The organism is Paractinoplanes hotanensis (assembly GCF_023717965.1).
Taxonomy (GTDB): Bacteria; Actinomycetota; Actinomycetes; order Mycobacteriales; family Micromonosporaceae; genus Actinoplanes; species Actinoplanes polyasparticus.
In genome coordinates, this window is sequence record NZ_JAMQOL010000080.1 from 1 (window position 1) to 56,305 (window position 56,305).

52 protein-coding genes and 2 pseudogenes are annotated in these 56,305 nt (G+C 71.1%); 31 read left to right on the plus strand and 23 right to left on the minus strand.

Translation table 11 applies throughout. From position 1 onward, the window contains the following. Together LXN57_RS44400 and LXN57_RS44405 are read right to left on the minus strand one after the other, a co-directional pair. Window positions 1-225, minus strand: a 225-nt coding sequence (locus LXN57_RS44400; RefSeq protein ID WP_251804339.1) for a twin-arginine translocation signal domain-containing protein, incomplete at its 3' end; no start/stop codon positions are given. A gap of 120 nt (window positions 226-345) precedes the next feature. Then, window positions 346-1,353 (minus strand): LacI family DNA-binding transcriptional regulator, encoded by a 1,008-nt coding sequence (locus LXN57_RS44405; protein ID WP_251804340.1) that lies wholly within the window; start codon window positions 1,351-1,353, stop codon window positions 346-348. Window positions 1,354-1,575: 222 nt separating this feature from the next. Between LXN57_RS44405 and LXN57_RS44410 the strand changes: the two genes are divergently transcribed. The 6 genes from LXN57_RS44410 to LXN57_RS44435 all read left to right on the plus strand — a co-directional run bounded on the left by LXN57_RS44410 (window position 1,576) and on the right by LXN57_RS44435 (window position 7,210). Further along, window positions 1,576-2,619 carry an iron-siderophore ABC transporter substrate-binding protein gene (locus LXN57_RS44410; protein ID WP_251804341.1) on the plus strand — a complete coding sequence of 348 codons (1,044 nt, stop codon included), beginning with the start codon at window positions 1,576-1,578 and terminating at the stop codon, window positions 2,617-2,619. Continuing rightward, a complete protein-coding gene (locus tag LXN57_RS44415; RefSeq protein WP_251804342.1) occupies window positions 2,616-3,659 on the plus strand; it encodes a FecCD family ABC transporter permease in 1,044 nt (347 codons plus the stop codon). Before LXN57_RS44410 ends, LXN57_RS44415 begins: the two co-directional genes overlap by 4 nt. Next, on the plus strand, window positions 3,656-4,723 hold the full coding sequence (locus LXN57_RS44420) for a FecCD family ABC transporter permease (protein WP_251804343.1): 1,068 nt from the start codon (window positions 3,656-3,658) through the stop codon (window positions 4,721-4,723). The genes LXN57_RS44415 and LXN57_RS44420 overlap by 4 nt, the downstream gene beginning before the upstream one ends. Then, entirely contained in the window at window positions 4,720-5,529 is an 810-nt protein-coding gene (locus LXN57_RS44425) for an ABC transporter ATP-binding protein (protein ID WP_251804344.1), read from the plus strand. The genes LXN57_RS44420 and LXN57_RS44425 overlap by 4 nt, the downstream gene beginning before the upstream one ends. A gap of 10 nt (window positions 5,530-5,539) precedes the next feature. Next, window positions 5,540-5,944: an SMI1/KNR4 family protein gene (locus LXN57_RS44430; RefSeq protein ID WP_251804345.1), complete on the plus strand. Its 405-nt coding sequence runs from the start codon at window positions 5,540-5,542 to the stop codon at window positions 5,942-5,944. Between the two features lie 186 nt (window positions 5,945-6,130). Beyond that, window positions 6,131-7,210 carry an acyltransferase family protein gene (locus LXN57_RS44435; RefSeq protein ID WP_251804346.1) on the plus strand — a complete coding sequence of 360 codons (1,080 nt, stop codon included), beginning with the start codon at window positions 6,131-6,133 and terminating at the stop codon, window positions 7,208-7,210. On the opposite strand, the gene LXN57_RS44440 is transcribed toward LXN57_RS44435, so the two are convergent. The 3 genes from LXN57_RS44440 to LXN57_RS44450 all read right to left on the minus strand — a co-directional run bounded on the left by LXN57_RS44440 (window position 7,188) and on the right by LXN57_RS44450 (window position 9,998). Then, window positions 7,188-8,795, minus strand: a complete 1,608-nt coding sequence (locus tag LXN57_RS44440) for a sensor histidine kinase (RefSeq protein ID WP_251804347.1) — start codon at window positions 8,793-8,795, stop codon at window positions 7,188-7,190. The genes LXN57_RS44435 and LXN57_RS44440 overlap by 23 nt on opposite strands. Further along, window positions 8,792-9,481 (minus strand): response regulator transcription factor, encoded by a 690-nt coding sequence (locus LXN57_RS44445; RefSeq protein ID WP_251804348.1) that lies wholly within the window; start codon window positions 9,479-9,481, stop codon window positions 8,792-8,794. The genes LXN57_RS44440 and LXN57_RS44445 overlap by 4 nt, the downstream gene beginning before the upstream one ends. A gap of 82 nt (window positions 9,482-9,563) precedes the next feature. Continuing rightward, on the minus strand, window positions 9,564-9,998 hold the full coding sequence (locus LXN57_RS44450; RefSeq protein WP_251804349.1) for a universal stress protein: 435 nt from the start codon (window positions 9,996-9,998) through the stop codon (window positions 9,564-9,566). Window positions 9,999-10,098: 100 nt separating this feature from the next. Between LXN57_RS44450 and LXN57_RS44455 the strand changes: the two genes are divergently transcribed. Then, entirely contained in the window at window positions 10,099-10,671 is a 573-nt protein-coding gene (locus LXN57_RS44455) for a TetR/AcrR family transcriptional regulator (protein ID WP_251804350.1), read from the plus strand. A 186-nt stretch (window positions 10,672-10,857) separates the two neighbouring features. Here the strand turns inward: LXN57_RS44455 and LXN57_RS44460 are convergent, their stop codons facing one another. After that, complete coding sequence (locus LXN57_RS44460; RefSeq protein ID WP_251804351.1) at window positions 10,858-12,042, minus strand: zinc-dependent alcohol dehydrogenase; 1,185 nt, start codon at window positions 12,040-12,042, stop codon at window positions 10,858-10,860. Window positions 12,043-12,086: 44 nt separating this feature from the next. On the opposite strand from LXN57_RS44460, the gene LXN57_RS44465 reads away from it, so the two are divergent. The 5 genes from LXN57_RS44465 to LXN57_RS44485 are packed head-to-tail and all read left to right on the plus strand — an operon-like array spanning window position 12,087 to window position 15,968. Further along, window positions 12,087-13,025, plus strand: a complete 939-nt coding sequence (locus LXN57_RS44465) for an SDR family NAD(P)-dependent oxidoreductase (protein WP_251804352.1) — start codon at window positions 12,087-12,089, stop codon at window positions 13,023-13,025. A gap of 45 nt (window positions 13,026-13,070) precedes the next feature. Then, on the plus strand, window positions 13,071-13,958 hold the full coding sequence (locus LXN57_RS44470) for an acyl-CoA dehydrogenase family protein (RefSeq protein WP_251804395.1): 888 nt from the start codon (window positions 13,071-13,073) through the stop codon (window positions 13,956-13,958). After that, window positions 13,952-14,674 (plus strand): PIG-L deacetylase family protein, encoded by a 723-nt coding sequence (locus LXN57_RS44475; RefSeq protein ID WP_251804353.1) that lies wholly within the window; start codon window positions 13,952-13,954, stop codon window positions 14,672-14,674. The genes LXN57_RS44470 and LXN57_RS44475 overlap by 7 nt, the downstream gene beginning before the upstream one ends. Next, a complete protein-coding gene (locus tag LXN57_RS44480) occupies window positions 14,671-15,309 on the plus strand; it encodes a class I SAM-dependent methyltransferase (RefSeq protein ID WP_251804354.1) in 639 nt (212 codons plus the stop codon). The genes LXN57_RS44475 and LXN57_RS44480 overlap by 4 nt, the downstream gene beginning before the upstream one ends. Continuing rightward, a complete protein-coding gene (locus LXN57_RS44485) occupies window positions 15,306-15,968 on the plus strand; it encodes a glycosyltransferase family 2 protein (protein WP_251804355.1) in 663 nt (220 codons plus the stop codon). Before LXN57_RS44480 ends, LXN57_RS44485 begins: the two co-directional genes overlap by 4 nt. On the opposite strand, the gene LXN57_RS44490 is transcribed toward LXN57_RS44485, so the two are convergent. Continuing rightward, a complete protein-coding gene (locus LXN57_RS44490) occupies window positions 15,965-16,825 on the minus strand; it encodes an LLM class flavin-dependent oxidoreductase (protein WP_251804356.1) in 861 nt (286 codons plus the stop codon). The two genes, LXN57_RS44485 and LXN57_RS44490, sit on opposite strands and share 4 nt — an antisense overlap. Further along, window positions 16,822-17,694, minus strand: a complete 873-nt coding sequence (locus tag LXN57_RS44495; protein ID WP_251804357.1) for an ornithine cyclodeaminase family protein — start codon at window positions 17,692-17,694, stop codon at window positions 16,822-16,824. The genes LXN57_RS44490 and LXN57_RS44495 overlap by 4 nt, the downstream gene beginning before the upstream one ends. A gap of 41 nt (window positions 17,695-17,735) precedes the next feature. Here LXN57_RS44495 and LXN57_RS44500 point away from each other — a divergent pair, with 41 nt between their 5' ends. Both LXN57_RS44500 and LXN57_RS44505 read left to right on the plus strand, forming a co-directional pair. Continuing rightward, the gene (locus LXN57_RS44500) at window positions 17,736-18,404 is read left to right on the plus strand and encodes a GntR family transcriptional regulator (protein WP_251804358.1); all 669 of its coding nucleotides are present in this window, start codon (window positions 17,736-17,738) and stop codon (window positions 18,402-18,404) included. A gap of 11 nt (window positions 18,405-18,415) precedes the next feature. Continuing rightward, a complete protein-coding gene (locus tag LXN57_RS44505; protein ID WP_251804359.1) occupies window positions 18,416-19,558 on the plus strand; it encodes an NAD(P)/FAD-dependent oxidoreductase in 1,143 nt (380 codons plus the stop codon). Between the two features lie 73 nt (window positions 19,559-19,631). Here the strand turns inward: LXN57_RS44505 and LXN57_RS44510 are convergent, their stop codons facing one another. The 3 genes from LXN57_RS44510 to LXN57_RS44520 are packed head-to-tail and all read right to left on the minus strand — an operon-like array spanning window position 19,632 to window position 25,323. Then, window positions 19,632-21,845, minus strand: coding sequence for a DEAD/DEAH box helicase (locus LXN57_RS44510; protein WP_251804360.1), 2,214 nt, complete (start codon window positions 21,843-21,845; stop codon window positions 19,632-19,634). 2 nt (window positions 21,846-21,847) lie between these two features. Further along, on the minus strand, window positions 21,848-23,143 hold the full coding sequence (locus LXN57_RS44515; protein WP_251804361.1) for an ATP-binding protein: 1,296 nt from the start codon (window positions 23,141-23,143) through the stop codon (window positions 21,848-21,850). Continuing rightward, window positions 23,140-25,323 carry a TerB N-terminal domain-containing protein gene (locus LXN57_RS44520; protein WP_251804362.1) on the minus strand — a complete coding sequence of 728 codons (2,184 nt, stop codon included), beginning with the start codon at window positions 25,321-25,323 and terminating at the stop codon, window positions 23,140-23,142. Before LXN57_RS44520 ends, LXN57_RS44515 begins: the two co-directional genes overlap by 4 nt. Before the next feature lie 62 nt (window positions 25,324-25,385). On the opposite strand from LXN57_RS44520, the gene LXN57_RS44525 reads away from it, so the two are divergent. The 8 genes from LXN57_RS44525 to LXN57_RS44565 all read left to right on the plus strand — a co-directional run bounded on the left by LXN57_RS44525 (window position 25,386) and on the right by LXN57_RS44565 (window position 33,681). Continuing rightward, the gene (locus LXN57_RS44525; protein ID WP_251804363.1) at window positions 25,386-26,264 is read left to right on the plus strand and encodes a hypothetical protein; all 879 of its coding nucleotides are present in this window, start codon (window positions 25,386-25,388) and stop codon (window positions 26,262-26,264) included. Next, window positions 26,261-27,238 (plus strand): BREX system ATP-binding domain-containing protein, encoded by a 978-nt coding sequence (locus tag LXN57_RS44530; RefSeq protein ID WP_251804364.1) that lies wholly within the window; start codon window positions 26,261-26,263, stop codon window positions 27,236-27,238. The genes LXN57_RS44525 and LXN57_RS44530 overlap by 4 nt, the downstream gene beginning before the upstream one ends. Next, complete coding sequence (locus LXN57_RS44535; RefSeq protein WP_251804365.1) at window positions 27,238-28,482, plus strand: BREX system ATP-binding domain-containing protein; 1,245 nt, start codon at window positions 27,238-27,240, stop codon at window positions 28,480-28,482. Before LXN57_RS44530 ends, LXN57_RS44535 begins: the two co-directional genes overlap by 1 nt. Before the next feature lie 136 nt (window positions 28,483-28,618). Next, complete coding sequence (locus LXN57_RS44540; protein WP_251804366.1) at window positions 28,619-28,930, plus strand: (2Fe-2S)-binding protein; 312 nt, start codon at window positions 28,619-28,621, stop codon at window positions 28,928-28,930. Continuing rightward, entirely contained in the window at window positions 28,927-30,336 is a 1,410-nt protein-coding gene (locus tag LXN57_RS48105) for an NAD(P)/FAD-dependent oxidoreductase (protein ID WP_285904752.1), read from the plus strand. The genes LXN57_RS44540 and LXN57_RS48105 overlap by 4 nt, the downstream gene beginning before the upstream one ends. Beyond that, window positions 30,333-31,235 (plus strand): dihydrodipicolinate synthase family protein, encoded by a 903-nt coding sequence (locus LXN57_RS44555; protein WP_251804367.1) that lies wholly within the window; start codon window positions 30,333-30,335, stop codon window positions 31,233-31,235. Before LXN57_RS48105 ends, LXN57_RS44555 begins: the two co-directional genes overlap by 4 nt. A 1-nt stretch (window position 31,236) precedes the next feature. Continuing rightward, complete coding sequence (locus LXN57_RS44560; protein WP_251804368.1) at window positions 31,237-32,238, plus strand: proline racemase family protein; 1,002 nt, start codon at window positions 31,237-31,239, stop codon at window positions 32,236-32,238. Window positions 32,239-32,247: 9 nt separating this feature from the next. Then, window positions 32,248-33,681: an aldehyde dehydrogenase (NADP(+)) gene (locus tag LXN57_RS44565; protein ID WP_251804369.1), complete on the plus strand. Its 1,434-nt coding sequence runs from the start codon at window positions 32,248-32,250 to the stop codon at window positions 33,679-33,681. On the opposite strand, the gene LXN57_RS44570 is transcribed toward LXN57_RS44565, so the two are convergent. The 4 genes from LXN57_RS44570 to LXN57_RS44585 all read right to left on the minus strand — a co-directional run bounded on the left by LXN57_RS44570 (window position 33,667) and on the right by LXN57_RS44585 (window position 38,759). Continuing rightward, window positions 33,667-34,593, minus strand: a complete 927-nt coding sequence (locus LXN57_RS44570) for a hypothetical protein (RefSeq protein ID WP_251804370.1) — start codon at window positions 34,591-34,593, stop codon at window positions 33,667-33,669. The genes LXN57_RS44565 and LXN57_RS44570 overlap by 15 nt on opposite strands. 68 nt (window positions 34,594-34,661) lie before the next feature. After that, the gene (locus LXN57_RS44575) at window positions 34,662-34,946 is read right to left on the minus strand and encodes a hypothetical protein (RefSeq protein ID WP_251804371.1); all 285 of its coding nucleotides are present in this window, start codon (window positions 34,944-34,946) and stop codon (window positions 34,662-34,664) included. Window positions 34,947-35,052: 106 nt separating this feature from the next. Further along, window positions 35,053-36,717, minus strand: a complete 1,665-nt coding sequence (locus LXN57_RS44580) for a hydantoinase B/oxoprolinase family protein (protein WP_251804372.1) — start codon at window positions 36,715-36,717, stop codon at window positions 35,053-35,055. After that, complete coding sequence (locus tag LXN57_RS44585) at window positions 36,714-38,759, minus strand: hydantoinase/oxoprolinase family protein (protein ID WP_251804373.1); 2,046 nt, start codon at window positions 38,757-38,759, stop codon at window positions 36,714-36,716. The genes LXN57_RS44580 and LXN57_RS44585 overlap by 4 nt, the downstream gene beginning before the upstream one ends. 173 nt (window positions 38,760-38,932) lie before the next feature. Here LXN57_RS44585 and LXN57_RS44590 point away from each other — a divergent pair, with 173 nt between their 5' ends. From LXN57_RS44590 to LXN57_RS44600, 3 genes are all read left to right on the plus strand, one after another. Continuing rightward, a complete protein-coding gene (locus LXN57_RS44590; protein WP_251804374.1) occupies window positions 38,933-40,273 on the plus strand; it encodes a M17 family metallopeptidase in 1,341 nt (446 codons plus the stop codon). Window positions 40,274-40,500: 227 nt separating this feature from the next. Beyond that, entirely contained in the window at window positions 40,501-41,178 is a 678-nt protein-coding gene (locus tag LXN57_RS44595; RefSeq protein ID WP_251804375.1) for a lytic polysaccharide monooxygenase auxiliary activity family 9 protein, read from the plus strand. A gap of 91 nt (window positions 41,179-41,269) precedes the next feature. Further along, window positions 41,270-41,848, plus strand: a complete 579-nt coding sequence (locus tag LXN57_RS44600; RefSeq protein WP_251804376.1) for a hypothetical protein — start codon at window positions 41,270-41,272, stop codon at window positions 41,846-41,848. A 110-nt stretch (window positions 41,849-41,958) separates the two neighbouring features. Here LXN57_RS44600 and LXN57_RS44605 read toward each other — a convergent pair whose 3' ends face one another. After that, entirely contained in the window at window positions 41,959-42,198 is a 240-nt protein-coding gene (locus tag LXN57_RS44605) for an HNH endonuclease signature motif containing protein (RefSeq protein ID WP_251804377.1), read from the minus strand. A 142-nt stretch (window positions 42,199-42,340) separates the two neighbouring features. Next, a complete protein-coding gene (locus tag LXN57_RS44610) occupies window positions 42,341-44,641 on the minus strand; it encodes a tetratricopeptide repeat protein (RefSeq protein ID WP_251804378.1) in 2,301 nt (766 codons plus the stop codon). A gap of 131 nt (window positions 44,642-44,772) precedes the next feature. Here LXN57_RS44610 and LXN57_RS44615 point away from each other — a divergent pair, with 131 nt between their 5' ends. Beyond that, entirely contained in the window at window positions 44,773-45,186 is a 414-nt protein-coding gene (locus tag LXN57_RS44615) for a hypothetical protein (protein WP_251804379.1), read from the plus strand. A 339-nt stretch (window positions 45,187-45,525) separates the two neighbouring features. Here the strand turns inward: LXN57_RS44615 and LXN57_RS44620 are convergent, their stop codons facing one another. After that, a complete protein-coding gene (locus LXN57_RS44620; protein WP_251804380.1) occupies window positions 45,526-47,712 on the minus strand; it encodes an esterase-like activity of phytase family protein in 2,187 nt (728 codons plus the stop codon). A 659-nt stretch (window positions 47,713-48,371) separates the two neighbouring features. On the opposite strand from LXN57_RS44620, the gene LXN57_RS44625 reads away from it, so the two are divergent. Continuing rightward, window positions 48,372-48,923, plus strand: a complete 552-nt coding sequence (locus tag LXN57_RS44625; RefSeq protein ID WP_251804381.1) for an EF-hand domain-containing protein — start codon at window positions 48,372-48,374, stop codon at window positions 48,921-48,923. Between the two features lie 118 nt (window positions 48,924-49,041). On the opposite strand, the gene LXN57_RS44630 is transcribed toward LXN57_RS44625, so the two are convergent. Next, complete coding sequence (locus LXN57_RS44630; protein ID WP_251804382.1) at window positions 49,042-50,205, minus strand: DUF6461 domain-containing protein; 1,164 nt, start codon at window positions 50,203-50,205, stop codon at window positions 49,042-49,044. Between the two features lie 222 nt (window positions 50,206-50,427). Here LXN57_RS44630 and LXN57_RS44635 point away from each other — a divergent pair. Then, window positions 50,428-50,889 (plus strand): annotated as a pseudogene (locus tag LXN57_RS44635) (DUF4240 domain-containing protein); the annotation flags it as partial. 421 nt (window positions 50,890-51,310) lie between these two features. Here LXN57_RS44635 and LXN57_RS44640 read toward each other — a convergent pair. Both LXN57_RS44640 and LXN57_RS44645 read right to left on the minus strand, forming a co-directional pair. Further along, entirely contained in the window at window positions 51,311-51,652 is a 342-nt protein-coding gene (locus tag LXN57_RS44640; RefSeq protein WP_251804384.1) for a hypothetical protein, read from the minus strand. 151 nt (window positions 51,653-51,803) lie between these two features. Further along, window positions 51,804-52,433: a GyrI-like domain-containing protein gene (locus tag LXN57_RS44645; protein WP_251804385.1), complete on the minus strand. Its 630-nt coding sequence runs from the start codon at window positions 52,431-52,433 to the stop codon at window positions 51,804-51,806. A 17-nt stretch (window positions 52,434-52,450) separates the two neighbouring features. Here LXN57_RS44645 and LXN57_RS44650 point away from each other — a divergent pair, with 17 nt between their 5' ends. After that, window positions 52,451-53,257, plus strand: coding sequence for a phytanoyl-CoA dioxygenase family protein (locus LXN57_RS44650; RefSeq protein WP_251804386.1), 807 nt, complete (start codon window positions 52,451-52,453; stop codon window positions 53,255-53,257). Window positions 53,258-53,395: 138 nt separating this feature from the next. Further along, on the plus strand, window positions 53,396-53,782 hold the full coding sequence (locus tag LXN57_RS44655; RefSeq protein ID WP_251804387.1) for a hypothetical protein: 387 nt from the start codon (window positions 53,396-53,398) through the stop codon (window positions 53,780-53,782). A 508-nt stretch (window positions 53,783-54,290) separates the two neighbouring features. On the opposite strand, the gene LXN57_RS44660 is transcribed toward LXN57_RS44655, so the two are convergent. Beyond that, a complete protein-coding gene (locus tag LXN57_RS44660) occupies window positions 54,291-54,710 on the minus strand; it encodes a DUF2750 domain-containing protein (RefSeq protein WP_251804388.1) in 420 nt (139 codons plus the stop codon). A 235-nt stretch (window positions 54,711-54,945) separates the two neighbouring features. Between LXN57_RS44660 and LXN57_RS44665 the strand changes: the two genes are divergently transcribed. After that, a complete protein-coding gene (locus LXN57_RS44665) occupies window positions 54,946-55,305 on the plus strand; it encodes a hypothetical protein (protein WP_251804389.1) in 360 nt (119 codons plus the stop codon). Window positions 55,306-56,048: 743 nt separating this feature from the next. On the opposite strand, the pseudogene LXN57_RS44670 reads toward LXN57_RS44665, so the two are convergent. Continuing rightward, window positions 56,049-56,192, minus strand: a pseudogene (locus LXN57_RS44670) (ClpX C4-type zinc finger protein); the annotation flags it as partial. Between the last annotated feature and the right edge of the window lie 113 nt (window positions 56,193-56,305).

The window sequence follows — 56,305 nt, forward strand, 5'->3', positions numbered from 1 at the left end:
GATCTTGGCGTCCGGGCTGGCGTCGTTGAACCGCTTGACAGACGCCTTCCGCACCGGCTCACCGGGCGGGCCACTCAGCGACCAGTAAGAGGCCGCACCGCCACCACTGCCGCCGCTGCTACTGCCGCCACTGCTGTCGCTGGGGCCGTCACTGCCACAGGCCGCGAGCGCGGCGGCCGCGCCGGCTCCCACACCAAGACCGAGGAAATTACGCCGATTGATCACGTTGAACTCCGTACTCGAAGCCGGGAGGCGAGAAGCCGGGGAGGCGAGCTGGCGTTAACGTAAGATTGCGAAAAGGTCATGTCAAGGGTTCGAAAACTTTCGACGCCGCTCGCCGAAAACTCAGACCGCAGCCGTCGACTTCCGAATGATCAACTGGGTCGCCAGCTCGATCCGCGGCGCGGCCAGTTCCTCCCCCGCGACCAGGCGCAGCAGGTTCCGCATGGCGACCCGGCCCATCTCGGCGAACGGCTGCCGGACGGTGGTCAGCGGCGGCGCCGACCAGCGGGCGGCCGAGATGTCGTCGAAGCCCACGATGCTGACGTCCTCGGGCACCCGCAGGCCCAGCGTGCGGGCGGCCTCGATAGCGCCCAGGGCCTGACTGTCGTTCGAGGCGAAGAGCGCGGTCGGCCGCACGGTGCGCCCCAGCAGTTCCAGGGCGGCCGTGAAGCCGGTGTCGAACATGAACGGGCCGGCCATCATGAGCTCGGGGTCGCTGGTCAGGCCCCGCTGGGCCAGGGCGGCGTGGTAGCCGTGCAGGCGGGCGATGGCCACCATGGCGCCCGGCGGGCCCTCGATGAAGCCGATCCGGCGGTGCCCCAGCTCGAGCAGGTGGGTGGTGGCGGCCATCCCACCGTTGAAGTTGGTGGCGCCGACGCTGGGCACCTCCGGGTTGGGCAGGTTGACCGGGTCGATCGTCACCACCGGGATGTGCTGCTCGGCGAAGTGCCGCGCCTGCTGCGAGTTGATGTCCGAGGTGACCAGGATCAGCCCCTCGCGCCGGGCCGCGGCCATCCGCCGGGCCCAGGCCGCGCCGAGCGGGTCCTCGGGCAGGATCCCCACGACCACGTCGACCTGCTCGGCCGACGCGGCCTCGAGCGCGCCGTGCATGATGTCGAGGTTGTTCGGCGTCTGCATGGCGTCGAAGACCAGTTCGACGGTGCGGGCCGCGACCTGGGCCCCGCCGGCCCCCCGAGCCACGTAGCCGTGCCGCACGAGCAGCGACTCGATCCGCGCCCGCGTCTCCGGCGCGACGTCGGTGCGCCCGTTGACCACTTTGGAGACGGTCGGCACCGAGACCCCGGCCTCCCGGGCGACCGCGGCCAGGGTCGCGCGCCGAGCCTTCTCCACCCTGTGCCTCCGCTCGCACCGAAAGCAGTATCGCAACATTTCGTTCGCGTTAAGTCCAGCGCCCGCCGAGCGGCGCTCGTTAGCAGATCGCGGGCCGTCCGGCGCGACAGCCTTGATCAACCGTGACCTGCGCCCCGAGTTGCCCGGGTCTCCGAAGTCCCTCAGACTTCCTTGTTAGGTTAGCCACCCCTAACTTGAAGATTGAAGAACTGGAGACCGCGCATGCGCGCTCACCGTTTGCTGGCGGCCGCTGTCGCCACCGCCACCGCACTGGCGCTCGCTGCCTGCGGTGGCGGTTCCGACGAGACCGGCGAGCCGGCGGCCGGCGGCAGCTCCGCCGCGACCGCCTCGTTCCCGATCACCATCAAGCACAAGCTCGGCACGACCACCATCGAGAAGAAGCCCGAGCGGGTTGCCACCGTGCAGTGGGAGAACCACGAGGTGCCGCTGGCCCTGGGCATCGTCCCGGTCGGCATGGCCAAGGCCAACTTCGGTGACGACGACGGCGACGGCATGCTGCCGTGGGTCGGCGAGAAGATCAAGGAGCTCGGCGGCCAGGCCCCGGTCATGTTCGACGAGACCGACGGCATCGCGTTCGAGGCCGTCGCGAACACCAAGCCGGACGTCATCCTGGCCACGTACTCGGGCATCACCCAGCAGGACTACGACACGCTGAGCAAGATCGCGCCGGTCGTCGCGTACCCGGACGCCCCCTGGGCCACCCCGTGGCGCGACATCGTCAAGCTCTCCAGCCAGGCCCTCGGCCTCGAGCAGCAGGGCAACGAGCTCATCGCGAGCACCGAGAAGGCGATGAAGGACGCGGCCGCCAAGAAGCCGCAGCTGGCCGGCAAGCAGACGATGTTCGTGACGCACATCGACCCGACCGACCTCAGCAAGATCGGCTACTACACCTCGCACGACACCCGGACCCAGTTCTTCAGCGACCTCGGCCTCAAGATCGCCGACGTCGTCGAGAAGGACTCGGCGGGCACCGACGCGTTCACGCTCAACAAGAGCTCGGAGCAGATCCAGGCCTTCGACGACGTCGACGTCATCGTGATGTACGCCGACAGTGAGGACCAGCTGGCCAAGCTCCAGGCCGACCCGCTGCTGTCGAAGATCCCGGCTCTCAAGCGCGGCTCCGTGGTCAGCCTGGTCGGCAGCACCCCCCTCGCCACGGCGGCCAACCCGACCGTCCTGGCCATCCCCTACGTGCTCGACGACTACGTCAACCTGCTCGCGACCGCCGCTGACAAGGTGTCATGACGCAGCTCGAATCCCGGCCCGGGCCGGGTGCCGCTGTCCGGCGGCGCCCGGCCCGGGTGCGTACGCTCTGGCTGCTGGCCGCCCTCGCGGTGCTGGGCCTGGTGATGATCGCGTCGGTCGCGTTCGGCTCGCGCATCGTCGGCTGGTCCGACATGGTGGCCGGCGTCCAGGGCCACGACGACAATCTCGGCCAGGCCGCCGTGGTCAAACGCATCCCGCGGACGCTCCTGGCGGTCCTCGCGGGCGCAGCGCTCGGCCTGGCCGGCGCCGTCATGCAAGGCGTGACCCGCAACCCCTTGGCCGACCCGGGCATCCTCGGCGTCAACATGGGCGCCTCGCTGGCCGTGGTCACCGGCATCGTCTCGTTCGGCCTCTCCACGGCCACCGGCTACATCTGGGTGGCCGTTCTGGGTGCGGCGGTCACGGCGGTCTTCGTGTACGCCGTGGGCTCGCTCGGCCGCGGCGGGGCCACCCCGCTCAAGCTGGCCCTGGCCGGCGCCGCCATCTCGGCCGCGCTGGCCTCGCTGATCAGCGCGTTCATTCTGCCCCGGAGCGACCTCGCGACCGGCTTCCAGTCGTGGCAGATCGGCGGCGTGGGCGGCGCCTCCTACGACACCCTCGGCCACGTGCTGCCGTTCCTCGCGGTCGGCTTCGTGATCTCGCTGCTGTCGGCCAAGGCGCTCAACTCTCTCGCGCTCGGCGACGACCTCGCGGCCGGGCTCGGCGAGCGGGTGGCGCTGGTCCGGGGCGTGGCGGCCCTCGGCGCGGTGCTGCTGTGCGGCGCGACCACTGCCGTGGCCGGGCCGATCGCCTTCGTGGGCCTGGTCGTCCCGCACTTCTGCCGTCTGCTCGCCGGCCTCGACCATCGCTGGCTGCTGCCCTTCTCGGCCCTGACCGGCGCGGCCCTGCTGACCGCGGCCGACGTGGTGGGCCGGGTCGTGGCGCGCCCGCAGGAGATCGACGTCGGCATCATCACGGCGCTGATCGGCGCCCCGTTCTTCATCTACTTCGTCCGGCGGCAGAAGGTGCGCGAGCTGTGAGCACTTCGCTTTCCCCGGCGACCACGCCCGCGGACACGCCGACCCTCGCGGCGGTTGTCGCCGATCGTGTTCGCCGCTCGCGACGCCGCGCCCTGGTCATCGGCATCCTGGCCGCGCTGGTCGCCGCGGCGTACCTGATCACCCTGATGGTCGGCGAGACCTTCTACACGCTGTCCGAGGTCTGGCGGGTCGTCCTGGGCGAGACCGTGCCGGGCGCGTCGTTCGCCGTGGGCGAGCTGCGGCTGCCGCGCGCGACCCTCGCCGCCCTGGCCGGGTTCTGCTTCGGGATCGGCGGGGTCACCTTCCAGACCATGCTGCGCAACCCCCTGGCCAGCCCCGACGTCATCGGCATCACGTCGGGCGCGAGCGCGGCGGCGGCGTTCGCCATCGTGGTGCTCGGGCTCACCGAGACCGGCGTGTCGGCGTTCGCCATCGTGGCCGGCCTCGGCGTGGCGGTCATCGTCTACACGCTGTCGTTTCGCGACGGGGTGGCAGGCACCCGGCTCATCCTCATCGGCATCGGCATCGCCGCCATGCTCGACAGCGCCACCGCGTACGTGTTGAGCCAGGCCGCCCAGTGGGACCTGCAACAGGCCCAGCGCTGGCTGACCGGCAGCCTCAACGGCGCCACCTGGGACGAGACCGCGCAGGTGGCCTTGGCCCTGCTCGTGCTCGGGCCGCTGCTGCTGGGTCAGGCCCGCAACCTGTTCATGCTGCAGCTCGGCGACGACACGGCGGCGGCCCTGGGCGTACGGCTGGAACGCACCCGCATCGTGGTGATCGTGGCCGCCGTCGGGCTCCTGGCCTTCGCCACCGCCGCCACCGGCCCGATCGCCTTCGTGGCGTTCCTGTCCGGCCCGATCGCGGCCCGGATCATCGGCTCGTCCGGTTCCCTGTTGGTGCCGTCCGGCCTGGTCGGCGCCCTGCTCGTGCTGGTGGCCGACCTGATCGGCCAGTACGCGTTCGACACCCGCTACCCGGTCGGCGTGGTCACCGGTGTGCTCGGCGCCCCCTACCTCGTCCATCTGCTCATCCGCACCAACCGCGCGGGAGGCTCCCTGTGACCGCTGACCACACCCTGCTCGTCGAGCAGCTGAAGCTGGGCTACGGCGACCGTACGGTCATCGAGTCGCTCGACCTCACCGTGCCGCCGGGCCGGATCACCGCGATCGTCGGGGCCAACGCCTGCGGCAAGTCGACGCTGCTGCGCTCGATGTCGCGCCTGCTCGCTCCGCGCACCGGCCACGTGCTGCTCGACGGCCGCGAGGTGCACCGTATGCCGGCCAAGGAGCTCGCCCGTACGCTCGGCCTGCTCCCCCAGTCCCCGATCGCGCCCGAGGGCATCACCGTCTCCGACCTGGTCGGCCGCGGCCGCAACCCGCACCAGCGCCTGCTCTCGCGCTGGAGCCGCGAGGACGACGTCGCCGTCGCCGCGGCGCTGGACGCCACCCGCACGGCCGACCTGGCCGACCGCCCGGTCGACGAGCTGTCGGGCGGCCAGCGCCAGCGGGTGTGGATCGCCATGGCGCTGGCCCAGCAGACCGACCTGCTGCTGCTCGACGAGCCGACGACGTTCCTCGACGTCAGCCACCAGGTCGAGGTGCTCGACCTTCTCACCGACCTGAACCGGGCCCGCGGGACGACGATCGTCATGGTGCTGCACGACCTGAACATGGCGGCCCGCTACGCCGATCACCTGATCGCCCTGGCCGGCGGCCGGCTGCACGCCGCCGGCGACCCGGCCACGGTGCTGACCGAAGCCTGCGTCCGCGCCGTCTTCGGCCTCGACAGCCAGGTCATCACCGACCCCACGTCGGGCAAGCCCCTGATGCTCCCGCTGGGTCGCCATCACGTTTCCGTCCATATGTGACAATTCGGGCATGGTTCTCACCGACTGGCACCGCCTGCTGACCACCGCCGTCGGCATCAAGCTGCAGGCGGCCGCCACCGAGGAGGACCTCGCTCATTACGAGGACCTGCTCCAGGCGAGCCTGCCGTTGCAGCTCAGACGGCTCTACCTGGTCAGCGACGGCGTCTACGACGAGCGCGGGCAGTGGTTCGTGATCTGGCCGCTGGCCCAGCTGCCGGCCCGCAACGAGGGGGACTGGGCCAAGGACGGCCCCCGCCGCCGCGAGCTGGTCGCCTTCGGCGACGACGGCGCCGGCGGCCCGTTCTGCGTGCCGCGCGACGGCGGCCCGGGGGTCTTCCTGTGGGACGCGCTGACGCCCGCCCCGCTATGGCTGGCCAACGACGTCGGCGACTTCTGGACCAGCCGGACGGGCTAGTTCGTCGCCCAGGACAGTACGGCGGTAGAGCATCGAGCGGCCGGAGCGGGCGCGCTCGACCAGGTGGCGACCTTGATTCCGCGCCGGGCGCTCGCTTCCCGCCTCACCACCCGGCGGGCCGGCGGAAGCGGGATTCGCGCGGGGTCTTCATCAGTTCTGCACGGGTGGGGCTCAGGGTCCCGGGCCATGACAAGCAGCATGACCGCGGCGCGCCCGGCGACAGCGCGAACGACCAGGCTTCATGCGCTGGACGGGCTCCGGCTCGTGTGCGCCCTGGGCGTAGCGGGCTACCACTACTCGGTGTCGTGGCGGCTGGACGGGGTGCGGTTGCCGGAGTACCACCTGCCGACGGCCGGCCATGTGCTGGTCTACGGGTTTCTCGGGGTGGAGATGTTCTTCCTGATCAGTGGGTTCGTGATCGGGATGAGCGCCTTCGACCGGACGCTCCGGCAGTTCGCGGCGGCTCGGATCGCGCGGCTGTATCCGGCGTTCTGGGCCTGTGTGGTGCTCACGGCCGGTGTGGTCACGGTGTGGCCGGTGAGCACCGGTGTTCCGGTCAGCGGCGTGCCCACCGTACGGGAAATTCTGGTGAACCTGACGATGCTGGCCGAGCCGGCCGGGGTGCGGCTGGTCGACACCGTCTACTGGACGCTCTGGGTCGAGCTGCGTTTCTATCTGCTCTTCGCGCTGCTGGTGATGTGGGGCCTCACTTACCGAAAGGTGGCCGGCTTCGCCACCGTCTGGCTGGTCGCGGCCTGGGCCGGGCCTCTGCTGCCGGACTGGACCGAGCCGGTGGTCATGCCGGACTTCGCGCCCTACTTCGCGATCGGCGTCGCGCTGTGCCTGATGCGCCGGTTCGGGCCCACTCCGTGGCTGTGGGGGCTGGTGGCCGGCGGCTGGCTGCTGGTCCTGCCCCGGATGGCGGCCCGGGTGGCCGAGCTGCGCCCCGGCTTCGAGGTGCCGGCCGCGCCCGCGCTGGTGATCATCACGCTGGCCGTGGCCGCGCTGACCGCGATCGCGCTGGGAGCGACCGACCACTGGAACGTCCGTTGGCTGGCCACCGCGGGCGCCCTGACCTATCCGTTCTATCTGCTGCACCAGCGCATCGGCTACACCGCGCTGCGCGGCGCCCGGGAGGGTACCGAGTTGCCGGCCTGGCTGCTGCTCTCGGCCACGGTCGCGCTGCTGCTCGGTGTCGCCTGGCTGGTGCACCGCTTCGTGGAGGGACCGCTGGCGCCCCGGCTCAGGTCGTTCGTGGCAGGCTGATCACGAAGGTGCTGCCCTCCCCCGGCGTGCTGCGCACCGACACCTCGCCGCCGTGGTCACGCACGATCTGCCGGACGATGGCCAGGCCGAGCCCGCTGCCGCCGGACTCCCGCCCGCGGGCCGGGTCGGCCCGCCACAAGCGGTCGAACACCAGCGGCAGGTGCTCGGGGGCGATGCCGGCGCCGGTGTCGACGACCTCGAGCACCGCCCGGTCGCCGTCGGCGTGGGCCCGCAGCGTGACCGATCCGCCGGCCGAGGTCGCCCGCAGGGCGTTGCCGACGAGGTTGCTGACGGCCTGCCGGATCCGGTCGGCGTCGACATCAGCCGTCAGCGGCCCGTCCGCCTCGACAACGAGGTCGGCCCGGTGCGCGGTCCGCACTGTCTCCAGCAGCTCGGCCAGGTCGGTCGGCGCCTTGTGGTAGACCAGCGCGCCCGCCTCGGCCAGGGCCAGCTCCTGCAGGTCGTCGACGATGCGCTGGTTGTGGATGACCTCGTCGTGCAGCGAGGCGAACAGCTCGGGCGTGGGGTCGAGCACCTCGTCCTGCATCGCCTCCAGGTAGCCGCGCAGGTTGGCCAGCGGTGTCCGCAGCTCGTGGGCCACGTCGGCGATCAGCCGGCGCTGGTCGGCGTCGGCCGCGCGCACCGAGTCGGCCATCTGGTTGAACGCGCGGGAGAGCTCGCCCAGCTCGTCGCGGGCGGTGTCGGGCACCCGGCCGAAACGGTCGCCGCTGCCGAGGCTGCGTACGGCCGCGGTCAGTGTGCTGATCGGGCTGAGCACGCGCCGGCTGATCAGCAGGGCGCCGCCGGTCACGAGGACTGCCACGATCACCGTGATGAGCAGGATCGGGCCGGCATCGAAACCGCGGGCCGGCTCGTTGGCGGCGCCGACGGTGAGCGTCAGCGGTTGGGGGGCTTCCGACGCGTACGCGATCTGCCGGCGGAACGCCGCCTGCAGGCACGCCGGCACCGCCCCCGACGTGCCCGGGCCGCACCGCCCGATCTCCAGCCGATCCTCCCGCTCCTGCTCCGGGCGGACCGGATGCTCGGCGCACCCGGTCTCCTGCCGGTCGACGTCGCGGGGCAGCAGGTGCCGGGGCAGGCCGTCGGGACCGATGACCACCTCCACCCCGTACTCGAGGTCGAACAGGCAGGCGGCGAACAGGACCTCGTCGCGGTAGGTGCGGACGGCTTTCAACGTGGTCGCCTGGGGGTCGGGGTCGCCGGCTCGCAGGATCAGAGTGGGGGTGGGATCGACGGTCTGCACGAACGCCCCGGGCGGCCGGGCGGCCCGCCCCTCCAGGTGATCGGTGTCCACCAGCACGGTGCCCCAGGGGTCGACGAGCCGGATCCGCTGTCCGGTGCGATCCCGCAGCTCGGTCACCGTCTGGTCCACGCGCTGCCAGGTGCCCTCGAGCACGGCCTTGTCGAGCAGCTGCTGCCGGATCAGCTCGGTGGTCTCCTGCGAAGCGGACACGGCCTCGCGCACCTGGTTGCCGGCCTGGTCGAGGATCAGGGCCGCGGTCACCGTGGTCGCGCCGAGGGCCACGAATGCGACGAGCAGGAAGACCCGTACGCGAAAACTCACGACAGGTCCGCGAGCCGGTAGCCGCGTCCGTAGACCGTCTGCACGTACTTCGGGTCGTCCGGGTTGTCGCCGAGCTTGCGCCGCAGATTGCGCACGTGGGCGTCCACGGTGCGTTCGAGCACGTACTTGTCGAACCCGAACGCCTTCTCGATGATCTCGGCCCGGGTGAAGGCCCGCCCCGGGGTCCGCGCGAGCACCTCCAGGATGCCGAACTCCTTGGCCGTGAGCACGACGGCCTGCCCCGAGATCCGGACCTCGAACCGCCCGACGTCGACTTCCAGGTCTCCCGTACGCAGAACAGGCTGATCCCTGTCCCGCAGCGCCCCCGATCGCCGCAGCAGGGCGCGCACACGGGCCGCCAGTTCGCGCGGGCTGTACGGCTTGGTCAGGTAGTCGTCGGCGCCGGCGTCCAGCCCGCGCAGCACGTCGTCCTCGCTCGCCCGCGCGGTCAGCATCAGAATCGGGATCTCCGACTCCGCCCGCAGCACCCGGCACACCGTGACCCCGTCCAGCAGCGGCATCATGACGTCCAGCACCACCAGGTCGGGCCGCAACTCCCGGTGCTTCTCGAGCGCCGCCGGCCCGTCGCCCACCCAGGTCACCTGATGCCCCTCCCGCCGCAGGTAGGCGACGGCCACCTCAGCCTGCTTGGGGTTGTCCTCGGCGATCAGGATCCGCGTGCTCACCGGCCGATGAAACCAGAGATCCGCAAGTTCAAGTCGGGATACTCCCCGCTGCGGGTGCGACCCTGATGTGCGGGCCGGGCCGTCACGGCACGACGGTGACCGGCCAGCGACCGCAGCGGACCAGCTTGTTGCCGATCGAGCCGGCCACCCGGTGCAGCAGATTCGCCGAACGGCCGACGATCACCGCGTCGGCCCGCACCTCCCGGGCGGCGTCGCACAGCTCGGTGTACGGCTCGCCCGCCCGCACCAGCAGCCGGGCGTCGACGTCGACCTCGCGCAGGTGTTCGGCGAAGGCGGTGCGGAGTTCCTGTTCCAGCGCGTCCTGCGTGTCGATGACGGTGGCCGCCGCGCCACCGGTGTCAGCCAGCGGCAGCAGGGCCGACGGCGGCGTGCGCACATAGACGGCGACCAGGCGGCTGCCCTGCCGGCGGGCGAGCCCCAGCGCGTAGGCCGCGGCGCGCAGCGAGGAGGTGGAGCCGTCGACTCCCACGAGGATCGTGCCGGGACCATCGCGCATGACGTCCTCAATTGCTCACAACGATTACTGAACGCTGACCGTTTGCTTATCCACAGTGTATCCTGACGGTAACCGTTCAGCAATCGGGGAGACACACGCCATGAGCTCGCCCGGCCGCCCGCGCGACCCCGAGGTCGACCAGCGCATCACCCGCGCCGCGATGGACCTGTTCGGCGAGGCGGGCTGGGCCGGCTTCGCCATGGAGGCCGTGGCCCGCCGGGCCGGCGTCGGCAAGGCCTCGCTCTATCTGCGCTGGAGCACCAAGGAGGCGCTGCTCACCGACGCGCTGACGGCCGGCCTGCCGCACGTCAGCGACGTCGACACCGGCACCCTGCGCGGCGATCTGGTCGAGCTGGCCACCCAGATCCTGGGCGTCTACGCCGGTCCGTCGAGCCGGGCCGCCATCCGGCTCATGGTCGAGGGCCGGGCGATCCCCGGCGTCGCCGAGAACTACGCGGCCACCCGGTCGGCACAGATCCTGGCGGCCCGGGCGATCGTCCAGCGCGGCATGGCCCGGGGCGAGCTCTCCCCCGCGGTGTCGGTCACGCTGCTGCTCGAGACGCTGCTCGGCGGGGCCATGATGCACGCGCTCACCGCCGCCCCGGACGGCAGCGCGGCCCACGCCCGCCGGCTCGTCGATTTCCTGCTGAACGCGGTCGGCCGGAGCGAATAACCCGGTCGTCGCCATCGCGCTCAACGCGGGCCGCGGCATCGGCGGCGACTTCACCCGCCGGACCACCCTGGCCGACGAGCTGAACGTGATCGACGTGAACGTCACGTCGACCGTCCACCTGGCCAAGCGGGTGCTGCCCGACACGGGAAAGGGGCCGCCGGAGCGGCCCCTTTCCCGGTACGTGCGTCAGGGCTTGAGGACCACCTTGACGCAGCCGTCCTCCTTCTTCTTGAAGATCTCGTACCCGTGCGGGGCCTCTTCGAGCGGCAGCCGGTGGGTGGTCAGGTCGTCCACCCCGAGCGGATCGTCGTCGCCGGTGAGCAGGGGCAGGATGTCGTCGACCCAGTGCTTGACGTGGGCCTGGCCCATGCGCATCGTGATGCCCTTGTCGAACAGGTCCATCATCGGGAACGGGTCGGCCTCGCCGCCGTAGACGCCGATGATCGAGATCGTGCCGGCCCGTCGCACCGCGTCGAACGCCGTGCGCAGCGCCCCCATCCGGTCGACGCCGAACGTCTCGGTGGCCTTGCGGGCCAGGCCGTCGGGCAGCATCCCGGCCGCCTTCATGGCGGCCGCCTGGAACGGAGTGCCGTGCGCCTCCATGCCGACCGCCTCGATCACCGAGTCGGCGCCGCGCCCGTGCGTCATGTCGCGGACGGCCGCGCCGATGTCGTCGACCTTCTCGTCGTCGAGCACCTCGATGCCGTGCCGCTCGGCCATCGCAATCCGCTCGGGCACCCGGTCGACGGCGATCACGCGCTCGGCCCCGAGGTGGCGGGCGATCCGGGCCGACATCTGGCCGATCGGGCCGAGACCGGTGACCAGCACCGTGCTGCCCTTCTCGATGTCCGCCCACTGCGCGGCCTGCCACGACGTGGTCAGCACGTCGGAGAGGAACAGGTACCGCTCGTCGGGGTGGTGGTCGGGCACCTTGATCGGGCCGAAATGCGCCTGCGGCACGCGCAGGTACTCGGCCTGACCGCCCGGCACCTGGCCGTAGAGCTTGGTGTAGCCGAACAGCGAGGCGCCCTTGTTCTGCGACTTCACCTGGGTCGTCTCGCACTGCGCGAAGTAGCCCTTGCGGCAGTAGAAGCAGTGCCCGCACGAGATGTTGAACGGGATCACCACGCGGTCGCCCGGCTTGATGTGGGTGACCTCGGCCCCCACCGCCTCGACGATGCCCATCGGCTCGTGACCGAGAATGTCGCCGGCGTCGAGGTACATGCCCAGAACGTCGTACAGGTGCAGGTCCGACCCACAGATCGCGGTGGAGGTCATCCGCACGATCGCGTCGGTCGGTTCCTGGATCACCGGGTCGGGGACGGTCTCGACGCTGACCTTGCCAGTTCCTTGCCATGTCAATGCACGCATGTGACGCCGGATACCCGGCGAGCGGGCGGGTATGCAGAGCAACCATGAGTTCACGTGTAGTGGTCCTGACCGGCGCCTCCAGCGGCATCGGCCGGGCGGCGGCGCTCGCCTTCGCAGCCCGGGGCGACCGGCTGGTGCTGGCCGCGCGCGGCGCCGACGACCTGACGAAGGTGGCCGCTGCCTGCGGGAACGACCCGCTCGTGGTCCCCACCGACATCACCCGCCGCGGGGATCTCGACGCGCTGCTGAACCGGGCTGTCGAGCGGTACGGGCACGTCGACGTCTGGGTCGATTCGGCCGCCGTCATGGCGTACGGGACGTTCGAGGACGTGCCGCCCGAGGTGTTCGACCACATGATCGCCACCGACCTGCTCGGCTCGGCGAACGTCGCCCGCACCGCGTTGCGGCAGTTCCGGGCGCAGGGCCACGGCACGCTGATCGGCGTCAGCTCGCTGCTGTCCCACGTCACCGTCCCGTACATCTCGGCCTACGTGACCGCGAAGTGGGGACAACGCGGCCTGTTCCGCTCACTTCAGCAGGAGACCCGGGACGCGCCCGGCATCCACGTCTGCCTGGTGGCCCCGGGCAGCGTCGACACCCCGATCTACACGAGCGCGGCCAACTACGCCGGCTTCGTCGGCCGTCCCCCGCCGCCGGTCGACTCGGCCGAGCGCATCGCGGCCCGCGTCGTGCGGCTGGCCGGCAAGCCACGACCCTCGGTCTCGGTCGGCGCCACCAACCGCCTCATCGAACTCGGCTTCACGCTGCTGCCCCCGGTCTACGACGTGCTGGTCACCCCGCTGATGCGGCGCGGCGGCCTGTCCCGGCAGGCGATCGACGGAACGGACGGCAACGTCTTCGGCCCGCGGCCACGCGTGGAGGGCGGTCCTGGCCGCTGGAGCCGCGCGCAGGTGGGCGCCGTGGTCGCGGGGGCCGCGCTGGTGGCCGGCGCCTCGGTGAGACGTTTGCTACCTCGCAACTGACTCGGCATGGAGGGACGGGCTGCCGGGTATCACTGTTCCGTGCTCATGATCCATACGCCCGACCTGCCCCTGCCCGGCCGGGGCGCCACCGCGGAACGTCTTCGGCGTCTGGCCGAGCTGGGACGGGCCGATCCGGTCGCGGCCCGGCTGGGTGAGGGCCACGCGGACGCGGTGGCTGTCCGGGCCGAGCTGGGCGATGCGGGCGAGGACGGTCGCTGGGGCGTGTGGGCTGCCGTTCCGCGCTCGCTCCGGGCCGTCCGCGACGGTGACGGCTGGCGGCTGAACGGCGAGCGGCCCTGGTGCTCCGGCGCCGGCTGGTGCACCCACGCGCTGGTCACCGCCGAAGCCGACGACGGCATCCGGCTGTTCGCGGTGGCGAACGAAGCGCCGTACGCCGTCCCGCTCGACGGCACCTGGCCGGCGGTGGGCATGGCGGCCAGCGACAGCCGCACGATCCGGTTCACCGGCGCCCCGGCCCGCCCGATCGGCGGCCCCGGCGAGTACGTGAACCGGCCCGGCTTCTGGCACGGCGGCATCGGCGTCGCCGCGTGCTGGTACGGCGGCGCCCTCGGCATCGCCGACGCCCTGCACATCGCGGACAAGGACGACCCGCACACGCTGGCCCACCTCGGCGCGGTCGACGTCGCCCTGGGCGCTGCCCGTGCCGTGCTCCTGGAGGCGGCCGCCGTCATCGACGCCGACCCGCAGGCGATGCAGCACCGGCTCGCCCTGCGCGTGCGGGCCACCGTCGAGGCCGCCGCCACCGAGGTGATCGACCGGGTCGGGCGCGCGCTCGGCGCCGGACCGCTGTGCCGCGACGAACGGCACGCCCGCCGGGTCGCCGACCTCACCGTCTACCTGCGGCAGAGTCACGCCGAGGCCGACCTGGAACAGCTCGGCGGCCTCGTGCGGAACGAGAAGTCGCCGTGGTGAGGCCGATCGCCGGCGAGGGCACGGCCGAGCAGACGTGGGCGGCGTGGCCGGCGATGGCGCAGTGGCCGGTCCTGCCGCTCGACGCGACCGATCCGCCGCTGATCGTGGCCCCGCACCCGGACGACGAGATCCTCGGCCTGGCCGGGCTGATGGCCATGCTCGACGCGGCCGAGCTGATCGCCGTGACCGACGGCGAGGCCTCGCACCCCCGGTCCACCGTGCACACCCAGCCCGAGCTGGCCGCGATCCGGCGCGCCGAGACCGCGGAGGCGTTGCGCCGCCTGGGGCTGGGCGACGCGCCCGTCACCCGGCTCGGCCAGCCCGATGGCAAGGTCGACGAGGACGCGCTGGCCGCGGCCCTGACCGGCCGGCTGGCGCCGGGGCGCTGGTGCCTGTCCACCTGGCGCGAGGACGGTCACCCCGACCACGAGGCGGTCGGCCGCGCCGCGGCCCGGGCATGCGAGGCCACGGGCGCGGTGCTGCTGGAATACCCGATCTGGGCCTGGCACTGGGCCACGCCCGGCGACCCACGGGTGCCGTGGCATCGGGCGCACCGGGTCGAGCTGAGCCCGGCCGCGCAGGCGGCGAAGGCCGCGGCCGTCGCTGCCTTCCCCAGCCAGATCGCGCCGCTGGGGCCCGAGCCGGGCGACGCGGCGATCCTGCCGCCGCACGTGCTGGCCCGCTTCGCCCGCCCGTTCGAAGTGGTGCTGCGATGAGCACGCCACCGAGCAGTGATGCTGCGATGACCACGCCGCAGAGCTATTTCGAGCACATGTACGCCCGCAGCAGCGACCCGTGGAGCTTCGCGACCCGCTGGTACGACGCCCGTAAGCACGCCCTGACGGTGGCCTCGCTGCCCGCCCGGCGCTACCGGTCGGCATTCGAGCCCGGCTGCTCGACCGGCATGCTCACCGGTCGGCTGGCCGAGCGCTGCGACCGGGTGCTGGCGGTCGACGCCGTTCCGGCCGCGATCGCTTCGGCAGTCACCTACCTGGCTCCGTTCCCGCACGTCACCGTGCGCGCCGCCCGGATGCCCGCGGACTGGCCGGACGAGACGTTCGACCTGATCGTGCTGTCCGAGCTGGGCTACTACTTCGACGACCACGACCTGACGACGCTGATCGGACGGGCCGTCGCCTCGCTCGAACCGGGCGGCGACCTGGTGGCCGTGCACTGGCGACGCCCGGTCGACGAGCACGCCCGCTCCGGCGACGACGTGCACAACCGGCTCGCGGCCAATCCCGGGCTGGCCCGGCTGGCCCGCCACGCCGAGGCCGACTTCCTGCTCGAGGTCTACACCCGTACGCCACCCGAGCCTCTCTCGGTGGCCCAGCGCGAGGGGCTCGCATGAACCGGATCGCCGTCGTCGTCCCCGCGCACAACGAGCACGACCTGCTGCCGTTGTGCCTGGCCGCCCTGACCGCGGCCACCGCGCCGGTTCCGGTCGAGATCATCGTGGTCGCCGACGCCTGCGCCGACGACACCGCCGCCCTCGCCGCCGGGGCCGGCGCGACCGTGCTGACCCTGGACGCCGGCAACGTCGGGCGGGCCCGCGCGGCCGGCATGGACCACGCGCTCCGGTACGGTCCGGACGGGCTCTGGCTGGCCACCACCGACGCTGACAGCCGGGTCGCGCCGGAATGGCTGCTGTGGCACCGCACGCACGCCGCGGCCGGCGCCGACCTGCTGGCGGGCACGGTCATGGTCGACGACTGGGCGGCGTGGCCGGCCGCGCTGCCCGGCCTCTACGACAGCCGGTACGCCACCACGGACGCTCACGTGCACGGAGCCAACCTCGGCATCTCGGCCGCGACGTACCGGGCCGTGGGCGGTTTCCGGCCGATCGGGCACGACGAGGACCGTGACCTGATCGCGCGGGTGCGGGCGGCCGGTCACCGCGTGGTCAGCGACGCCACCTGCCCGGTGGTGACCAGCGCCCGCCCGGACGGCCGGGCGCCGCTGGGCTTCTCGGCCCACCTCACCGGTCTGGCCTCGACCCTGGCTGCCTAGAGGCCGTGCACCGACAGCACGCCGGAAAGCGCCCTCGCGGGGACGCCGCGGCCGTCGGGACGCGGCCAGTGCACGCTGACCTCGTCGAAGCCCAGCGCGGCGAGGCGGCCGACGGTGTCGGCGTAGCGGTCGCGGCTCTCGAACGGCCAGTACGACTCGAGGCCCACGTTGACGATCCGGCGGATCCGGCGGCCCTCGAGCACCGCGTCGAGCTGCCCGGACTGCTTCTCGAGAGCGGCGAACCACTCGTCGGGGCCCACGGCGGGACCGTACGGGCCGTACGTGACCCAGGCCTGGCCGTGCCGGGCGACCAGGCGCAGCGAGCGCGGCCCGGTGCCTGCCACGGTGAACGGCACCCGCGGCGTCTGCACACATCCGGGCAGCTGGTGGGCGTCGATCGCGTGGTAGCGCTCGCCGTGGGCGGTGACGATCGGCTCGGCCAGCAGCTTGTCGAGCAGCCCGAGCCACTCGGCGAAGCGGTCCATGCGCTCGCGCGGGGTCAGCGGCGGCTCGCCCAGCACCTGCGCGTCCAGGCTCTCGGTGCCGGCGCCCAGGCCGACCTCGAGGCGGCCGCCGCTGAGCTGGTCGAGGGTCATCAGCTCCTTGGCGAACGGCACCGGGTGGCGGTAGTTGGGCGTGGCGACCTGCACCCCGAGGCGGACCCGCTCGGTGGCCCCGGCCGCGGCGGCGAGCAGCGGCACGCAGCCGTACCAGGGGTTGTCGCGCAGCAGCGGCCAGGTCAGGTGGTCGTACGTCCAGACGGTGTGCACCCCGGCCCGCTCCGCCTCGACCACCTCGGCCAGCCAGGCGCTCGTGGGGTGGCGGTCGGGGAGCACCAGCACCGACAGATCGGTCATGCCAGTGCCTGCACTACGGCGGCCGCGATCACGAGGTCCTCCCAGCCCATCCCCACGGTCTTGATCAGCCTGGGCCGGGCGGGGGTGGTTCCCCGGACCAGATCGGCGAAGGTCACGAGCTCAGTCTCGTCGAGGCCGGCCTGAATGATGTCACCGGCTTCCCGTACGGCCACCGCGCGCGACTCGACCAGCGCGCCGCAGCGTCGCACGGTCTCGGTGTCGACCTCGCGGGCCTCGGGCTCATGGGAACCGACGGCGACCACGACGGCGCCCGGTTTCAGCCGGCGCCCGTCGAAGAGCGGCTCGCGCGCGGTGGTGCAGCAGGCCACGATGTCGGCGTCGGCCACCGCGTCCGCGTCGGCGGCCTCGGCCCGGGCGACCTGCCCGACGAAGCGGGCGGTCCGCTCGTGGCTGCGCCCGACGACTCGTACGGAATCGATCGGACGCACCGCCCGGAGAGCCTCGACGTGACCGAGCGCCTGCGGGCCCGTGCCGAAGACGACGAGCTTGCGGGCGCCGGGCGGCGCGACGAGATCGACGCCGAGCGCCGAGACGGCCGGGGTGCGCAACGAGGTGAGCGCGGCGCCGTCGAGAACGGCCCGCGGCGCCAGCGTGGGCGCGTCGAACAGCACGTACGTGCCGTGGATGCGGGGCAGGCCGCGGGCCGGGTTGCCGGGAGCGATGCCGACCAGCTTGACGCCGGCGATGCGATCGTCACCGGACGGCATGATCAGCACCTCGCCGCCGCCGAGCGCCACCCGCGAGCGGGCCGGCTCGGACTCGGGGTCGAGACCGCCGGCCAGGGCAGCGCGCAGCGCCTCGACCGCGCGCGGAAAGCCCAGCGCGAGCACCTGTTCGGCCGAGATCATGGGCTGTACCATGTCACATACCACCGAGGGAGGCAACAGTCATGACGTCACCGGTCATCGGCCCGCTGCGCACAGCCGGCAGCTTCCGCCAGCACGTGGAGGACGCGGTGGCCGCCGCCATTGTCTCCGGCGAGTTCGCACCGGGCACGATGCTCACGGCCCCCACCCTGGCCGCCCGGTTCGACGTCTCCGCCACGCCCGTACGCGAAGCCCTGCTGAACCTCGAGAAGCGCGGCTTCGTCGAGATCGCCCGCAACAAGGGCTTCCGGGTCACCCAGGTCAGCGAGCACGACCTCACCGAGATCGTCCAGATCCGCCAGTGGCTCGAGGCCCCGCCGATGCGGCTGCTGGCCGGCGCCCTGACCCCGCCCGACCTGTCCCGCCTGCGCGCCGAGGCCGAGGCGATCGTGGTCAGCGCCGCCGCGTACGACCTGCCGACCTACCTGACCGCCGACACGACGTTCCACCTGCATCTGCTCAGTCTCACCGGCAACGACCGGCTGGTCACGCTGGTCGGTGATCTGCGCCAGCAGACCCGCCTGGTCGGGCTGGCCACCATGCTCGGCTCGCCCGAGCTGGCCGAGTCGTCGGCCGAGCACCTCACGCTGCTCGACCTGCTCGAGGCGGGCGACGGCGCCGCCGCCGAAGAGCTCATGCGCCGCCACCTGGGCCACGTCACCGGCTGGTGGAGCGGGCGGGCCGAGCAATGAAGGTGATCGTGGTGGGCGCCGGCATCGTCGGGGCCGCCATCGCCCGCGAGCTGGCGGTCGCCGGGGTGACGGTGACGGTCCTCGACCGCTCGGCGTCGGCCGGCGGCACCTCGGCCGCCGGCGAGGGCAACCTGCTGGTCTCCGACAAGGGCCCCGGCGCCGAACTGGCTCTGGCGCTGCGGTCGCTCACGCTGTGGCGTTCGATCCTGCCGGAGATCTCGGACAGCTTCCCCTCGATCGAGTACGAGGCCAAGGGCGGCCTGGTGGTCGCCACGACTCCCGCCGGTGCGACCGCTCTGCACGCCTTCGCGGAGACGCAGCGGGCAGCGGGCGTCTCGGCCTCCTCCGTGAATGGCCTCGACTACGAGCCCGACCTGAACCCCGCCCACACCGCGGCGATCTTCTACCCGCAGGACGCGCAGGTACAGCCCGCGATCGCGACCGAGGCCCTCCTGGCCGCCGCGCGGCGGCACGGCGCGGTCGTACGCCAGGGGGTCGAGGTGCTCGGCCCGGTACGCAGCGGCGAGCGCCTGTCCGGCGCGCTGACCTCGGACGGCGAGATCCACGCCGATCACGTGGTGGTGGCGGCCGGCCCGTGGTCGGGCGAGGCGGCCCGACGACTGGGCGTCGACCTGCCCGTACGCCCCCGCCGCGGCACGATCCTGGTCACCACCCGGATGCGCCGGCGGATCCACCACAAGGTCTACGACGCCGACTACGTGGGCGCGGTCGGCTCGAACGACGCCGCCCTGCAGACGTCCAGCGTGGTCGAGTCGACCGCGGCCGGCACCGTCCTGATCGGCTCGTCCCGCGAACGCCGCGGCTTCGACGAGCGGATCGAGGCCCGGGTCCTGTCCGCCGTCGCCGCCAAGGCCCTCGTGCTGTTCCCGTTCCTGGCCGACGTGGCGGTGATGCGAGCGTACGGCGGCTTCCGCCCCTTCGTCCCCGACCACCTGCCGGTCATCGGCCCCGACCCCCGCCGGCCCGGCCTCTGGCACGCGACCGGCCACGAGGGCGCCGGCATCGTCCTGTCCACCGCCACCGGCGAACTGCTCACCGACCTGCTGCTGAACCGCCCGCCACACGTGGACGCAGCCGCCTTCGCCGTCGACCGCCCCACCCTGCTCCCCCACCTGGAGCCCGCACGCGGCTGACTCCTCCGGCGCCCTGTCCCCGGCCGATGATCGACGGCGAGCCGGCTGGCTCCTTCCTCGTCGTAGTCTTGCGTCACCGTGGCCCTCCACCCCCGCTGACGAGTTCGGTGAGGCAGGCCCAGGCGCCGGATACGTCGAGCGCGCGGCCGGCGTACCCGAGGTTCAGTAGCTCCTCGCTCAGGTAGCGGTCGTATTTGTCGTGTTGTTTCGCGCGAACCGCGGCCGCGATGGTGACCGATTTCGGCGGCGGGCCGGCGGCCAGACTCGTGATCACTTCGAGAAGCCGGTCCGGTGTGCAGCCGCCGACCGTGATCGCCAACCCGTCCTGGCTCACGGCCAGGCCCCGCATGCCGAGGACAGCGGCGAGCGTGTTCATGATTCGGTCGCCACGCCAGGGGAACAGCAGGGTGTCCGAGTCCTGGGCGAAAATGCGGCGAGTCGAATGTCCGTACGCATGGAACGCAGCGCGTCCTTCGGCCAGCAGCGTTCGTGCGGGGGCGTCAAGGTAGCCGGGGATGTCGCCGGACCGGTACAGCTGGAACATCCGCCGCCGTACCTGGTCGGCGATCTCACCGCCGGCGCCGGGGAACACGGGTGGCTTGCCGGCCTCGGCAGCGGTCAGTTCGATCACCCGTTGCGCTGTGTCCACGGAGATCACCCGCCACCGTGCGCCGCTGAAGATGAGCAGCGCGCCGGGGAGGATCGGCCGGTCCACCGGAAGCGATCCGAGCGTGTATCCGTCGGCGACGAGGCGATAATCCAGGGAGGTATGGAAGGACGCATAGAAACTGTAGTGACCCAGCAGTCGCTCGCCTTCCCGGCCCGGCAGCAAGGCGCCGTCAGCCGACTGCTCGAGCAGCTGCCGCCGGCCCATGTCGCGCAGGAGGCGTGCGAACGTCGCCCGGTCGACCCGGCGGAACGGGCCGGTTTCGCAGAGTGTCGTGAAGAGGCGGCCGGCCCGCGCGCCGCCATGCCGTGCGCTGATCGACAGGATCTGCTGGATCAGTGCGGACAGGTGCAGGCCGGTGTCGTCGGGTGGTTCGTACCAGGCCGAGATCAACAGCTCCGTCATGGCGACGGTCTGGAACAGTTCGGGGCGCAGTGTGTCGGCGGGAGCGATTCCGGAGCTGAGTTCCGGCTCCGTCACATACGTCCGGAGAACGGCCGGCTGCCCCGGTCGGCGCCCCGAACGCCCGAGCCGTTGCCGCAGGCCGGAAACCGTCGGCGGGGCGCCGATCTGGGCGACCGAGTCCACCGAGCCGACGTCGATGCCGAGTTCCAGGGTGGAGGTGCAGATCGCGGTCACCGGGGTGCCCGGATCCTTGAGACGTTCCTCGACGTGCTCGCGTACCTCTTTGGACAGGCTGCCGTGGTGGGCGAGGAACCGGGCCGGCACCTGGGCACGGGCGGCCCGCTGGGTGAGCATGTCGGCGTACACCTCGACGGCTGCGCGCGAGTTGGCGAAGACCAGGTTGTCGGTGCGACCCAGGGTCCGGAAGAGGTGGTCGGCGATCGCGGCGCGATCAGCGGGTTCCTGACCCGGTTCCGGCTGCGTCGCCGGATGGACGTAGCCACGAACCTGTAGCCGGATTTCGCCGCCGGGCTCGGTGGAGGAGACCACGGCGACTTCCGCACCGCCGCGAGGCCGGAGAAAGTCCGCCGCTGCGGAGAAGTCGCCGAGCGTCGCGGAGAGGGCGATCCGGGGCACTCGCCTGCCGATGGCCTCCTCCACCCGGTGGAGGAGCGCCTGCAACTGAGCGCCTCTCTCGGTGCCGATGAACGAGTGCAACTCGTCGATGACCACGTAGCGCAGGCCGCTGAAGATTCGGCTCACCCGGTCGCCGTGCCGGACGAAGAGCGCCTCCAAGGACTCCGGCGTGATCAGCAACAAGCCCTCCGGAGCCCGCAGCACCCGTGCCTTGCCGGACGCCGGCGCATCGCCGTGCCAGCGGTGCACGCGCAGGCCGAGCGGATCGGCGAGGCCGGCGAGCCGCTCGTACTGGTCATTGATCAGCGCTTTCAGCGGGCTCACCGAGAGTGCCGCGACGCCGCTGCCGAAGCCCTGTTCCTGCCGCCGGGCGAGGGCCGAGCAGATCGGCAGCAACGCTGCCTCGGTCTTTCCGCTGGCGGTGGCCGAGGCGATGATCACGTCGCGCTGCCCGGCGCTGATCAACGCAGCGGCGCGTTCCTGGACGTCGCGCAGCCGATCCCAGCCCTGGTTGTAGATCCACTGCTGGACGGCGGGGTGGTAGCGGGCGTACGCCTGCGACGACGGGTGCTCGCTCACGCTTACAACTGGAAGGACGTGAGCTCGTCGTCCTCGCCGTCCGGCGTGAGCTCGACCTTCCCGATGAGGTCGGACCAGTGCAGGCCGGGGTGCTGTTCCAGCAGCGCGAGCAGGTCGAGGAAACCGCGGATGGTCTCGCGAGGAGTACGGAAATAAGCATCCCCGAGCCGCGCGGAGCAGTGCGCCATGTACGCCGTCAGCGCCTCGTCCGGGACCAGGTACCGGGACGGGTCGCCGGCGGCGAACACGTGCCGGAGCCTGGTCAACAGCACGAAGACGTCCTCCGGCGTCAGGTTGCCCAGCCGCAGCACCGGACCGGAGAGATCGATCCGATCGGCGGCGGCGAAGCGGTTCGGCGCGAGGCGTGACGCCAGTGCGGGGTACGAGAACAGGCCGCGCCGGGGATCGAGCAGGAACTCGGGCGTCCCGCCGAACACGAAACCGAGATTCGCCGCACCGCCCTGACTCGTGTCGTTGACGATGCGCAGCAGTTGCTCATAGTTGGCGTTACGGGCGGCCGATCCGGTGATCTTGTAAAGGTTGACCATCTCGTCCAGACAGACCAGCAGGCCGTTGAAGCCGGCCAGATGGACGAAGCGGGCCATCAGCCGGAGATGGTCGTAGAAGCTGCAGTCGTCGACGATCGTCCGCACGCCCAGCGCGGTCCGCGCATCGACCCGGCTGGTGAATTCGCCGCGCAGCCACCGCACGGCGTCGGCGCGCAACCGTTCGTCCCCGGTGTCGTAGCCGCGCCAGTAGGCGCCGACAACCGCCGCGAAGTCGTAGCCACCGGTCATCTCGGTCAGCGTGGACAACCGCGACCGGATCGTCCCGGCCGGGTCGGCGCCGGTGCCTGCGGCCTCGCTCAGAGCGCCGGTGACGAACCGCTCGAGGACGCTGGACAGCGCTGCTCCGTCCGGCCGGGCCCGGGTGGCCAGGTTGCCCATCAGTTCGGCGTACAGCCCGCGGGCCTGCCCCGAGGCGGCGTGCAGACGACGGTCCGGCGACAGGTCGGCGTGCACGGTGACCAGCCGTCGCTCCAGGGCGATCGAACGGACCAGGTGCAGGAAGAAGGTCTTGCCCGAGCCGTACTCCCCGATGACGAACCGGCATCCGGCGCCACCGTCGGCGATCCGGTCGATGTCGCGCACCGCCGCCTGCGCCTCGGCCGCACGGCCCACCTGAATGTGCTGCTGCCCGACCCGAGGGACCATGCCGGCCCGCAGCGACGCGACGATCGCATCCCGTTCGCGTGGCCGGATCCGCCCGGCGGCAGGCGGGGTGCCGGGGCGTGTCATGCGTGCAACTCCAGCAGGACATCGTTGTCGATGGTGAGGATGATGTCACCCCCGACGACGGGCGCTCCGGCGGTGTCCATCGCCACCTCGTTCAACACGTCGAGCGCGCCGTCCGGCAGGACACCGTGGGCCGCCGCAAGGGACTCGAACTCGTCGCGGGTCCACGTCGGTCGTTCGCCGAGGGCAGACAACAGGGCGCCGTGCACGCCGTCGAGACCGGGGATGGCGGGCGGCGCCGGGACCGCGCCCTCGCCGCCGCCCTCTGCATCGGCCACCTCGTCGGCGTCGAAGATCGCGCCGAGGAGGGCTGCGGCGGTGTCGCTCTCGGCGACCTTCTTCCGTACCAGGTCACGGTCGAGTCGCAGGCCGGTGGGCGCGGGCTCGGCAGGGGCAGCCCAAGGTAGCGCGTACCCGGTCGGCCGGCACCCGCCGGCCTGGACCACGACCGGTTCGTCCGGCCGTTCCGCGCCGGTCTCCGCGGCACGCCGTCGCACGGGAACGGGCGGGTCCTCGTCGTCGTCGGCGACTCGGGGCAGGATCGGCGCGTTCCCGGTGCTCCGGTCGTGCAGTCGCCCGAAGACCAGGTCCACCGGTAGCCCGAGAATCCGGTACACCCGGGTCAGCACGGCGACGGTCGCCGGTCCGATCACCGGATCGGCAGCAACCGCCACGGTGACCAGATAGTGTCCGGCGAGCTCCCGCTCGGCCGCGGTCGTCATGGCCGTCTGCCGGACGAGCCGGTCGACCTCCACCCGCGTGGTCAGCAACCAGCTCAGGCGTGCCGCCAGCCGGACGTCCTCGCCCGGGTCCAGGCAGAGGGCGGCCGCCAGTTCGGCGACGCCGGCGAGCAGCGCGGCCCCGGCCGGTCCCCGCGGATCCACCGGCCCGGCGGCCGACGCCACCGCTGCGGCACATCGGACGATGGCGGCGGCGGAGCCGAAGCGTACGCCGGGACGGTCGGCCGCCGGCCGGCCGAGACGGAACAGGACGGCCGGACCCCGGGCCGGCGGTGGCGCGCCGAATCGCACATCCGGCTCGACGCCGAAGCCGATCCGGGCCAGCAACGCCAGCCAGGGAACGGCCTCGTCGGTGGACATCCGCTGCGGGTCGGCCGCCGACCAGAAGTCCCAGAACTCGCCGGCCTCGATCATCGCCGATGCTCGTCCGTCGAGCCGCCGTTCGGCCCAGACCCGAACCGCGCCGAGCCGGCCGTGACGGGCGTCGACCAGGTCAGCCGGCAGCAGCGCCGCGGCGGCCAGGGAGTCGCGTCCCTGCGGGTACCGGACCAGCCATCGACGGTACGGGTCGAGGGCGGCGGCCGTCTCGTCACGCAGTGCCGCGAGTGAGCGGATGTCGTGCGGGTCGGACAACAGGTCGGGCAGGTCCGCGCGCCAGACGAGGGTAGTGGGCAGACCCGGGTCTGCCGGCCGGTAACGCAGCCGTATGCCGGTCCCGCCACCGCGCGCGACGACACCGTGGCCGTACCGGTCACGGTAACGAAGGGTGAACAGTCGCTCGAACTCGGACGGGCAGTCGATCTCGCTCCGGCGCGGGCTCAGCGCCGGGTGATGTCGCATCCAAGCACGTGCCCAGGCGACCGGCACCGGAGTCGAGGATGCCGCGAACCGGGCCAGCCCGATCCGCACCGCCGCCGGCGTCTCACGGCCGGGTTCCGTTGTGGGCGCGGCGCCCGGGGCTGCCACCGTCTCGAGAAGATCGAGCAGGTCGTCCAGCGCCTTGCGCAACGCCGTCCGGTCACCGTATCGAGCCCGGAGCCGGCCGGCTTCAGCGGTGATCGCCGGCAGGTCCCGGCGCACGGTGGGATCGACGTCCCCCTCGACCAGGACCCGGCGTTCGAGGCCGAAGCAGAAGAGCAGGACCAGGCCCGGCGGGACGTCCGCGCGCCGGCCGCCGGCCAGCCAGTCCAGGTAAGCCTTTCGAGCGAACGGCGAGAGCAGGTGGTACGCCAGATCCGGCCCGCGGCCCGGCACCACGTAACGGCCGGGGACAGCGGAAACCGGCAGATCGGGATTGACGAACGAGGATTCGGCCGGGCCGGAACCGCTGGACAGCCGCCTGCCGAGGTAGAACAGGCCGTCCGCGACGACATGACCACCGACCACTGCCGGCTCCCCGGGCGGAATCCAGCGCCCCGGTGCTGATTGCAGCGTCGTGACCACGCATCACACTGTATCCACCGGGCGATGTGACGGTTCCTGAGGCAGCCGCTAGTCTCCGCAGGATGGGATCTCCTCTCGTGTCAGATTCGGCCGCCGCCGAGACCACCGGTGAAGTCGACGCCGCAGCCGGCCGGCAAGGCCCCGTAGAGAGCATCGAGAATTCACTCGCCGCCGCCGAGCGGGCGCTGGACAGCGCGTTGCGCGATGCGAACGCCGTGGTGCGAGAGTTGAAGCGGGCGCTAGGCGCCGCCCGCAGCGGCCAGATCCGTGACCTGCGGAAGGCGTTGGCCGCCGCGCAGGCAGCGGCCGACGGGCTCGCCGCGGACACCAGAATGATCGAGGGCGACTTCACCTTCGACGAGCGGGCTTACCTCTCCTCCGGCGGGTACGTGAAGGAGTTGCTGGCTGAGGCGTCGGCGCGGGGACTGGTGATCGTGGAGGGTGACGACGACCGGCTCCTGTGCTACCCGTCGCTGCTGCGGATCCTTCCCGGCGACGCGGCAGTCGAGATCGACAAGGTGCGGGACCGGCGGCTGCGCCCGTCCGTGCTGGTCAGCTCCCTGGCGCGGGCGCAGGAGCGGGGAACGCGCTTCAAGGCGGAGCAGTTCCTCGACAGTCTCCGGTCGGCCTACGAGCTTCGGGTCGCCGCCGACGGCAAGCGTCCCGACGCCGTGACCCGCCTGGTCGACCTCTGGACGGTGCTGACCATGATGCCGGGCCAGCGCACCCAGTACTCGCGGCAGGAGTTCGCCCGCGATCTCTACCTGCTGGACCAGAGCGGCGTCACCCGCACCGAGCGGAATCCGCGGACCCTGCGCTGGTCGGCCAGCACCGGAACCAAGGGCGCCGGGGTTCTGACGACGGTGGCACGCAACGGTCAGGAGCAGCGGTACTGGGGAGTTTCGTTCACCGCCGAGGAAGCCGAGCCGGAGCAGTCATGAGCACCGCCGAGATCGGCGTCGACGACTACCTCTCGTTCGTCCGGCGGGAGTACCTGGCCGGATACATCGCCCGCGGTGGCGCCTCGGTCAAGCTGCTGTGCGCGGCGGACGAGGCCGTGCGGAACCAGCTCGCCGCGGGGCTGCCCGAGATCGGTGACGGCTTCGCGTACGCCGAAGTGGATGCCGTGACCACCCGCGTCCACCTGATCGACCAGGTGTTCACCACCGTCGCCCGGCAGTTGGACTGGACCGGGCTGGCCGGCTCCGTCGTACGGGCCGCCTTGGACCAAGCGGGCTTTCCCGCGCCCGCCGGGATCGATCGCATCGACATCGGCGCGATCGCCCGCCACCACGACGTGAACGCCGCGGAGCTGTACCGCAGTGTTCGCCGCGCCGTCGAGCAGCTGGTGTTGCGGGACACCGAGATGAGTCACGAGTTCCGGGTGGCCATGCTCCGGCTCTGCCAGGAACGCCTCGGCCGGGGCGACGTCACTGCCGAGGAACGGGAAACGGTGATCGGCTGGCTGCACGGTGAGCGGTTGCCCGCCGCGGACCTGCGCCGGGTGGGCCTGAACGCGAAGGTGAACCGCTACAACGCCCGGCCGCTGCTGCTGTCGTTGACCCGCTGGCTGCGGATCGCCGGCCGCCCGGGCCTGATACTGCGGCTCGACCTGCACCGGCTCGCCGTGACCCGGCGCCCGCCGGCAGGCTTACGGGACGGCTTCTACTACGCCAAGGCGGCGACGCTCGACGCGTACGAGCTGGTGCGGCAGCTGATCGATGCGGTCGACGAGATCGAGGGTTTGTTCGTCGCCGTCGAGGTGCCGCCCGTCCTGGTCCACGACGAGGCGCGTGGGCTGCCCGCGTACACGGCTCTGCACCTGCGGGTAGCCGACGAGGTCCACGACCGGCACCGACAAAATCCGTACGCCGCGCTGGTGCGCATCGGTTCCCACTCCGTGGAGGTGTCCTGATGATCGGCACGGACACCGGCAACGCCCCGGCCGTCGTCGCCCGGCGTGCGATCGAGGCGTTGCGTGCGGGGGTGCCCAGCCGGGATGCGGTGGCCGCGCTCGGCAGCGGGCAATCGGCGATCGAGGACCGTTTCGAGACGATGTGCGCCGCGGCCGCGACGGGTTCTCCCGCCGGCATGCTGATCGGCGGCGGGTTCGGCGCGGGCAAGAGCCATCTTCTCGAGCACCTCGCCCGGCTGGCGCTGAACGCCGGCTGGACCGTCAGTCGTGTCGTCGTCAGCAAGGAGACACCGCTGCACGACCCCGTCAAGGTCTTCCGGGCCGCGGCCGATTCCGCCCTGCGGGACGGGCAGGCCCGGCCCGCCGTCATCGAGGCGGCGGCCGGGCTCGACCTCGACGGTCGTTCGTACGCCGAGCTGCTGCGCTGGGCGTCCTCGAGCGGGTCCGAGCTGAACGAACGGTTCCCCGCCACCCTGACGCTGTTCGCTCACCTTCGCGAGCGCGACCCCGCGTACGCCGAAACGATCTTGAGATTCTGGTCGGGTGATCCGATCCCCGTCCCGGAACTGCGCAAGCGGATGAAGGAGATCGGCGAGCAGCGACCCGTCCTCTCGCCGGTTGCGGCGCCCGAGCTGGCCCGGCAACGGATGCGGTTCGCGGCCCGGCTGCTGGCCGCCGCAGGCTCGCCGGGATGGCTCGTCCTCTTCGACGAAGTCGAGCTCATCGGGCGGTATTCATTGCTCCAACGTGCGAAGTCCTACGCGGAGCTGGCGCGGTGGATGCGTGGCGAGCACGGCAGAAGCACCCCGATCGCCACGGTGTTCGCCATGACTGACGACTATGAAGCGGCCGTCATCACCGGGCGCAACGATCGTCAACTCGTCCCGGAGCGGCTGCGAGCCAAGGGCACTCCGGAAGCAGCGGAGCTCGCGGCGGCCGCTGAACTCGGCATGCGGATCATCGATCGGGAGACGCACCTGCTCACCCCGCCGGACGACACCGAACTCAAGCAGGTGTACGCCCGGCTGCGCGAGCTGCACGGGCAGGCGTTCGGGTGGCATCCGCCCGACGTGACCGGTCTGGAGCGGCTGGGCGCCACCCGTATGCGGCAGTACGTACGGGCCTGGATCAACGAGTGGGACCTGGTACGCCTCGACCCCGCATATCGGCCGGTGACCGAAGCCGTCGATGTGGCCAGTGACTACCGCGAGGACCCCGATCTGGAGCGCACCCCACCCGAGTAGGCGGACGACGGCCGGCGCCGTTACTCATTCCCGTCTGCCCCGCGCGTCGGAGATGAGGAGCGCCGGCTCAGTCCTGTCATCGGCGAGCTGATCTGCCAGCCGCTCGCCTGGCTGTAGTGTGTGACATACTACTGAGGTGACAGCGACGGGACCGACCTCCATGGCAGCGCACCGCGATCCGGTACGACCTGGGAAGACGTCGCCGATCACGATCATCGTGGACGGAATGCCGGTGCGAGGGCTGGACGGGCAGACGGTTGCCGGGGTGCTCCTGGGGGCCGGGCGGCTCGCCTGGCGAACGACCCGCAACGGGCGACCGCGAGGCGTCTTCTGCGGCATCGGGGTCTGCCACGACTGCCTCGTCGCCGTGAACGGCCTCTCCGACGTCCGCGCCTGCCAACGCCGAGCGGCCGACGGCGACTCCATCTCGACCGAGGCGCAGCCATGAGCGCCGCCGGCCTGACGGTGGAGACGCCCGATGTGCTTGTTGTGGGGGCGGGGCCGGCGGGGCTTGCCGCTGCGGATGCCGCGCGGAACGCAGGTGCCCGGGTTGTTCTGCTTGATGCGGCCGGCGACGCGGGCGGCCAGTACTGGCGGCACCTCCCGGCGGAGCGGCCGGCGGCCAACGAGCGAATCCTGCACCACGGCTGGGACAGATTCACGGCGCTGCGCGGGCAGGAGATGCTGGCCGACGCGCAGGTCTGGCTGGCCGAGCGGCACGACGACCGCCCGCCCACGCTGCACGTGCTCGTCGGCCCGGCGGACGGGCGGGACCGCGTACGACGGACGTTCGCTCCGAAAGCGCTGATTCTCGCCACCGGCGCGTACGAACGCACCCTCCCCTTCCCCGGCTGGGACCTGCCCGGCGTCTTCACGGCGGGTGCGGCCCAGGCCCTGGCCAAGTCGGAGCGCATCGCCGTCGGCCGCCGCGTGCTCGTGGCCGGGGCGGGCCCGTTCCTGCTGCCCGTCGCGTCGAGCCTCGTCCGCACCGGCGCCGAGGTGGCCGGTGTGCTCGAGGCCAACGGCTGGCCGCGTCTGGGCCGGGGCTGGAGCCGCCGCCCGACCGAACTCCTGGCCACCCGGCACAAGGCCGGCGAGCTGGCCGGCTACGTCCGTGACCTGGCCCGCCACCGCATTCCGTACCGCGCGGCCACCGCCGTCGTCGCCGCCCACGGCACCGAGCGGGTCAGCTCGGTGACCGTCGCCCGCCTCGACCCGCAATGGGCGCCGATCCCAGGCACGTCCCGCGACGTCAGCGTCGACGCCGTCTGTGTCAGCCACGGCTTCGTACCCCGGGTCGAGCTCGCCGTCTCGGCCGGGTGCGGCCTCGACGCGTACGGCGCCGTGGTGACCGACCACGACGGCCGGACCACCGTCCCCGGGGTCTACGCCGCCGGCGAGATCACCGGCATCGGCGGCGCCGACCTGGCCCTGGCCGAGGGCGTCGTGGCCGGGCTGGCCGCGGCCGGCGCGACCGCCTCCGACGCCCAGCGCCGCTCGCGGAGCGAGAACCAGCGCTTCGCCGCCCGTCTCGAGGCCGCGCACGGCATCCGCCCGGGCTGGGTCGGCTGGCTCGGCGACGACACCACGGTCTGCCGCTGCGAGGAGGTCACGGCCGGCGACCTGCGGGCCGGCGCGGCCGCCACCCGGTCGCGCGGCCTGCGCTCACTCAAGCTCAGCACCCGCGCCGGCCTGGGCGTCTGCCAGGGCCGCGTCTGCGGGCGCACCGTCGAAGAACTGCTGCATCGCCACACCGGCGGCCTGCTCGACGCGGGCCGCACGGAACAACGCCCCCTCGCGGCTTTCGTCCGGCTCGGCGAGCTGGCCGCCGCTGAAGAACAGGAGCACCAATGACCACCGACCTCCGCGGCGTCGTCGTCGCCACCGCCCTGCCGTACAAGGAAGATCCGTCGGCCCCGGCCGGCCTCGCCGTCGACTTCGACCGGTACGCCGAGCACGTCGACTGGCTGATGAGCAACGGCTGCCACGGCGTCGGCCCCAACGGCTCGCTCGGCGAGTACTCGTCGCTCACCGACTCCGAGCGGCGGCGCGTCGTCCAGGTCGCCGTCGAGGCGGTCGGCGGACGCGGCACGGTGATCGCCGGCGTGCACGGACCGGGGTGGCACCAGGCGAAGAAGTGGGCCGAGATCGCCGGCGAGGACGGCGCGACCGGGGTGCTCGCGCTGCCGCCGACCATGTACCGGGCCAGCAACAGCCAGGTGGTCGAGCACTACACGAGGATCGCCGAGGCCGGGCTGCCGATGATGATCTACAACAACCCGTTCGACACCAAGGTCGACCTGGTGCCCGACCTGGTCGCCGAGATCGCGCGGATCCCGCAGGTGGTGGCGATCAAGGAGTTCACCGGGGACGTGCGGCGGCTGTTCGAGATCCGTGAGAAGTGCGAGATCGACGTGGTCGCCGGAGCCGACGACGTGCTGTTCGAACTGATGGCCGACGGCGCGGTGGGCTGGTTCGCCGGGTTCCCCAACGTGTTCCCGGCCGAGTCCCGGCGCCTCTACGACCTCATGCTGGCGGGGAAGTTCCTCGAGGCGCGCGAGCTCTACCAGCACCTGGTGGCCGTGTTCCGCTGGGATTCCCGTACGGAGTTCGTGCAGGCCATCAAGCTCAGCATGGACCTCATCGGCCGGTACGGCGGCCCGTGCCGTCCGCCCCGCGGCCCGCTCACCCCGGAGCACCGCGCCCAGATCGAGGCCGAGACCAAGCGGGCCGTCGAAGCGCTGGCGGGCTGACATGCGCGCCTCGAGGATGTTCACCGCCGTCGACTCGCACACCGAGGGCATGCCGACCCGGGTCGTCACCGCGGGACTGGGCACCATCCCCGGGGCGACCATGAACGAGCGGCGCCTGCACTTCATCGAGCACCTGGACGACGTCCGCAAGCTGCTGATGAACGAGCCGCGCGGGCACGCCGCGATGAGCGGGGCCATCCTGCAGCCGCCGACGCGCGCGGACGCGGACTTCGGCGTCGTCTACATCGAGGTGTCCGGCTGCCTGCCGATGTGCGGGCACGGCACGATCGGGGTCGCCACCGTGCTGGTCGAGACCGGCATGGTGGCGGTCACCGAGCCCGTCACCACGATCCGGCTGGACACCCCGGCCGGGCTCGTGGTGGCCACGGTCCAGGTCAGGGACGGGCATGCCGAGTCGGTGACGCTGGAGAACGTGCCCGCGTACGCGGAACGCCTGGACACGACGATCGAGGTGCCCGGCCTGGGCCCGGTGCCCTACAGCCTGGCCTTCGGCGGTAACTTCTATGCGATGGTAGATCTCGACGCGGTCGGGCTACCGTTCGACCGTACGCGGCAACGCGACATCCTCGACGCCGGGCTGGCCATCATGGACGCGATCAACACCCAGGACCCGCCCCAGCACCCGCTCATCGACGGCGTCGACCACTGCCACCACGTCGAGTTCATCGCGCCCGGCTCCGACGCCCGTCACTCGCGCCACGCGATGGCCATCCACCCGGGCTGGTTCGACCGGTCCCCCTGCGGCACCGGCACCTCGGCCCGCATGGCCGAGCTGTGGGCACGGGGCGAACTGGCGATCGGCGACGACTTCGTCAACGAGTCGTTCATCGGCAGCCGTTTCACCGGCCGCCTCATCTCCGAGACCACTGTGGCCGGCCGAGCCGCGGTCGTCCCCACCATCACCGGCCGTGCCTGGGTGACCGGCCTCGGGCAGTATCTGCTCGACCCCTCCGACCCGTACCCGACCGGCTTCGCTTTCTGAGGTGTATTCATGAGCTCTGTTCTCGCCGCCGCCACCGCGGCTGCCCCCGTCCTCGCCACCATGCCGCCGCGGCAGCGGGCCGAGGCTCTCGTGGCCGCGGCCGACGCGCTCCTCGCCGCCGCCGACGAGCTGGTGCCCCTGGCCATGGCGGAGACCGGCCTGGCCGAGCCGCGCCTGCGCGGCGAGATCAAGCGGACGGCGGTGCAACTCAAGCTGTTCGCCGACGTCGCGGCGGCCGGCGAGTTCCTCGACGTACGCCTCGACGCCGCCGACCCCGACTTCGTGCTGGGCCCCCGCCCCGACCTGCGCCGCTACCTGGTGCCGCTGGGCCCGGTGCTGAACTTCGCGGCCAGCAACTTCCCGTTCGCGTTCTCGGTGGCCGGCGGCGACACCGCCTCGGCCCTGGCCGCCGGCTGCCCGGTCGTCGTCAAGGCCCACCCCGGCCACCCGCGCCTGTCCGACCGCACGGCGCAGATCGTCGGCGCCGCGCTGCCCGCGGGAGCGCTGGGCGTCATCCACGGCCAGGAAGAAGGCGTGGCCGCCCTGCGGGACGAGCGCATCGCCGGCGCCAGCTTCACCGGCTCCCTGGCCGGCGGCCGGGCCTTGGCCGAGATCGCCGCCGCCCGCCCCCACCCGATCCCGTTCTACGGCGAGCTGGGCAGCCTGAACCCGGTCGTGGTCACCCCTTCCGCCTTGGCCGAGCGCGCGTCCGCCATCGCCCAGGGCTTCGCGGTCAGTGTGTCCGGGTCGGCCGGTCAGCTCTGCACCAAGCCCGGCCTGCTCTTCGTACCGGCCGAATTCGCCGCCGCTGAGGCCTTCGAAGGCGTTGCACCGCACCGCCTGCTGCACCCTGGCATAGTCGACGGCTACGCCCGCCGCCGCACCGAGATCCTCGGGACACCCGGCGTGACCGTTACGGTCGAGGGCGCAGTGACGGACGACGGCGTGACCCCCACGCTGGTCGAGACCGATCTGGCCACCCTGCTCAAGCACCGCGACACCCTGCTGGAGGAGGCGTTCGGCCCGCTGTCGGTGGTCGTCCGCTACACCCCCGGCGAACCGCTGGGCGCAGCCCTGACCGAGCTCATCGAGGGCTCGCTGACCGCCGGCGTGCACATCGGCGCCGCCGAGGATTCCCCGTGGCTGCACGAGCTGGTCACCGCCCTGCAGTCGCTGTCCGGCCGGGTCCTCTTCAACGGCTGGCCCACCGGCGTGGCGGTGACCCCGGCCATGCAGCACGGCGGCCCGTTCCCCGCCACCACGAACCCGACCACCACCTCGGTCGGCACGGCCGCGATCACCCGTTTCCTGCGCCCGGTCGTCTTCCAGGACTGCCCGCAGTCCCTGCTTCCCGAGCCGCTGCGCGACGACAACCCGTGGAACGTTCCCCAGCACCGCTCCCCCGCCGGCGAGTCCTCCGCCTGGGGTTCACTCGCCACCTGAGCCGACGACGAGCGGGACGGGCTGTCCCTGCTGCACTTCGAGGACAGCCCGCCCGTTCAACGGCTCGGCCAGCGTGACCGTGGCCGAGCGGGGATGGCCGGCCGTCAAGCAGCCGAATTCAGTGCCCGGCGGCGCCGAGGGCGTCGGGCCGCTGTAACGGCGTATCCGCACGAGCACCGCCACGGCGGTGTCCGACTCGACGGCCTCGGCGACGTAGTCCTCACCACACGGCTCGCCGGCGCCCTCCCGCGCTCCGATGAGCGCCACGGTGAGCCGCTTGCCGTCGACACGGGCCGACTCGGCCACGGCGCCGTCGGGAAGATCGTCGGGACCACCCGCCGGCGGGTCCACCTTCACGGGCGGGCCGCTGTCGAGGGCCATCCGCAGAACGCGCATCTTCGTGCCCTCGAGCGAGAACTCCCACGCCGGCACGGCGGCCGGTCCCCGGGTGGTCGACACCCGCATCGTCGTCAGCCGCGCGCCCGTCACGGGGTGCCGCACACACTCCGGGCAGTCGTCGTCCACGGCGAGCAGGCGCAAAGCCTCCGGCGCCGACAGCAGCGGCAGCGACAACCGCCGGCCACCGGTCCACACCGCTTCACCCTGCTCGCGTGGCGTCGCGGGCAGCTCACCGGCCGCCTCGAGCCGTCCCGCGTCGACCGCCGTCTTGAGATGCTCGTTCCGCGGCTCCAGCGTCCCGGCGACCGTGGCCTCCTGGCCCCACAACACGACCAGCTGCGCGTCCCCCGCGGCCCTGTCGTAATTCGCCAGCACCACCCGGGCCCGCTCCCGCAGCCGCTGTAGATTGCCCGCCCGCCGCGTCGGCTCCTGCCCCACCGGCTCGGGCGCCGGCACGCTCGCACACCCGGCCAGCATCGCTACCGCAGCGACCCACCACAGTCGTCGTCCCACATCTCCCCCTCGAGCCGGCCGTCTTTCGACGCCGCCGCGGCGCTCCCGGTTCCCGGGCGCGGGCCGGCTCAGCCCAGGGTGAATCGCACGTCGTCGACGTCGAACGCGGTGACGCCGTTGCCGGCTGTCCCGCTGGCGTAGAAACTGACCGTCGCCGAGCGGTCCGTGGTGGCTGTTCCGGTGGAGCCGCTGTACTGGTACCAGTCCGGCGAGCCGTCGGACGAGAGCGAGAAGTACGTCTTCGGCGGCACCCCGGTCACGGCGAAGCTGACGTTCAGGTAGTCGCCGCGGCTGGTTTCGGTGGTCGTCGTCCGTACCCAGAACTTGACCGTCAGCGTGCAGTTCGCGGGCACCGTGACGGTGGCGCGCAGCAGGTCGCTGTGGGTGACGTCGAGGCCGGCCAGGCCGGCGTAGGCGCGGCCGGGCCCGGGGCGTCAAGCCCGGGCCCGGCCGCTCGCGTCAGGCGCCGATGCCGTAGCGGTTGCGGGCGGCGTCGGCGGTGATGTTCCGGTCGAGCACGTCGGCCCGTACGTCGTCGGCGGCCCGTTCGGTCGGGTCGCCGTAGCCGCCACCGCCGCCGGTCGAGCAGCGCACCACGTCGCCCTTCTTCAGGGACATTCCGTTGATCTTCAGGATGCGGCGCTCGTCCTCGCGGCCCGGATTGATGACGACCTCGGGACCGACCGCGTCCTCGCCGCCGAACAGGCCCCAGGCCGGCTGGCGGGAGCGCTCGAACCACAGCGACACGGTCAGGTCGGTCTGCGCCTCGTACTCGCGGATCACACCGTTGCCGCCGCGCCATCGGCCCGAGCCGCCCGAGTCGGGACGGATCCGGTACTCGTTGATGCGCCACGGGTAGCGGGTCTCGTGCACCTCGATCGGGATGTCCTTGAGCGAGCCGTTCACGTTGTTGATCAGCGCGCTCTCGCCGTCCGAGCCGTTCCAGGCGCCCCAGCCGCCGATGGTGGCCTCGAGGCTGACGAACTCGCGGCTCACCCGCGGGTCGGTGCCGGCCGACAGGATGATCATCGAGTCGCCGTGGCTGGCCCCGGCCACCTGGTCGGGCATGGCCGGCGCGAGCGCCCGGGCCACCATGTCGATCAGCAGGCCGAGGTGCGAGAAGTACCACTGGCAGGCGGCGGGCGACCGGGCGCCGAGCACCGAGCCCTCGCGCACCTGGGTGGTCATCGACCGGAACGAGCCGCCGTTGCCCGGCAGGTCGGGGCTGACCAGCAGCTTGTAGCCGACCCGGAGCGCCGAGACGGCCTGCGACACGCCGCAGTTGACCGGGCCCACGGTCTGGTCGGCCGACTCGGTCACGTCGAAGTCGATCTGTTCGCCGGACACGGTGATCCGCAGCCGGATCGGCACCGGGGTGTCGAGGTCGATGCCGTCGTTGTCGAGCACGCCCTCGGCGCTGTAGACGCCGTCCGGGATCTTGGCGATGACCGCCCGCTCGAGCAGCTCGGTCTGGTGGAAGATCTCGTCGCGCGCCGCCTCCAGCGTGCTCAGCCCGAACCGCCGTACGATCTCTTGAAGCCGCCGCTCCCCCATCTGGATGCAGGCCATCATCGCGTGCATGTCGCCCGTGGTCGGGTAGGGGAACCGGACGTTGGTGGCGATCGTGTCGGTGACCGAACGCTCCTCGACGCCGCCCGAGACCAGCTTCTGCGGACCGAGGCGCAGCCCCTCCTGGAAGATGTTGACCGAGTCCATCGAGCCGCCCGGGTCCTTGGATCCCACGTCGATCCAGTGGGCGCGCGAGGCGGTGAAGCCGACCAGCGTCTCGTCGACGAAGACCGGGCCGAAGATGGTCACGTCGTTGAGGTGCGTGCCGCCCAGATAGCTGTCGTTGAGGATCCACACGTCGCCCGGCTGCCACACCTCGCGGCCGAACCGCTCCTCGGTGGCCAGGGTGCAGGTCTCCAGGTTGCCCAGGAAGATCGGCAGGCCGGCCGACTGGCCCAGCACCTGGTGGTCGGCGTCGAGCAGGGCCACCACACAGTCGCCGCACTCGTAGATGATCGGCGTGTAGGCCGAACGGATCAGCGTGGCGTTCATGTCGTCCGCGGCGGCGTTGAGCGCGTTGCGGATGATCTCGACGGTTACCGGGTCGATGGTCACTGGCCGTCCTTCCGAGAGATGATCAGCGAGCCGATGTCGTCCACGCTCACGGCATAGCCGGGCGGCACGACCGTGGTGGCGGTGTCCTCGACGACCACGGCCGGGCCGTCGAAGCTGTGGCCCACGAAGAGGTCGTCGCGCCGGGCCACCAGGGTGTCCTGTGCTTCGCCGTCGAAGACCACCGTGCGGATCTCGTGGGCGAAGTCGGGCTTGTCAGCCGAAGGCCACTTCTGCGGTTCGGGCCGGCCGAGGTCGCCGAAGGCCGCGGTGCGGAGAGCGACGAACTCGATCGGCGCGCCCAGGTTCGCGTGGCCGTACCGGCTCTTGTGCAGGTCGGCGAAGCGCTGCGCCACATCGGCGAGGAAGGTCTCGCCCAGCGGCTCGTCGGCGCCGGTGAGCGGCACGGTCAGGGTGTACTCCTGAGCCGCGTACCGGATGTCGACCGCGTGACTGGCGTGCCGCGCGTCGCCGGCGACACCCTCGCGGTCGAGCCCGTCGAGGCCGTCCTTCTCCAGACGGGCCAGCGTCGCGGCCATGTCGGCGGTGTCGAGATCCTGGTCCAGATAGAAGTACGGCTCGGTGTAGTCCTGCCGGATCTGGGTCTGGAGCATGCCCCAGGCCGAGAACGCGCCCGGGAACCGCGGCACCACCGTCTCGGCGATGCCCAGCTCGCGGGCCAGGAACACGGCGTGCATCGGGCCGGCCCCGCCGAAGGCGACCAGCGCCGAGTCGCGGGGTTCGATGCCGCGCGACACGGTGATGGTGCGGATCGCCTGCGCCATCTTGGAGTTGGCCACGTCGCAGATGCCCTCGGCCATGGACGTCGTGGTCATGCCGAACACCTCGGCCAGCCCGTCGACAGCCTTCTCCGCCGCCTGGACGTCCAGGGTCATCTGCCCGCCGGCGAAGCCCTGCGGGTCGATGCGGCCCAGCACCAGGTTGGCATCGGTCACCGTCGGCTCGGTGCCGCCGCGGCCGTAGCAGGCCGGGCCGGGCCGGGCGCCCGCGCTGCGCGGTCCGACACGCAGACCGCCGGCCTCGGCCCAGGCCACCGAGCCACCGCCGGCGCCCACGGTGTGGATGTTGACGACGCTCATCAGCATCGGCAGGCCCTCGAGCTGGGCCTCGGCCGACACGTCGGGCTCGCCGTCGACGATCAGCGACACGTCGAAGCTGGTGCCGCCCATGTCGATGCCGATCAGGTGCGGGCGGCCGGTCTGCCGGGACAGCTCGGCGCCGGCGATCGCGCCACCGACCGGGCCGGACAGCAGCGTCTGGAGCGGGCGGCGACGGGCCGACTCCGCGGTCAGGATGCCGCCGGACGACTGCATGACGTGCAGCGGCACGCGCAGCCCGCGGGCGTCGAGGCGGCCCTCCAGGTCGAGCAGATAATTCCGTACGATCGGGCCGGTGTACGCCTCGACCACGGCCGACGAGGTTCGCTCGTACTCGCGCCACTCCTTCGCCGCCTCGTGCGAGACCGACACCGTGACGTCGTCGCCCAACTCGCCCTGGAGGATCTCGCGGGCCCGCAGCTCGTGCGCCGGGTTCTTGTAGCTGAACAGGAACGCCACCGCGATCGCGCCGTGCCCGCCGGCCCGGGCCTGCTGAGCAGCGGCGCGTACGGCATCCTCGTCGAGCGGGGTGAGCTCGGTGCCGTCGGCAGCGATGCGGCCACCGATGCCGAGCACGTCGCGGCGGGGCACCAGCGGCGTCGGCTTGCGGTAGTGCAGGTCGTACAGCCGGGTCCGCGGTCCCCGGGCGATGTGGTACGTGTCCTCGATCCCGGCCGTGCCGAGCAGCAGCACGGGCACGCCGCGCCGCTCGAGGAAGGCGTTCAGGCCCTGGGTGGTGCCGTGCACGAGGAAGTCGATGCCGGACGGCTCGTCGACCACCGCGTCCAGGCCGGCCAGCACGCCCTCGCTGAGATCGCCGGGCGTGGTCGAGGCCTTCGTCGCCGCGAACGCGCCGCTCTGCTGGTCGTACGTCACGACATCGGTGAACGTGCCCCCGATGTCCATCGCGACTCGATACCGCCCCATGTCATCTCCCTCGCGTGCAGGCCGGTCAGGTAAGGCGCAAGTTAGGGGGCGGCGGTGTGCCGGGAGTGTGCGCACGGCATAGCGCCCGGGTGGCTGCGCGTGCGGCGCGCACGATCGGCGCCCGGTGGCCCCGGGCAGGATGCCCCGAAACCGGTGACCCCCTGGGAGGCCCTGTGACCAGCACCGACAAGCGGGACCGGACGGCCGAGATCGCGGCCGCCGTCGATGCCGTCGTATCCGGCACCGGACCGGTGACCGTCGATGCGGGCCGGACCGGCCGACGCATCGATTTCGTGCCGTCAGTGCCCTCCGGCGGGTGGTCGCCGGACGTCCGCGGCGACACGCTTCTGGTCGAGCTCGGCGCTTCCCCGACCCCGGAGTCGGCGCGGCGGGCCGCGATCGCCGCCGGGGCCCGCCTGCGGGACGGCGACGCCGTGACCGTGTCGGCCCCGCCCGAGCTGACCGGCCCGATCGTCGACGGGCTGATCACCGGCACCCCGCCCGGCGCCGCGGTCACCCTGCTCGTCGACGGGCCCCAACTGCCGGCCGCGCTGCGCGGGCAACTGGCGGCCGACGTCGCGCGTCTGGCCCGGCTGCTGGTCAGCGCGCCGGCCAACCTGCTCACCCCGAGCGCCGCGGCCGGCTGGGCGGCCCGCATCGCCGAGAACGCGGGTCTGACCTGCACCGTGCTCGGTCCTGACGAGGTGCGGGCGCAGGGCTTCGGCGCCCTGGCCGCGATCGGTGGCGGCTCCGCCGACGGCCCGTATCTGGTGACGCTCGACCATCTGCCGGAGGCCGGCGCCCCCGAGATAGCGCTGGTCGGCAAGGGGATCACGTTCGACAGCGGCGGACTGTCGCTCAAGTCGCCCGCAGCCATGCAGAGCATGCGCCTGGACGTCGCGGGCGCGGTCACCGTGCTCGCCGTGATGGCCGCTCTGCGCCGGGCGGGCTGCTCGATTCCCGTACGCGCGGTGTTGCCTTTCGCCGAGAACCTGCCCGGCCCCGGCGCCGTCCGTCCCGGCGACGTCGTCACCGCCTGGAACGGCACCGAAATCCAGATCCTGGACACCGACTTCGAGGGCCGCGTCATCCTGGCCGACGCGCTGGCCTTGGCCGCCGACTCGGCCCCGCGTCTGCTCGTCGACCTGGCCACCCTGACCTACCAGGCCGAGATCGCGCTGGGCCCCGAGATCGCCGCCGTACTGGCCCGCGACGACGATGCCGCCACCGAGTTCCTCGCGGCCGGCGCGAGGGCGGGCGAGCCGCTGTGGCGCCTGCCCTACGACGAGCGCTACCTCCACCAGGTGAGAACCCCTTCCGGCGTACGCAACCATCCCCTGCACGACTCGGGCCGTGCGATCACAGCAGCCTTGTTCCTGGGCGAATTCGTCCCCCGCACAGTCCCCTGGGCGCATTGCGACATGACCGGCCCGGCCTGGTCCGGCAACGCCTCGATCGACGGCGCGACCGGTTTCGGCGCCCGCACCCTGCTGGAGCTGCTGACCCGCGCCTGAGGTGCGCGAACAGGGCCGCACAGCCACAACGCCGTCGCCACGGGACCGGGGCGGGCGATGCCGAGAGCCAAGGCTCAGGCGTCCTCGGACAGCTCCGCCTGTCGTCCATCGTCCGAGGGTCACACCGCGAAGGTTGAATAGACAACGGTTGATATCTGTGCACATCGGTGCGAGCATGGGTGGGAGCGCTCCCACTCCCCCGAATGCCGCAGAATGGAGGAGGAACCGTGCGTCCACACGATTCCAGTCAATCCCGGCAGAAACGCTCAGCCGTCCGCGGGCCCGTCCAGGCCCTCATCGCGTTACTCGCCCTGGTGGCCGGCCTTTTGGCCGCGCCGGGCGCAGCCCAGGCCCACGGCACCATCGTCGGCCCGGCCACACGCGCCTACCAGTGCTGGCAGGCCTGGGGCAGCCAGCACATGAATCCGGCCATGCAGCAGCAGGACCCCATGTGCTACCAGGCGTTCCAGGCCAACCCCGACACCATGTGGAACTGGATGAGCGCCCTGCGGGATGGCCTCGGTGGCCAGTTCCAGGCCCGCACCCCCGACGGCCAGCTGTGCAGCAACGGCCTCACCCGCAACAACAGCCTGAACCAGCCCGGCGCCTGGCGAACCACCAACCTGGGCAGCAACTTCTCCGTCAAGTTGTACGACCAGGCCAGTCACGGCGCCGACTACTTCCGGGTCTACGTCAGCAAGCAGGGGTTCAACCCGGCCACCCAGAGCCTCGGCTGGGGCAACCTCGACTTCATCACGCAGACGGGCCGCTACGCCCCCTCGCAGAACATCTCGTTCAACGTCTCGACCTCCGGATACTCCGGACACCACATCGTCTTCGTCATCTGGCAGGCCTCGCACCTGGACCAGGCCTACATGTGGTGCAGCGACGTCAACTTCACCTGATCGACGCTCATTTGATTCTTGATCGACGCGACGCCATCCGGCCCAGGACACGAACGGACGTCCTGGGCCGGCCCGGCCCCAGGAAGAGGCGATGACAGTGCCGTGGAAAGGCCTGGCCGGACGGCTCCGGAACCGGTACGTGGGCGCGGCGGCGATCCTGCTCGTGGCCTCGGCCGGAGCGGCCGTCCTGGCGTACCCGGAAGCACCGGAAGCGAAGGCGCCGGACCTGAATTCGCAGATCGCGACCCTCATGCGAGGCACTCTCGAACAGTCGGACCCCGAACAGCACAACCACGCCGGCCATGCTGCCGCCCAGCAGGCAACGCCGGCCGCGGTGATCTGCGGCGTCCGCGCGTACGGCCATGAGCCCGCCCAGGCCACCACGCTGGCCGAAGTGCGTACCGTCTACGGCTTCCACCTCTGCGGCGTCGCCGAACAGAAGCGCCCGTGGGACGTGGCAGTCAAACTGGCCGGCCCGGTGATCCTCGATCTCGGCACCAGCCCGCCCGGCATCCAGGTGGTCGAGGCCACCGAGGACGTCAAGTTCGCCGACCGGCTCCGCCAGATGTTCCCGCCCAAGTACGCGGAGCTGGCGTCGAAGGAAGCCCTGGCCCCCTCCGAGATGGCCGACCTGCGCCGTCGCTACGACACCGCAGCCAGCCTGGCTTAGCCGCTTGCCGAACGGGAGCAGCCGCTCGTTGAGGGCGGCCGGGTCCTCCAGGTTGTGGCGGCGCGGTTCGCCGGCACACCGCACAGCCGGGGCCGCTGGCCTATTCGCGCCTATTGGCGTAGGTGGTAGAGGTTGCGCCGCGGATGCCGGTCGGGGCCTATGTCGGCCGGCGGGATGAAGTCGGGTCTGTCGTCAGCGCCGAGGCGGATCTGCCACCCGGCGGTGGGGTGATGGATCAGACGATGGTGGTGACGGCAGAGCAAAGCCAAATTTTCCAGAGCGGTGGGGCCGCCGTCGGTCCGGGCGATGATGTGATGGGCGTCCGCCCAGTCAAGCGGTCCATTGGTCACATCGGTGGCGGCTGTCCTGGCGGCATGCTGGTTGTCAGGTGGTCGTGCCCCGCGCGGCTCGTGGAAGCCATCACTCCAAGCCTGCTGATCAACGCACCCAAACCAAGATCACTCATCGCGTACGACCATTGACAGCATGGATTTAGAACTCAACCACCTCGGAGGCGATACGCCGGCGCAGGTCGGCCTCATGCGGGTCCTTGAGGATGCGCAAGGCGTCGGCGGCCGCGCGCCAAGCCTCGATGGCGGAAGCTCGGTCGCCTGCCCGATGGTGCCAGTCGCCCAAGTGTTCGTCGACGGCCGCGCCGCCGGGCAGGTCGGCCTCCTGCTTGCACAGCTGGGCGGCCTGCTTGAGACATTCCAGCGCTCGGGTGACGTCGCCGAGTTCGCCGTGGGCGACGCCGAGGGTGTCCAGCACGGCGGCCTGGCCGCGGGCGAAGCCGAACTCCCGCTGGAGCGCGAGCGCCTGATCGCCGAAGCGGATGGCGTCCTCGTAGTCGTTCAGGCGGAAGGACACCCAGGCCACCGCCGTCAGCACGTCGGCCAACTCGGGGGACGAGCCGGCCGGCTCGATCAGGGCGAGCGCCTGCTTGCTCTCGTGCAACGAACGCTCGCACTCGCCCTGCTCGTCGAGCAGCGCGCCGAGGTCGTGGTGCAGGCGGGCCTGCCCGTCGGCGTCGCCCAGTGACCGGTAGAGGTCCAGCGCCGCGCGCAACTCCCGCTCCGCCTCGCCGAAGGCTCGCGTGCGCGCGAGCGCGCGGCCGAGGGACCGCCGGGATCGCGCGACCCCGGGCCGGTCGCCGACGTCCGCCGCGGCCTCCTCCGCCGCCCGCGCGGCGACGATCCAGTCATCCCACAGGCCCTGCCAGTCGAAATGGTCGGCCAGGGCGGCCAGCAGTCGCCACCCGTGGCCGCCCATCCGCCGGTGACGGGCGTTGGCGATCAGCCGGGTCAGCACGTCGTAGTCATCGGTCAGCCAGGCCCTCGCCGCTTCGGGGCTGGACACCGAAGGGATCTCCACACCGGGTGCGACCGGTTCGAGCGGCATCGGCTGCCGGTGCTTACGCGACCGGGAGGCGCAGGTGACGGCGGTGTGCAGGTAGTAGTCGTACAGGCGCCGGACCGCGGTGTCCCTCTCGGCCGCGGGCAGGCGGTCGGACAGATCCGCCAGGTGATCACGAACCAGGTCGTGCGCCCCGAACCGGCCGTCCGCTCGCCGGCCGATCAGGTTGACGGCGGTGAGCTGCCCGAGGCATCGCTCCGCCTCGGCGCGGGAGGTCCCGATCACCGCGGCAGCGGCGTCGACGTCGACGGACGGTCCGGGGTGGACGCCCAGCAGATGTACCGCACGCTGGTCGGCCTCGCTCAACGTGCGGATGGAGCAGTCGAGCAGGACCGGGAGCCTGGTGTCGTCGTCGCCGGTGTCGAAGGCGGGCAGGCCGACGGCGAACCGCTGCGCGACGGCGACCAGCGTCTCACCGGGCTGGTTCGCCGCGTACGCGCCCACGATGGCCAGAGCCAGCGGCAGCCGGCCAGAGAGGCCGAGGATGTCGCCGACCGCGTCGGGTTCGCGGACGACTCGGTCGTCGGCCACGTAGGCGGCCAGCATGCGCCGGGCCTCGGCCTCCGGGGGCACCTCGAGCCTGATCACGGTCGCGCCGCGCACCTGAAGGCCGGTCTGCTGCCGCCGTGAGGTGACGAGCACCAGCGATCCGGGGCCGGCCGGCACCAGCGGCCGGATCTGCTCGGCGTCGGCGGCGTTGTCGAGCAGGACGAGCAGACTCCGGTCGCTGGTGATGGTGCGGTATTCGTTGAGCCGATCCTCCTGGCCGGTCGGCACCGGGCTGACGCCCAGCGTTCTGAGCAGCCCGCGCAAGGCGACCGCCCACCGCACCGGCTTGCCCGACCGGCCGAACCCGTTGAGGTCGAGCCGGAACACCCCACCGGCGAATCGATCGGCCACCTGGTTGGCCCAGTACTCGGCGAGCTGGGTCTTGCCGACGCCCGCCGCGCCCTCGATGACAACGACACGCACCGGCGGCGTACCCTCCCCGTCCTCGATCAGCTTGTCGAGCCGCAGGCGTTCGACCTCGCGGCCGGCGAAGGTGGGCAGCGGCGCGGGAAGTTGGCGGGGAACGCGGGGCTCCTCGGCGGTGGGACCGGGCTGTTCGAACAGTCTGCGGTACTCGGACCGCCACTCTTCGACGTCGGCGGGAACGCTGATCGTGTTTCCGTGCTGTCGGGCATGGGCCACACAGGCCGTCACGAAACGCCGGACGAAATCCCAGTCCGGTGGCCGGCGGATGTCTCCACCGAGCACGGCATAGATCTGTGCACGGCTGAGCCCGATCGCCGGGTCAGCGCCCATCTTGGCGATCGCCGGTCCGCCCGCCTCGGAGTGCAGGAGCTTCAATCGTTGGCAGAACGACTGCAGTGCCGTCATCCCTTCATGGTCTCCCACGCGCGCTCGTCCGTCGTCCGGAGTAGTCCGGCATGATCCGGAGTCGGCGCCACGCGCGCCGTTCGGCCCGCAACATCCTCGGCAGACATTCAGGCGAGGAAGGGATGGCACCGATGCGCTGGACGAAATTGCTGGTCGCGGCGACCGCTGGGGTCGTCGCCGGGACGGCCGTGGTGGGCGGTCCGGCCGCCGCCGCGGCTCCCCGGGACGCGGGCTCGTCTCAGGTGGTCACGAGTTGGTCCGGGACCGAGGTGTACGTCAGCCGGCAGACCACGCACAACCTGGCCGCCACGGTACGGAAGTGGGACCGGACCAGCGACTTGCCGGTCACCTTGATGGCGACCCTGGGGTGCGCGAGGCTCGGCAACCCGGTCGCCATGGGCGTATGCGGCGTCGTGGTCCCGGTGTTCGGCTTCTACGCCATCGACCGGCTCCTCCAGGCCGACCGGCAGAACGCCTGCCTGCGCCTCGTCATGACCTGGACCGGGCCAGGCCTCGACGTCGACGACGGCCCCCACTGCGCGTGATTCCGGCGGAGAGGGGCGGCGGGTCGGGTGGGGCGCCCGGCCCGCCGCTTTCTAGGCTGCCGGCCGTACGCACAACCCGGGGAAGACCTCTGTCATCTGGGCGGCCCTATCGGCATGTCAAATGCCCTCTCATCGGATCCGGACGGCGGGCCGAGGAGAATCTGTCGGACGCCGCGTCACCGCTGTCCTGCGGCCAACGCGAACGCTCGACGGCAGATCAGACGACATGCAGTGAATTCTGGCGATCCCCGCAGCAAACCGATGTTGGGAGCCGTGCAGTGCGAGGAACGGGCCGTCGTGAGTGCGCGGCACTCCTCGGGCCCGTTCCCCTCCGATGTCTTAACGCAGTCCGGGCACGTCGACGACGATCAGCTCGGTGTCGTCGGCACGGCCGGGGATGCGGCCGTCGTTGCCGGGGAAATTGTTGTCGTTGGCGACCAGCACCTTGTCGCCGGACAGCGGCAGGACCGATTCGACCGACTGCAACGGGAACGAGAACAGCGGACCGACGCCGTACTCGTTCGGGCGGGCCGGGGTGGACACGCCGGACGGGTCGGCGACGCGCATCAGGTCGACCGCGGTGCGCCGCGGAAGGACACCGGAGGCGTCAGCGGCGTCGAGGTCCGTGACGACCAGACGCTTGACCACCGACTGCGGGCCCATCGCGTTGTCCCGTTCGATCAGCAGCAGCCGCCGGCCGTCCAGCACCGCGGCATCCCCCACCACCAGGGACGGGTCGTCGACGCGGAACGTCCAGGTCCGGCTCGTGTAGCGGTTGGCGCGCACGTCGAACTCGTACACGATCCGGCGGCGCTGGTCGGCGTCGTCGGTGCGGGCGCCCTCGAGGATCGGGTAGAGCGTCTTGCCGTCCCGGCTGATCGCAACCGCCTCGAAGCCACGGCTGGCCGGCACGGTCGCGGTCTCCCCCGGCGCCAGGTCCGGCGACTGCGGTGACTTGCCGCCGTCCGGCAGCGGGATGGGTGCCTGCAGCACCTTGCCGCTGCGGTCGGTGCGGACCAGGTACGGACCGAACTCCTCCCCCAGCCACAGGTCACCGCGGTAGTCGCGGGCCAGCGACTCGATGTCGAAGTCGGCGCCGGTCAGCAGCCGGTCCCTGGTGTCCGCGTTGACGATGGGGAACGGCACCTTGCGGTCCGGGTCGCGGAAGCTGATGAAGCCGCGCACGTTGACCTTGTGCGTGCGGTAGTCCGGGTCGATGCGGTACGCGCGGAGCAGGAAGTCGGCCGAGTTGTTCTTCGCGCCGAAGCCGTTGTCCGGCATGGCGAGCAGGTGGCGGCCGGACTGGTCACCGGTACTGGCCGGGATCACCGCGGAGAAACCGGGGATCGGCTGGCCCGGAAACGGCGGTGTGATCCCGTTGACCGGGGTGGGCGCCAGCTGAGTGCCGGAGACCGGACCCGGCTGGTAGGCCGTCGCGGACAGGATCGCGCGGCCCCGCAGCGTCGCCTCCGGGCGGATCGTGACGGCCAGCGTGTACAGCCGGGTGACCTGGGTGGCGCTGCCGTTGTCGTCGGAGATCAGGTGCAGCGCGCGACGACCGCCGGGCAGCCGCTCACCGAGCGCCACACCCTCGATGTTGTCGAGCAGCGGGTTGGGCTGCGGTTGCTTCGCGGTCGCGCCGGACGGCGGGCAGTTCACGAGGTCGACCAGCAGCTGTTTGCCGAGCCAGGCGCGGGGATCGGTCAGCGTGGTCAGTGACTCGACGGCGGTCACGTCGGGCGCTCCGGTCGCCGAGACCCGATAGATCCGAACGGTGTTGCCGGCACCGGCGGTGAAGCCGCGCTCCACCGCGAGCAGCTGGTCGTCGCCGAGCGCCACCAGCTCGACCAGGCCCAGGGCTGGATCGGTGCGGTAGGCGTACTGGGCGACCGGCCTGTCCTTCTGGTACCGGATGATCCGATGCCCGTCACCGTCACCGGCCAGCGGACCTTCCATGCCGGCATAGAGCACCCGGTGATCCGGGGTGGCGGCCAGCGCTTCAAAGGTCTGGTTGACCGCCGCCTGACCGGCAGGGGTCACCTGGAACCGCACCGGCACCGGGAGCGAGGCGATCTCCCGGCCATCGGCGAGCCGGAACCGCCGGATCGACGGCTCCCGTTCGGAGCTGGCCAGAACGGTCCGCCCGGACCGCTCGACCACCAGCCCCTCACCGTCAAAGTCAGTTCCCGTGTACGCCGTCCCGTCCGGCCGGGTCAAGAAGGTGACACCGCGGACGGCCTTCCTGGCCAAGTCCACGTCGTAGATCCGGGCCGGGGTGGCGCCGATGTTGTCGACCAGCGCGAGCGCCCGCGAGCCCCGGGTCAGCGCCAGCGCCGACAGCCCGGCAACCTGGGTGCCCTGAAACGTCGTCTTGTCGAGCGCGTCGGAGAAGCCGAGCAGCGACGCGTCCGGCCCGCAGGACTTCTGCGTGCCCGCCGCGGCGGACGAGGCCGGCGCCATCGCCAGCGCTGAGATCACGACGGTCGCTGCAGCGGCCGCCCTTACCTGTCGTGCGATTGTCGTCACGTGGATACCGTGCAGCAACGGCGGGAACGCAGCGTGCCATCGTTCCCGCTCGATGGTCACCACGCAGTGAACAATTTCCCACCGTACGGTTGGCTGTTCCCATTGATATCGCTGCGGTGCGGCGGTGGTCTTGTGCATCGGCGCGTTCCTGGTGGCGCGTGATGAGGTGAGCCTGGACCTCCATCATCGCGTCACGCTCGCCCGGGTGACCGAAACTCATGCAGGCAAGGGCCCGGGATCAGCGCGAGTAGTTCTCTCGGCTGAGGCGAAGCAGTACGAGACCGTCGTCCAGCAACCGCTGTTCGGCGCAGACCTCCAGGCCGGGCTACGGACCACCCGGGTCGCATCCGAAACCGGCCGCCCGAAGGCGGATGCGCCGCCGAGTTCTCGTATGTGGATGACTGGCCGCGGATCGTTGGACGTTGGCGCATCGATGAGGACAGCGCGATGGTGGCGTCGAGCAAGGGCCCGCGCCGATCGCCCTGCGCGAAACCAGGTTGGCGCCACAAGAACGATCCGCATCGCAGTTCGGCTGATACCACGGCCCCGCACTCCGGGACGTCGGCGCCGCCTCGAAGGAGGACGGCGGGGGCGAAGGCTCCGTTCGTCGATTCTGGGGTAGGTTGCTAACAGACCATGCATCCGGAGGGCCTGGACAGATGACCGATGGCGCTGATGATCCGCTCGCCGTGAAGCTGGAATATCTGTTCGGGGCCAGCGACACCGACCGGGACGGATTTGTCGACTGGAGCGACTATGAGCAGCTGATTGGTCGCTACCTGAACGGATATGGCATCGCGGCGGAGGACCGCCGGGCGCATGCGCTCCGAGCCGCCTATCAGATGTACTGGTCGGAACTGCTGCGGCATGTGAACGGCGTCGATCGGCTGTCGAAAGAGCAGTTCGTGGTTGCGAACCAGGCTGCGGGCGCCGACAGGAGCCGGTTCACCATGGCCGATGTGGTCCCGCAGGCGATCTTCGACGTGATGGACACCGACGCGGACGACGCCATCAGCAAGCCGGAGTACAAGGTTTTCCTGGAGGCATGGGGTGTATCGGACCTCGAAGCGCTGAACGTCTTCCTCGAATTGGACACCGATGACGACGGGCGGATCAGCCGCGGCGAATTCATCGGGGCGATCCGGGATTTCTTCACCTCACCCGAGCTCGACTCGCCCGCCAGCCTCTTCTTCGGCCGCATCGAACGCTGAATCGCCGAGCTCCCCGGAAGGGCGCCGGCCGGCACGTCAGCTTGGGCCTAGTCGGCAAGGCCTCGTGACTCCAACCTCGCCGCAGTCGGCGCGAACTCGGCGGCAGATCCGGATGTGGTCATTGATCGGTTGCGTCGGCGAAGAGCTCGGGGAATGCTTGGCGCAGCTCGGCGAGCGCGCGACCGTCGTGGGAGATGTCGACCATCAGGGCGGCACGGAACGCGTCAGCGAACTGCGCCACCGGCGACTGCGGGAGTGTCCCGTCGATCAGGGAGAAGGCCTGTTCTTGGCGCCAGCCGAGCGGCGCTTGCTCCCCTGCCGTATACAAGACTGGGTCCGGAGCCGGTGTCAGACGGCGCCGGGCGGCCTCTCGGTCGCCGGTCGCAATCGATTCCCCACGCTCGAGGGCGTCACGAAGCGGCGTGAACCAGGGCTGGTTCAGCAGCTCGGCCTTCGCAAAAGCCCAGTCGCGCATCCATCCGACGGCCGCCCGCACGAGGCGCGGATCCGCGAGCGCCAGTCCGACTGCCAAGTCCTGGTCGTGGCTGGCAACCCAGAGCCCTGCCTTGCCGGTGGCCTTGACCCGGGGGTCGCGGATGCCGTAGATCGACCACGGGTCGTCGAGCGGGTCGTACCCGGACGCGGCGTCGGCCACATCGTCCTGCGCCTGCGCGAGCACGTCCGGATCGATCTGAGTGCCGAGCGGATCCGGGGCGAACGCGCATCGGAACACCACGTTCTCCAGCATGGTAGGAGTGAGCCGCACGCCGGTCAGGTGGTGCATCAGCGCGAGTGTCCGCGCCGGGAATTCCTCATCGTCCTGCGCGCCGAAGCCTAACTCGGCGAGCACTTCGTCGAGCCGATGCGGATCGCTGCCTGACCGACTGTCGTCGCCTGCCGGGCAGAAAGCCACCCGCACGTCACCGCCGGCCGCCCACAGGAACTGGGGCTTGGCGTGCTCGCTCTGGTAGAACGTGACCTGTTCACCGTCAGCGGATAACGCCTGCACCACCTGCTCATCGAGGCAGAAGGAACCGTTCGGCTCCACGATCATGGTCCATCCGCCGACATCGGCCACCGCCAGGAACGCCAGTCCGTTACCGGGATCGAGATCACCCGCGGCTGGCAGGTTCGCGCTTCCCCGGATGTCGATCGGAGCGACGCCGCCGAGCCGAGCCAGTACCTCGCCCGGGTTGGAAGCCCGGACGAAGGTCAGGCAGAAGTCCAAACCCAGCGCCAAGTCCTGGGAGAACCACCGAAAGTCTCCCACCGCGGAATCCACAGATCGAGCTTGCCGTCCCGCCGCCCTACCCGGACAGGAAACATGGAAATCAGCTGCACGAACCCAGCAGCGTCACGAGGCGACAACTCGGTTCTCCAGATCAAGACATCCGCAGACCCGAAGCCACGCAAGGTAACGAGGTGCCGCGGCCATGCGCGCACTATCGGCGGCCATGAGCGCGCGCACCGGTGAGATCTACGTCGTGGCACCGAGTTCACCGCGCGTGTCCTGTTCCGTCGTCTCCGGTTGCTCGAGGTAGCCGAGGTCATCGAGTTCGTCCGGATCTGGGAGCGGGTGAGATCGGGCCTGTACTCGTGGCCGGTTACCGACGCGGCCTGCCTGCTGCTCGGCCTGGTCGAGGAGGAGGGCCTGTGCCATGTTCAGGACTGGATCATCTCGTACGGTCGGACGATGGTTAGGCGGATCGTGCGTGATCCGGACAGCCTGGCAGATCTTGCCGGCGACGCGGGCAACGCCCGCGCCGGCTGGTTCGACGAGTTCATCATCGAGGCGCACATCATCGTGAGCGGCACCTGGCCGTTCGGCCACGATCCCGACGGGCCGGAGGATCTGTTCGGTGAACGCGTGGATCTCGGCGATCCGGCCGCTGTCCGCCGACTGTTCCCCCGGCTGGCCGCGTTCCGGCGTGACCATCCTGAACTAGGTCGTGCTGAGCTTCGCTGACCCGATCACGGTTCGCCGCTCGGCCAACCACTCCCATCGCCGGTAACGGCGGATCGTGAAGGGAATCTCGATCACCATAGGGCGGTGAACAGGCGTCGCCGAAAGAAGTTGCAGCAGCGCCTCACGGCGGCGGGCTGGGCCGGCGTCGAGCGTGTCGTCGGGTTCATGCGTGACGGCGCTGATCCGAACATGGCCGGTCCGGGCGGGACGACGCCTTTGGTTCCGGCCGCACGGCAGCCGAGTAGGCCGAAGCCGGTGGCCACCAGGACACCCTCGAGCTACTGACGGCGAACCACACCGCCACGTCCCGGTCACCGAGGCGAACCGCAGAGTAAGAGCGCGGACCGTCAGACAACCAGCGGCGTCGGTCGCGCATTGTCAGTGGCAAACGTGCGCGGCGCCCGCCGCGCAGAGAGATCCGTCAGCCCGTCGGTGATTTGCCATCCAGAGTCCGAGTACGCCGCGTTTCGTACTCCAGGGCGGAGATCACTCCCAGACCGCGGTAGGAGCCCTGGTCGTCGCAACTGAATCCGACCGCGAAACTGGCGACCGCCTCCTCAAGTCCGGCCCAGGTGACCAGGACATGCTGTGGCATCGGCTCGGAGATCACGCCGGGGTGTCCGTGCCACAGGCGATCGCACAAGGGTTCCGCATCTCCGGCGTGGACCATCGTGACATCGGGGCCGTTCTCCGTAGGACCCAGGTACTCCACGAAGAGCCCAGCGGACAGTTGGGAAATGTCCAGGACGTCAGGCTCGGCCACTACCAGAGGCTACTCGCCGTGAGTTGCGGGCTCCCGACCACCGAGCACGGACGGCGGCAGACATCCGGACATTCGCGCTCGGTTCCCGCGGCCGGGCCACCCGTTGGCCGCCGGGCCGGACTCTGATGCTGTCTGGATGCTCGCCAGATCTCTACGCTGGTTCGACGGGCAGCCAGAGCTCACAGGTCGCGGCGCTGAAGTCCTTTGTAGGCTCAAGCACCGCGACGATCTCCGGACCTGGCCGCAGACGCCACGGGTTGAACGGGAACCAGGCGGATGCAGTCGCGGCCCAGGCCTTCTGCAGAATCTGCGGATGCGGCCCCGTGGTCCGGAGGACCACCCATCTGCCGGCCGGAACTTCGATGATGTCGAGGTCCTCGGGGACCGGATTACCTGGGGACACGGCGACCCCGTGAAGGTAGGTCAGCTCGCTGCCCTCGGCGTAGTCGGGGTCGAGGCCGTCGCTGACCGCGAGCAGGCCACTCGGCTCGGTGTTGCCGAGCGCCTTCAAGCGCAGGTGCTCCTCTGTTGGCAGCGCGGTGACGTGCCGTTCCATCTGCGGGTTGATGCCTTGACGGACCAGCCGGACGCGGGCCGCGTGCCCCGCGAGCCGGAACTCGGAACGGTCGACGATGCGGGTGTCCACGCGTTCGCTCCCTTCGACGGTCAGACGGAGTGCCGAGATCATCAAGCGTCTGGCCGACGTCAACCTTGGTCGCAGCGCACGGGTGGGCACCCGACAAAAGCGGTGCGGAAAATGTCGGGTGATCGAGTCCGGCACCGTCGCACGATGGGGGCATGGATGACACGGCCTTGGTATCCCGTTTTCTTCGCGACGGCTTCGTAAAGCTGGAGGGCGCCGTCGCACCACGCGTGGCAGCGGACTGCGCGCGGCTCCTGTGGCGGGAGACGGGCTGCGACCCGGACGATCCGGCGACGTGGACGAAACCCGTGCACTGGGTGCCTGGCATGGCGCAAGGGCCGTTCGCCGCCGCTCCCAATTCCCCGTTCCTCCATCACGCGTACGACCTGCTCGTCGGGCGGGGACGCTGGGAGCCGCGCTACTCGCTGGGTACCTTCCCGCTGCGCTTCCCGCACGAAGAGGAGCCGGACGACGCGGGCTGGCACATCGAGGGCAGCTATTTGCCGGAAGGCGAGAGCTGGTACTTCACCAATGTGCGCTCCCGCGGCCGGGCCCTGCTGATGCTGTTCCTGTTCAGTGAGGTCGGTGAGAAGGACGCTCCGACCCGGATCCGGGTCGGCTCACACCTCGACGTGCCGAAGGTGCTGGAAAGATACGGGGAGGACGGAGCGAGCGGACTGACCCTTGCGCCCGATCTGGCGGCGGCGTCCGAGCGCCGGCCGCTCGCCCTCGCCACCGGATCTCCGGGCGACGTCTTCCTGTGCCACCCATTCCTGGTGCACGCGGCGCAACCGCACCACGGAACGGGTCCCCGCTTCATGGCCCAACCGCCGCTGATGCCAGCCGCACCGTACGAACTGGAGCGGGTCGACGGCGCATACTCACCCGTAGAAATTGCCATCCGTCGGGGTCTCGGACAGGATGCCCCCGCGGCTACAAGCGGATACTCGACGAGACGGTGAGGAGTCCGCGGCGACCACGAAGGATGAGCGTGCAGGACGACTATCCGAGTCCGTGGTCTCGTTGTTCCTGACCTGCTACTCGTTCTCCTGCGGGAGGGGAGATGGAACCATCCGGGCGGGCCTGCTGTCGCTCGGGTCATGCCGTGGTTCCACGATCCGCTGGACTTTCTCGGCAGCACCGAGCAGATGGAGCGGGAGTCGCAGTCGCTCGACCGCCTGATCCAGGACCACGAAACGGCGGAGCTGTTCCGATTCGCGCGAGAACCCACGGCAACCGGTCCGGTCGAACTCCCCTGGCTCGACGTCGACCGGGCCTTCTTCATCGCCATAGCGCAGTACGCCGGTGACGACACCGCGATCGCGCTCGACTACCGGGCGAGTTCATCTGATCCACGCGTTGTCGCCAGCGATGTGTGGGCCAGCTCAGCAGCGCCGTACGCCTGGCGAACGGTCGCCGAAACCTTCTCCGAGTTCGTCGCCGAGTTGCGCCTCGACGGAGCCGACGCCGAGCCGGCGACCGACTGAGCGTAACCAATTCCAGGCACCCGCACAGGCGCGGCGGAAATGAGAGCGACGAAGAGGGTCCCACCGGCTACCGGCTCCGGCGATGACGCACGAAGAGCCGGCACTGGCCAGCGACCGATGGCCACGACTCGCAGCAGAACTTGCGGGCGCGCTCCGACGATGCAGACGAGGACGACCTGGCTGAACAGATCACCAACCTCCGAATCCTCCAGCAATGTGACTGCCGCGACGCCTTCTGCCGAAGCCTCTACACGCAGCTCCACCGGACGGCACCTACGGACCCGGCCACCGAAACGTCGGCCTCAGCTCGGACCGGCCGGGCATGCTCGTCCTTGATGTGGCCGACAACCTGATCATGTACGTCGAAGTCATCGACCGGCCACCCCTCACCTGACACTCCGTGATCTTGGGCGCAACAGGGCGTCGTAACCGCGCCTTACATGCGGCAGATGAGTGCTCGGCACTTTGAGATTCTCGAGCGTTGAGACTTCAACGCGGTGACTGCACCTCAGCTCGAAGTTCCACTGTCGTCGGAGTATGGACCCGTGCAGAGGACAGAATCCAGCCGATTAATCACCTCGGCTACCTCGAAATCCCAGCCCACGAGTCGCGAGCCCGTCCAATTGACGCCGATGCGGTAACCATCGTCGGCCAGCTCCGGAAGGTGTTTGCTTCGCCAGGTTGCCAACGAGGTGGAAACGACGCGCAAGCCGCCGCCCCAGATGTCGACTGCTCGTTGAGCGCGAGCCTGGGAGGACCAGTAGGGCAGTGCACGTTCGCCGCTGTCACCCTCGGGAGCCGGACTGCCCGATTCTCCGGTGACGTACCAGACGACGCCGTCGCGAGCGACTTCCGTGAAGAACGCAGCCGCCTGACTCCCACTCTGACTCACAGGCCGTGAGGCTAGCACCGCCTGGCCGTTCAGCATCTCTTGACTTGATCAGTGCCGCAACGCGCGCGGATCGCGGCAGATCCGTGCACCAAACAACGTTGCGGCAGCGTGTTCTGGACTTATCGCGAGGTGATCTTCTGGTACTGGTCAAACGGTCTGCCAGGCTCGGGCGTACGACCCTTGCGACCGGGTTGACGCGGTGCTCGGCACAGCGGTGTGCTTCTACCTGCGCCGACGGTTACCGCCGGCTCCGTCAGGGAACCTTAAGGAGATGAGTACCTATCCTGATCCGGCCTGGCACGGCGACGTCTACCCCTCTGAAGAGGAGATCGATCCGTCCGGCACCGACGGCCCGGTCGGGGCGTACGCCAGCCGGCCCGGCCCACTACCATCCTCCGCGCCTGGATCGCCGCCCATCCCCGGACCGGCAGGCCGGGTCGCCACCACCGCCAATTCGATTGTCAGCCGGCGCTCGGACGGATCGATTGAGGTGGTCACCGACCTCGACGGTGACGGCATCGCCGACGTGGTGCAGCTCGACCTCGACGGTGACGGGGTGCCCGAGCTCACCTACCTCGACACAGACCGCGACGGGCAGCTCGACACCGTGGTGCGCACCCCGAACCACTGACAGCACGGTGCTGCGCCGGCCCATTTCCGGACCGCCCACGCTGCCGCGGCTCATCGCGCCCGGACCGGTGACGGCCCAGACTGCCGCAGCGACCTCAGCGGCGGCTGAGTGCGGGAGAGTGCTGATCTCGTCAGCGCCGAGGTGCTCCTGCACGGATCCCGCTACGAAAACCGACGGGCAACGCGCCACCAGCACACTAGTACGCTCCGCGTTTGTCTGCGGCAGATCCGGATATGGGCTGTGCTGCCCCGAGGGGGCGCGATCGTGGAGTGTAAGCCACACGGTTGCTTGAGCGCGCCTGGCAGGATCAGCCACCCGAACGCTAGCGGTGACCGCCGATGTCACTGTCTTGATCGGCTCAATCGGAGCAAGCACGCTCCACCGCTTGAACCGAGCCGACCCCGTCTAATTGCCTCCGGCGGGCGGCGGGAGGGCTTCCTCGAGCGCCCGCCGGAGGTATGCCGTTGGAACGGGGGCCGGCTGGCCGCCCCGGCAGGGCCGCGGGAGGCTGGCTCTCCTTGTCAGTCCTCGCCGGAGAAGCGTTCCCAGGCGGACTGTCGGGTGATTCCGAGTGCACCCCCGATTGACGCCCAAGTCACTCCACGGCTGCGCAAGATGCGGGCGACCCGACCGACGGCTTCATCAACTTGAATCCGCAGCGACGATATCCGCACCATCGTTGCGGTGAGTTCCTCGTCGGACTGATCATCCCAGGAAGGGATTCCATCCGGACGCCGTCCGGCGAGAACGTCATTGCAGAGGCCGACACACTCATCGCAGATGGCCGGTCCCGGTCCGGCAATCAGCTGCTCGACCTCGTTTGGCCACTTGCCGCAGAAGGAGCATCGCTGCTCCAAAAGCTCGCGGGATGGAGTCTTAGCGGTCATCCGTATCCTCCCAACGCGTGTCAGGCTGGCCCTGACACGCGTCAGGCTAGCCCTGACAACTTGTCCGATGCAAGGCACCCGCGATTACTACGTCGACAGAGGTCGGTAGCCAG

What these genes read in the sequence shown, in the direction of transcription:
- LXN57_RS44410 (WP_251804341.1), top strand. Translation starts at nt 1,576, where the DNA reads ATGCGCGCTCACCGTTTGCTGGCGGCCGCTGTCGCCACCGCCACCGCA.
- LXN57_RS44415 (WP_251804342.1), top strand. Translation starts at nt 2,616, where the DNA reads ATGACGCAGCTCGAATCCCGGCCCGGGCCGGGTGCCGCTGTCCGGCGG.
- LXN57_RS44430 (WP_251804345.1), top strand. Translation starts at nt 5,540, where the DNA reads ATGGTTCTCACCGACTGGCACCGCCTGCTGACCACCGCCGTCGGCATC.
- LXN57_RS44435 (WP_251804346.1), top strand. Translation starts at nt 6,131, where the DNA reads ATGACAAGCAGCATGACCGCGGCGCGCCCGGCGACAGCGCGAACGACC.
- LXN57_RS44450 (WP_251804349.1), bottom strand. Translation starts at nt 9,998, where the DNA reads ATGCGCGATGGTCCCGGCACGATCCTCGTGGGAGTCGACGGCTCCACC.
- LXN57_RS44455 (WP_251804350.1), top strand. Translation starts at nt 10,099, where the DNA reads ATGAGCTCGCCCGGCCGCCCGCGCGACCCCGAGGTCGACCAGCGCATC.
- LXN57_RS44460 (WP_251804351.1), bottom strand. Translation starts at nt 12,042, where the DNA reads ATGCGTGCATTGACATGGCAAGGAACTGGCAAGGTCAGCGTCGAGACC.
- LXN57_RS44465 (WP_251804352.1), top strand. Translation starts at nt 12,087, where the DNA reads ATGAGTTCACGTGTAGTGGTCCTGACCGGCGCCTCCAGCGGCATCGGC.
- LXN57_RS44470 (WP_251804395.1), top strand. Translation starts at nt 13,071, where the DNA reads ATGATCCATACGCCCGACCTGCCCCTGCCCGGCCGGGGCGCCACCGCG.
- LXN57_RS44480 (WP_251804354.1), top strand. Translation starts at nt 14,671, where the DNA reads ATGAGCACGCCACCGAGCAGTGATGCTGCGATGACCACGCCGCAGAGC.
- LXN57_RS44485 (WP_251804355.1), top strand. Translation starts at nt 15,306, where the DNA reads ATGAACCGGATCGCCGTCGTCGTCCCCGCGCACAACGAGCACGACCTG.
- LXN57_RS44490 (WP_251804356.1), bottom strand. Translation starts at nt 16,825, where the DNA reads ATGACCGATCTGTCGGTGCTGGTGCTCCCCGACCGCCACCCCACGAGC.
- LXN57_RS44495 (WP_251804357.1), bottom strand. Translation starts at nt 17,694, where the DNA reads ATGATCTCGGCCGAACAGGTGCTCGCGCTGGGCTTTCCGCGCGCGGTC.
- LXN57_RS44500 (WP_251804358.1), top strand. Translation starts at nt 17,736, where the DNA reads ATGACGTCACCGGTCATCGGCCCGCTGCGCACAGCCGGCAGCTTCCGC.
- LXN57_RS44515 (WP_251804361.1), bottom strand. Translation starts at nt 23,143, where the DNA reads ATGACACGCCCCGGCACCCCGCCTGCCGCCGGGCGGATCCGGCCACGC.
- LXN57_RS44525 (WP_251804363.1), top strand. Translation starts at nt 25,386, where the DNA reads ATGGGATCTCCTCTCGTGTCAGATTCGGCCGCCGCCGAGACCACCGGT.
- LXN57_RS44530 (WP_251804364.1), top strand. Translation starts at nt 26,261, where the DNA reads ATGAGCACCGCCGAGATCGGCGTCGACGACTACCTCTCGTTCGTCCGG.
- LXN57_RS44535 (WP_251804365.1), top strand. Translation starts at nt 27,238, where the DNA reads ATGATCGGCACGGACACCGGCAACGCCCCGGCCGTCGTCGCCCGGCGT.
- LXN57_RS48105 (WP_285904752.1), top strand. Translation starts at nt 28,927, where the DNA reads ATGAGCGCCGCCGGCCTGACGGTGGAGACGCCCGATGTGCTTGTTGTG.
- LXN57_RS44555 (WP_251804367.1), top strand. Translation starts at nt 30,333, where the DNA reads ATGACCACCGACCTCCGCGGCGTCGTCGTCGCCACCGCCCTGCCGTAC.
- LXN57_RS44560 (WP_251804368.1), top strand. Translation starts at nt 31,237, where the DNA reads ATGCGCGCCTCGAGGATGTTCACCGCCGTCGACTCGCACACCGAGGGC.
- LXN57_RS44565 (WP_251804369.1), top strand. Translation starts at nt 32,248, where the DNA reads ATGAGCTCTGTTCTCGCCGCCGCCACCGCGGCTGCCCCCGTCCTCGCC.
- LXN57_RS44585 (WP_251804373.1), bottom strand. Translation starts at nt 38,759, where the DNA reads ATGGGGCGGTATCGAGTCGCGATGGACATCGGGGGCACGTTCACCGAT.
- LXN57_RS44600 (WP_251804376.1), top strand. Translation starts at nt 41,270, where the DNA reads ATGACAGTGCCGTGGAAAGGCCTGGCCGGACGGCTCCGGAACCGGTAC.
- LXN57_RS44610 (WP_251804378.1), bottom strand. Translation starts at nt 44,641, where the DNA reads ATGACGGCACTGCAGTCGTTCTGCCAACGATTGAAGCTCCTGCACTCC.
- LXN57_RS44615 (WP_251804379.1), top strand. Translation starts at nt 44,773, where the DNA reads ATGCGCTGGACGAAATTGCTGGTCGCGGCGACCGCTGGGGTCGTCGCC.
- LXN57_RS44625 (WP_251804381.1), top strand. Translation starts at nt 48,372, where the DNA reads ATGACCGATGGCGCTGATGATCCGCTCGCCGTGAAGCTGGAATATCTG.
- LXN57_RS44650 (WP_251804386.1), top strand. Translation starts at nt 52,451, where the DNA reads ATGGATGACACGGCCTTGGTATCCCGTTTTCTTCGCGACGGCTTCGTA.
- LXN57_RS44655 (WP_251804387.1), top strand. Translation starts at nt 53,396, where the DNA reads ATGCCGTGGTTCCACGATCCGCTGGACTTTCTCGGCAGCACCGAGCAG.
- LXN57_RS44660 (WP_251804388.1), bottom strand. Translation starts at nt 54,710, where the DNA reads ATGCTGAACGGCCAGGCGGTGCTAGCCTCACGGCCTGTGAGTCAGAGT.
- LXN57_RS44665 (WP_251804389.1), top strand. Translation starts at nt 54,946, where the DNA reads ATGAGTACCTATCCTGATCCGGCCTGGCACGGCGACGTCTACCCCTCT.